The 56,610-nt window shown below is 62.4% G+C and carries 52 protein-coding genes and 1 tRNA gene (2 of these 53 cut by a window edge); 18 read left to right on the top strand and 35 right to left on the bottom strand.

Annotation, left to right across the window (positions count from 1 at the left end; all coding sequences use genetic code 11):
- From KRZ98_RS00580 to KRZ98_RS00540, 9 genes are all read right to left on the bottom strand, one after another.
- Nucleotides 1–259, bottom strand: the start of a protein-coding gene (locus tag KRZ98_RS00580) for a Fe2+-dependent dioxygenase (RefSeq protein WP_217671729.1). Its footprint begins 425 nt before the window's first position; only the first 259 of its 684 coding nucleotides appear in the window; the start codon lies at nt 257–259; the stop codon falls past the left edge of the window.
- Nucleotides 260–274: 15 nt separating this feature from the next.
- Nucleotides 275–1,042: an energy transducer TonB gene (locus KRZ98_RS00575; RefSeq protein ID WP_217671727.1), complete on the bottom strand. Its 768-nt coding sequence runs from the start codon at nt 1,040–1,042 to the stop codon at nt 275–277.
- Nucleotides 1,043–1,221: 179 nt separating this feature from the next.
- Nucleotides 1,222–3,519 carry a TonB-dependent siderophore receptor gene (locus KRZ98_RS00570; protein ID WP_217671725.1) on the bottom strand — a complete coding sequence of 766 codons (2,298 nt, stop codon included), beginning with the start codon at nt 3,517–3,519 and terminating at the stop codon, nt 1,222–1,224.
- A 62-nt stretch (nt 3,520–3,581) separates the two neighbouring features.
- Nucleotides 3,582–3,878 (bottom strand): ribbon-helix-helix domain-containing protein, encoded by a 297-nt coding sequence (locus tag KRZ98_RS00565; RefSeq protein ID WP_217671723.1) that lies wholly within the window; start codon nt 3,876–3,878, stop codon nt 3,582–3,584.
- The gene (gene phbB / locus KRZ98_RS00560; protein WP_217671721.1) at nt 3,878–4,600 is read right to left on the bottom strand and encodes an acetoacetyl-CoA reductase; all 723 of its coding nucleotides are present in this window, start codon (nt 4,598–4,600) and stop codon (nt 3,878–3,880) included. Before phbB ends, KRZ98_RS00565 begins: the two co-directional genes overlap by 1 nt.
- A gap of 18 nt (nt 4,601–4,618) precedes the next feature.
- Nucleotides 4,619–5,644, bottom strand: coding sequence for a ferrochelatase (gene hemH, locus KRZ98_RS00555; RefSeq protein ID WP_217671719.1), 1,026 nt, complete (start codon nt 5,642–5,644; stop codon nt 4,619–4,621).
- Complete coding sequence (locus KRZ98_RS00550; protein WP_217671717.1) at nt 5,641–7,908, bottom strand: xanthine dehydrogenase family protein molybdopterin-binding subunit; 2,268 nt, start codon at nt 7,906–7,908, stop codon at nt 5,641–5,643. The genes hemH and KRZ98_RS00550 overlap by 4 nt, the downstream gene beginning before the upstream one ends.
- Before the next feature lie 38 nt (nt 7,909–7,946).
- A complete protein-coding gene (locus KRZ98_RS00545) occupies nt 7,947–8,381 on the bottom strand; it encodes a CoA-binding protein (protein WP_217671715.1) in 435 nt (144 codons plus the stop codon).
- 170 nt (nt 8,382–8,551) lie between these two features.
- The gene (locus tag KRZ98_RS00540; protein WP_217671714.1) at nt 8,552–9,517 is read right to left on the bottom strand and encodes an Mrp/NBP35 family ATP-binding protein; all 966 of its coding nucleotides are present in this window, start codon (nt 9,515–9,517) and stop codon (nt 8,552–8,554) included.
- Nucleotides 9,518–9,590: 73 nt separating this feature from the next.
- Between KRZ98_RS00540 and hflK the strand changes: the two genes are divergently transcribed.
- The 7 genes from hflK to KRZ98_RS00505 all read left to right on the top strand — a co-directional run bounded on the left by hflK (nt 9,591) and on the right by KRZ98_RS00505 (nt 18,777).
- Complete coding sequence (gene hflK / locus KRZ98_RS00535; RefSeq protein ID WP_217671712.1) at nt 9,591–10,721, top strand: FtsH protease activity modulator HflK; 1,131 nt, start codon at nt 9,591–9,593, stop codon at nt 10,719–10,721.
- A complete protein-coding gene (gene hflC, locus KRZ98_RS00530) occupies nt 10,721–11,569 on the top strand; it encodes a protease modulator HflC (protein ID WP_217671710.1) in 849 nt (282 codons plus the stop codon). Before hflK ends, hflC begins: the two co-directional genes overlap by 1 nt.
- A 133-nt stretch (nt 11,570–11,702) precedes the next feature.
- The gene (locus tag KRZ98_RS00525; protein ID WP_217671709.1) at nt 11,703–13,211 is read left to right on the top strand and encodes a Do family serine endopeptidase; all 1,509 of its coding nucleotides are present in this window, start codon (nt 11,703–11,705) and stop codon (nt 13,209–13,211) included.
- A gap of 162 nt (nt 13,212–13,373) precedes the next feature.
- Nucleotides 13,374–15,005 (top strand): helicase HerA-like domain-containing protein, encoded by a 1,632-nt coding sequence (locus KRZ98_RS00520; RefSeq protein WP_217671708.1) that lies wholly within the window; start codon nt 13,374–13,376, stop codon nt 15,003–15,005.
- Between the two features lie 214 nt (nt 15,006–15,219).
- The gene (locus KRZ98_RS00515) at nt 15,220–16,524 is read left to right on the top strand and encodes an MFS transporter (RefSeq protein WP_217671706.1); all 1,305 of its coding nucleotides are present in this window, start codon (nt 15,220–15,222) and stop codon (nt 16,522–16,524) included.
- Complete coding sequence (cysK, locus tag KRZ98_RS00510) at nt 16,521–17,438, top strand: cysteine synthase A (protein WP_217671704.1); 918 nt, start codon at nt 16,521–16,523, stop codon at nt 17,436–17,438. The genes KRZ98_RS00515 and cysK overlap by 4 nt, the downstream gene beginning before the upstream one ends.
- 10 nt (nt 17,439–17,448) lie before the next feature.
- Nucleotides 17,449–18,777, top strand: coding sequence for a cell wall hydrolase (locus KRZ98_RS00505; protein WP_254797991.1), 1,329 nt, complete (start codon nt 17,449–17,451; stop codon nt 18,775–18,777).
- 9 nt (nt 18,778–18,786) lie between these two features.
- On the opposite strand, the gene KRZ98_RS00500 is transcribed toward KRZ98_RS00505, so the two are convergent.
- The 3 genes from KRZ98_RS00500 to KRZ98_RS00490 all read right to left on the bottom strand — a co-directional run bounded on the left by KRZ98_RS00500 (nt 18,787) and on the right by KRZ98_RS00490 (nt 19,662).
- Nucleotides 18,787–18,996 carry a hypothetical protein gene (locus KRZ98_RS00500; protein WP_217671702.1) on the bottom strand — a complete coding sequence of 70 codons (210 nt, stop codon included), beginning with the start codon at nt 18,994–18,996 and terminating at the stop codon, nt 18,787–18,789.
- A gap of 67 nt (nt 18,997–19,063) precedes the next feature.
- Entirely contained in the window at nt 19,064–19,204 is a 141-nt protein-coding gene (locus KRZ98_RS00495) for a hypothetical protein (protein WP_217671700.1), read from the bottom strand.
- 119 nt (nt 19,205–19,323) lie between these two features.
- Nucleotides 19,324–19,662, bottom strand: coding sequence for a DUF6481 family protein (locus tag KRZ98_RS00490; protein WP_217671699.1), 339 nt, complete (start codon nt 19,660–19,662; stop codon nt 19,324–19,326).
- A 526-nt stretch (nt 19,663–20,188) separates the two neighbouring features.
- Here KRZ98_RS00490 and rpoB point away from each other — a divergent pair.
- The 3 genes from rpoB (at nt 20,189) to KRZ98_RS00475 (ending at nt 28,972) form a co-directional block, all read left to right on the top strand.
- A complete protein-coding gene (gene rpoB / locus KRZ98_RS00485; protein ID WP_217671698.1) occupies nt 20,189–24,352 on the top strand; it encodes a DNA-directed RNA polymerase subunit beta in 4,164 nt (1,387 codons plus the stop codon).
- An 82-nt stretch (nt 24,353–24,434) separates the two neighbouring features.
- Nucleotides 24,435–28,691, top strand: coding sequence for a DNA-directed RNA polymerase subunit beta' (gene rpoC / locus KRZ98_RS00480; RefSeq protein WP_217671696.1), 4,257 nt, complete (start codon nt 24,435–24,437; stop codon nt 28,689–28,691).
- A gap of 207 nt (nt 28,692–28,898) precedes the next feature.
- A tRNA-Gln gene (locus KRZ98_RS00475) sits at nt 28,899–28,972 on the top strand.
- Nucleotides 28,973–29,135: 163 nt separating this feature from the next.
- Here the strand turns inward: KRZ98_RS00475 and KRZ98_RS00470 are convergent.
- The 5 genes from KRZ98_RS00470 to KRZ98_RS00450 all read right to left on the bottom strand — a co-directional run bounded on the left by KRZ98_RS00470 (nt 29,136) and on the right by KRZ98_RS00450 (nt 34,523).
- Nucleotides 29,136–29,813 (bottom strand): hypothetical protein, encoded by a 678-nt coding sequence (locus tag KRZ98_RS00470; protein WP_217671694.1) that lies wholly within the window; start codon nt 29,811–29,813, stop codon nt 29,136–29,138.
- Nucleotides 29,795–31,120 (bottom strand): hypothetical protein, encoded by a 1,326-nt coding sequence (locus KRZ98_RS00465; RefSeq protein ID WP_302849065.1) that lies wholly within the window; start codon nt 31,118–31,120, stop codon nt 29,795–29,797. The genes KRZ98_RS00470 and KRZ98_RS00465 overlap by 19 nt, the downstream gene beginning before the upstream one ends.
- Nucleotides 31,121–31,200: 80 nt before the next feature.
- On the bottom strand, nt 31,201–33,177 hold the full coding sequence (locus KRZ98_RS00460) for a M23 family metallopeptidase (protein WP_254797989.1): 1,977 nt from the start codon (nt 33,175–33,177) through the stop codon (nt 31,201–31,203).
- A 390-nt stretch (nt 33,178–33,567) separates the two neighbouring features.
- Entirely contained in the window at nt 33,568–33,852 is a 285-nt protein-coding gene (locus KRZ98_RS00455; RefSeq protein WP_217671688.1) for a hypothetical protein, read from the bottom strand.
- Nucleotides 33,849–34,523 carry a hypothetical protein gene (locus KRZ98_RS00450; RefSeq protein ID WP_217671686.1) on the bottom strand — a complete coding sequence of 225 codons (675 nt, stop codon included), beginning with the start codon at nt 34,521–34,523 and terminating at the stop codon, nt 33,849–33,851. The genes KRZ98_RS00455 and KRZ98_RS00450 overlap by 4 nt, the downstream gene beginning before the upstream one ends.
- Nucleotides 34,524–34,600: 77 nt before the next feature.
- On the opposite strand from KRZ98_RS00450, the gene KRZ98_RS00445 reads away from it, so the two are divergent.
- Complete coding sequence (locus KRZ98_RS00445; protein WP_217671685.1) at nt 34,601–35,083, top strand: hypothetical protein; 483 nt, start codon at nt 34,601–34,603, stop codon at nt 35,081–35,083.
- Here the strand turns inward: KRZ98_RS00445 and KRZ98_RS24505 are convergent.
- Complete coding sequence (locus KRZ98_RS24505; RefSeq protein ID WP_368389767.1) at nt 35,040–35,204, bottom strand: HGGxSTG domain-containing protein; 165 nt, start codon at nt 35,202–35,204, stop codon at nt 35,040–35,042. The genes KRZ98_RS00445 and KRZ98_RS24505 overlap by 44 nt on opposite strands.
- Nucleotides 35,188–36,726, bottom strand: coding sequence for a terminase (locus KRZ98_RS00440; protein ID WP_217671683.1), 1,539 nt, complete (start codon nt 36,724–36,726; stop codon nt 35,188–35,190). Before KRZ98_RS00440 ends, KRZ98_RS24505 begins: the two co-directional genes overlap by 17 nt.
- A gap of 66 nt (nt 36,727–36,792) precedes the next feature.
- Here KRZ98_RS00440 and KRZ98_RS00435 point away from each other — a divergent pair, with 66 nt between their 5' ends.
- The gene (locus tag KRZ98_RS00435; RefSeq protein ID WP_217671682.1) at nt 36,793–37,128 is read left to right on the top strand and encodes a hypothetical protein; all 336 of its coding nucleotides are present in this window, start codon (nt 36,793–36,795) and stop codon (nt 37,126–37,128) included.
- Here the strand turns inward: KRZ98_RS00435 and KRZ98_RS00430 are convergent.
- Entirely contained in the window at nt 37,125–37,796 is a 672-nt protein-coding gene (locus KRZ98_RS00430; protein ID WP_217671680.1) for a recombinase family protein, read from the bottom strand. The two genes, KRZ98_RS00435 and KRZ98_RS00430, sit on opposite strands and share 4 nt — an antisense overlap.
- Before the next feature lie 90 nt (nt 37,797–37,886).
- Here KRZ98_RS00430 and KRZ98_RS00425 point away from each other — a divergent pair, with 90 nt between their 5' ends.
- On the top strand, nt 37,887–38,207 hold the full coding sequence (locus tag KRZ98_RS00425; RefSeq protein WP_217671679.1) for a nucleotidyltransferase domain-containing protein: 321 nt from the start codon (nt 37,887–37,889) through the stop codon (nt 38,205–38,207).
- Here KRZ98_RS00425 and KRZ98_RS00420 read toward each other — a convergent pair.
- The 9 genes from KRZ98_RS00420 to KRZ98_RS00380 form a co-directional block, all read right to left on the bottom strand.
- On the bottom strand, nt 38,204–38,494 hold the full coding sequence (locus tag KRZ98_RS00420) for a DUF5681 domain-containing protein (RefSeq protein ID WP_217671677.1): 291 nt from the start codon (nt 38,492–38,494) through the stop codon (nt 38,204–38,206). The two genes, KRZ98_RS00425 and KRZ98_RS00420, sit on opposite strands and share 4 nt — an antisense overlap.
- Before the next feature lie 177 nt (nt 38,495–38,671).
- Nucleotides 38,672–39,841 carry an AAA family ATPase gene (locus tag KRZ98_RS00415; RefSeq protein WP_217671675.1) on the bottom strand — a complete coding sequence of 390 codons (1,170 nt, stop codon included), beginning with the start codon at nt 39,839–39,841 and terminating at the stop codon, nt 38,672–38,674.
- Nucleotides 39,838–40,749: a CHC2 zinc finger domain-containing protein gene (locus KRZ98_RS00410; RefSeq protein WP_217671674.1), complete on the bottom strand. Its 912-nt coding sequence runs from the start codon at nt 40,747–40,749 to the stop codon at nt 39,838–39,840. The genes KRZ98_RS00415 and KRZ98_RS00410 overlap by 4 nt, the downstream gene beginning before the upstream one ends.
- A gap of 319 nt (nt 40,750–41,068) precedes the next feature.
- The gene (locus KRZ98_RS00405) at nt 41,069–41,269 is read right to left on the bottom strand and encodes an AlpA family transcriptional regulator (protein WP_217671672.1); all 201 of its coding nucleotides are present in this window, start codon (nt 41,267–41,269) and stop codon (nt 41,069–41,071) included.
- Nucleotides 41,270–41,375: 106 nt separating this feature from the next.
- Complete coding sequence (locus tag KRZ98_RS00400) at nt 41,376–41,840, bottom strand: hypothetical protein (protein ID WP_217671670.1); 465 nt, start codon at nt 41,838–41,840, stop codon at nt 41,376–41,378.
- A complete protein-coding gene (locus KRZ98_RS00395; protein WP_217671669.1) occupies nt 41,840–42,271 on the bottom strand; it encodes a hypothetical protein in 432 nt (143 codons plus the stop codon). Before KRZ98_RS00395 ends, KRZ98_RS00400 begins: the two co-directional genes overlap by 1 nt.
- Entirely contained in the window at nt 42,268–42,696 is a 429-nt protein-coding gene (locus KRZ98_RS00390) for a hypothetical protein (protein WP_217671667.1), read from the bottom strand. Before KRZ98_RS00390 ends, KRZ98_RS00395 begins: the two co-directional genes overlap by 4 nt.
- 69 nt (nt 42,697–42,765) lie before the next feature.
- On the bottom strand, nt 42,766–42,966 hold the full coding sequence (locus KRZ98_RS00385; protein WP_217671665.1) for a hypothetical protein: 201 nt from the start codon (nt 42,964–42,966) through the stop codon (nt 42,766–42,768).
- Nucleotides 42,959–43,141 (bottom strand): helix-turn-helix domain-containing protein, encoded by a 183-nt coding sequence (locus tag KRZ98_RS00380; RefSeq protein WP_217671663.1) that lies wholly within the window; start codon nt 43,139–43,141, stop codon nt 42,959–42,961. Before KRZ98_RS00380 ends, KRZ98_RS00385 begins: the two co-directional genes overlap by 8 nt.
- Before the next feature lie 306 nt (nt 43,142–43,447).
- Here KRZ98_RS00380 and KRZ98_RS00375 point away from each other — a divergent pair, with 306 nt between their 5' ends.
- Both KRZ98_RS00375 and KRZ98_RS00370 read left to right on the top strand, forming a co-directional pair.
- A complete protein-coding gene (locus KRZ98_RS00375) occupies nt 43,448–43,912 on the top strand; it encodes a hypothetical protein (protein WP_217671662.1) in 465 nt (154 codons plus the stop codon).
- Entirely contained in the window at nt 43,890–45,062 is a 1,173-nt protein-coding gene (locus tag KRZ98_RS00370) for a site-specific integrase (RefSeq protein ID WP_217671660.1), read from the top strand. The genes KRZ98_RS00375 and KRZ98_RS00370 overlap by 23 nt, the downstream gene beginning before the upstream one ends.
- Nucleotides 45,063–45,226: 164 nt before the next feature.
- Here the strand turns inward: KRZ98_RS00370 and KRZ98_RS00365 are convergent, their stop codons facing one another.
- The 4 genes from KRZ98_RS00365 to KRZ98_RS00350 form a co-directional block, all read right to left on the bottom strand.
- A complete protein-coding gene (locus tag KRZ98_RS00365; protein WP_217671659.1) occupies nt 45,227–46,846 on the bottom strand; it encodes an NAD(P)/FAD-dependent oxidoreductase in 1,620 nt (539 codons plus the stop codon).
- A 157-nt stretch (nt 46,847–47,003) separates the two neighbouring features.
- Nucleotides 47,004–48,272: a PepSY domain-containing protein gene (locus KRZ98_RS00360; protein ID WP_254797986.1), complete on the bottom strand. Its 1,269-nt coding sequence runs from the start codon at nt 48,270–48,272 to the stop codon at nt 47,004–47,006.
- Between the two features lie 16 nt (nt 48,273–48,288).
- Nucleotides 48,289–50,328 (bottom strand): TonB-dependent receptor, encoded by a 2,040-nt coding sequence (locus KRZ98_RS00355; RefSeq protein WP_217671657.1) that lies wholly within the window; start codon nt 50,326–50,328, stop codon nt 48,289–48,291.
- A 265-nt stretch (nt 50,329–50,593) separates the two neighbouring features.
- Nucleotides 50,594–51,004: a hypothetical protein gene (locus KRZ98_RS00350; protein WP_217671655.1), complete on the bottom strand. Its 411-nt coding sequence runs from the start codon at nt 51,002–51,004 to the stop codon at nt 50,594–50,596.
- 112 nt (nt 51,005–51,116) lie between these two features.
- Here KRZ98_RS00350 and KRZ98_RS00345 point away from each other — a divergent pair, with 112 nt between their 5' ends.
- The 3 genes from KRZ98_RS00345 to KRZ98_RS00335 all read left to right on the top strand — a co-directional run bounded on the left by KRZ98_RS00345 (nt 51,117) and on the right by KRZ98_RS00335 (nt 54,751).
- Nucleotides 51,117–51,527, top strand: coding sequence for a MerR family DNA-binding transcriptional regulator (locus KRZ98_RS00345; protein ID WP_217671653.1), 411 nt, complete (start codon nt 51,117–51,119; stop codon nt 51,525–51,527).
- 40 nt (nt 51,528–51,567) lie between these two features.
- Nucleotides 51,568–53,370, top strand: a complete 1,803-nt coding sequence (locus KRZ98_RS00340; RefSeq protein ID WP_217671651.1) for an acyl-CoA dehydrogenase C-terminal domain-containing protein — start codon at nt 51,568–51,570, stop codon at nt 53,368–53,370.
- A gap of 85 nt (nt 53,371–53,455) precedes the next feature.
- Nucleotides 53,456–54,751, top strand: coding sequence for an amino acid permease (locus tag KRZ98_RS00335; RefSeq protein WP_217671650.1), 1,296 nt, complete (start codon nt 53,456–53,458; stop codon nt 54,749–54,751).
- Nucleotides 54,752–54,841: 90 nt separating this feature from the next.
- On the opposite strand, the gene dnaJ is transcribed toward KRZ98_RS00335, so the two are convergent.
- Both dnaJ and dnaK read right to left on the bottom strand, forming a co-directional pair.
- Nucleotides 54,842–55,978, bottom strand: coding sequence for a molecular chaperone DnaJ (gene dnaJ, locus KRZ98_RS00330; protein ID WP_217671648.1), 1,137 nt, complete (start codon nt 55,976–55,978; stop codon nt 54,842–54,844).
- A gap of 67 nt (nt 55,979–56,045) precedes the next feature.
- Nucleotides 56,046–56,610, bottom strand: the 3' portion of a protein-coding gene (gene dnaK, locus KRZ98_RS00325) for a molecular chaperone DnaK (RefSeq protein WP_217671646.1). It continues 1,334 nt past the right edge of the window; 565 of the gene's 1,899 nt are visible here — the last part of the coding sequence; the start codon falls outside the window, past its right edge; it ends in the stop codon at nt 56,046–56,048.

The following is a 56,610-nucleotide window of genomic DNA, read 5'->3' as shown; positions in this document are numbered from 1 at the left end:
AGCTGTTAAACAAAGGCGGGAATATCTTGAGCGGCAATGCGGCGGCGATGAAGAGGGGCGATCGGCGCAGCGCGTCCAGCACCATCTGCCCGGCCTGTTTGGCGGCGGACGCCTCCTCCGGCAATTGCAGGTTGCGTTTGGCGAGCGCGGATTGCGGGCCGGAGGTGACATTTCCGTCGACCCATTCCGCGTTGTCGATCAGGGCGCGGATGGCGGCGACACCGGCAGCGTCGATCAGGTCGGGAATGGCAATGAGCATGATTGGCGCCGCGTTTCAGGCCGCGTCGCTGCGCAGGACGAAGGGGATTTCGACCACGCCCTTGACCCGCATCGGCTGACCATTGCGGACGACCGGCGACCAGCGCCATTTGCGCACCGCGTCGCGCGCCGCCTCGTCCAGCCGGGCGAAGCCGCTGCTCTGCGACACGGCGATGCTGTCAACCGCGCCATCGATGCCCAGTGTCAGGGTCAGCACGACCGTCCCCTGTTCCCGCTTGCGACGGCTTTCGATGGGATAGCGCGGCGGTTTGCCCGCGATCATCTGCGCGCTCAAGTCCCCGCCCTGGATCAGGCTGGGCGGGGCTGGCGACACAGCGGCGGGCGACGGGGTGGGCGTCGCCACGACAGCGCGTTGCGGGGTCGGCACCGGCACCGGATCTGGCGTCGTCTGCACGGTCTGGACCGGCGGCACCGGCGTCTGGACGATCGGCGGTGGGGCGACGATTTCGGGGGTCGAGGGCGGCGGTGGCGGCGTTTCTGCCGATGGCGGTGGCGGGGGTGGCGAAAGGTTCACCACCGTCAGCTTTGCCTCCTGCACGCGCTGCACATGGCTGCGAATCTGGATCAGCGCGCCGATCAGCAGGATATGCAGGATCAGGATGGCTGCGATGACGGGGATATTGGGGCGTGATGCTGCGCCGTAGCGGCCGGGTGCGGGCTGTTGCGGCTGTGATCTCGCAATGTCGATGACGGAGGGACGAACATGGTCATGCGTCAGGTCGGGCAGGAAATCGTCGGCTTGCCGACTTGCAGCATGGAGCATGGCAGCGCCTTCCTTTCCTTGACCCGATGACCGCCTCGATAACGCGAACCATAATGCGAATCAATTGCGTTATTTACGTAGGGTGGGACGGGCGGCGATCCGAGGAGGATGGAGTGCATCGCCGCCCGTCCGCTTACCCCCGGCAAGGGACAAATGCCGGGGGGAAAGGGATGGGTAATTTACAGCTTGTAGCCCAGGGTCAGCACCCAGGAGCGCCCCTCGCCGGGATTGGCCCAGCCATTGTTGCGGACACTGGTATAATATTTTTCGTTGGTGAAGTTCTGGACGTTCAGCTGGGCGCTGAACTTTTCCGTGATCGGGTAGGACAGCATGGCGCGGTGGACCAGATAATCGTCCGCTTTGTACATCGGCGCACCGGTGACGTTGGAGAGATACCAGCTACCCTGATAGGTCAGGCCATAACCCAGCTCCAGGCCGAAGGGGAGCTTGTAGGTGGTGAACAGGCTGCCGGAATGTTCAGGCGTGTTCAGCATCGGGTTGCCGGCCTGGGTATCGACCACGCCCTGCGACTTCTGATAATCCGAAATGCTCTGGATGACCTTGGTATCCAGATAGGTGTAGTTGGCGAAGATCGTCCAGGCGTCGGTGATGTTGCCGGTTGCGCCCAAGGTGATACCGTCCACCCGGTTGCGACCGTCATTGACCGGCAGCGTGCCGATCAGCGGATCGTTGCTGGCAACGCGGTAATTGGTCCGCTCGTTGCGGAACAGAGCAGCGGTCAGTTGGAGTTTCGCGTCGAACAGGTCGATCTTGCCCCCAATTTCGTAATTGACGGCCTGTTCTGGCTTCGCCTCGCATGGATCGTTGAACAGGTTGGCCGCAGCGGCCAGCCCGCAGCCTGCACGGACCGTCGTGGCAGTCGGGTTCTTGCTGTTGCCATAGGCCACATAGAGGCTGGCATTCTCGGCTGGCTTGTACACCAGGCCGATGCGGTAGGAGAAAAGATTGTCGGTCGCGTTCTGCGATACGCCGCTGGTGTAGGCGCCGCCGGTTGCCGGGGTTGCGATCGTGTCCGACCGGAAGCGGGCGCGATTATGTTCGTAGCGGACGCCGCCGTTGATTTCGAGCTGATCGACGATCTTGACTGCAGCGAAGGCATAGGCAGCGATGTTGAACAGGTCGCCATCCTGATGGCCGGAACGGATCGCGTTGACCGGGCCGGTATAGATGGCGTTGGGGTTGCTGATGCTGATCGGGTCCAGCACCGGGTTGGGCAGCGCGCCGCCCGCATTGCGCAGGACGTTGCCGTTATCCAGCGCATAGTCTTCCTGCAACATCGACGTGCCGAGGACAAGCGAGTGGCCGCCGGGAATCGTGAAGGTCAGGTCAAGCTGGTTATACAGCGTGTCATTGACCGAGTCGCGATAGCCGCCGCGCGGACCGCTGGGATAATAGGTGCCGGGGACCTGTCCGGCCGCGCAGGCGACGCCCGTGGGGGTCTGGCCATTGGCGAGGCAAAACGCGCCCTGCGGCGGGTTGACGATCAATTTCTGTTCGACCCGCTGCCAGCGCGACAGGTTGCGAACGGCCAGCAGGTCGCTGAAGCGATGATCGAAGATGGCGGTGGCCTGGTCGATCGTCTGGTCCTGACGATCCAGATTTTTATAGCCATAATAGCCGCTGTAGATCGCGCCGGGCAGCGGGCCGTCATATAGGTCGTTCTTGTAGTAAGGCACGCCATAGAGCGGCGTATTCTTGTCCTCCTGATGCGTGTAGAGCAGGGTCAGCGAGGTCGGGCCATCCACGCCGAACTTGACCGACGGCGCGACGCCCCAGCGCTCGTAGCGATCGACGTCACGGGCTGGCACGTCATTTTCATGATACATGGCGTTGAGCCGCACGGCGATGAAGTCGGAGACGCGGACATTGCTGTCGATCGTCGCGCGATAATAGTCGGACGTGCCGACGCCTGCCTGGACCAATGTTTCGTCATAGCCCTTGGGCCGCTTGGTCACGATGTTGATATTGCCGCCGATCGAACCGGAGCCGCCGAACACCGAGTTGGAGCCGTTGGTGACTTCGATCTGTTCGACGTTGAAAGGATCGGTGCGGCTATATTGCGCGCTGTCGCGGACGCCGTCGATGCTGATGTCGGTATTGGCGCTCTGGCCGCGCAGGTTGATGCTGTCGCCATAGCCGCCGCCGCCTTCGCCCGCGCCGAAGGTGATGCCCGGAATGGTGGACAGCACATCGCGCAACGTCAGCAGATTCTGCTTGCTGATCGTCTGGTTGCCGATGACCGTGATCGTCTGGGGCGTGTTCAGCAGGTCGCGGACATATTTGGGTGATTCCGCCTTCTCGACCTTGACCGTCGGCTCATCAATCGCGGTGTCGGTGACGGTCATGCCGCCGAGCTTCGGTGCGGGCGTTTCCTGGGCTTGGGCGCCAGTCGCAAAGGCCATGGCGCCGACGCAGCCGAGGGCCAGGAAAGACGAACGCGACAGTGAGTTGGACATATGCAGCAAATCCCCTTTGATGTTGGGGAGGCTGCTATTGCGAACTCTTCTCAGAGTCAACGCTATTGCGAATAATTATTATCTTTGTCGCAACCTGTCTGCGTAAAGAGCCAGCAGCGGATCGCGCTGGCGAGATTGGGTGGGTCGGGCACGCCCATGCGGGCAAGGTCGATGCGGGCGATAAGCGCGTTGATCGGCAGGCCGTCACGCTGGGCGTGGTCGCGCAGCGCGTCCCAGAAAACGGGTTCCAGGCTGATCGCGGTCTGATGACCCGCAATGGTCACACTGCGCTTGACCGGCGGGGCGAAGGGCGACGCCAAGGGGCCATCCGGCCCGTCCATGGCGTCGCCTGTCGACATCAATACATATGCTGGCCGCCGTTGATCGACAGCGTGCTGCCGGTCACGAAGCCGCCATCCTCGCTACAGAAAAAGGCGACGCCGCGCGCAATTTCATGCGCCTGGCCCAGACGGCCGACTGGGATTTTGGCGACGATCTTTTCCAGCACCGGCGCGGGGACGGCGGCCACCATGTCGGTGTCGATATAGCCGGGCGCGATCGCGTTCACGGTGACGCCGACCTTGGCGCCTTCCTGTGCCAGCGCCTTGGTAAAGCCGTGGATACCCGATTTCGCGGCGGCATAATTGACCTGGCCATATTGGCCTGCCTGCCCGTTGATCGACCCGATATTGACGATGCGGCCCCAGCCGCGTTCGCGCATACCGCCAAAGGTTGCCTTGGCCATGTTGAAGCAACCGCCCAGGTTGATGCGCATGACTTCGTTCCAGTCGTCAAAGCTCATCTTGGCCAGCACGCCATCGCGGGTGATGCCCGCATTGTTGACGACGATGTCGACCGGGCCAAGTGCTTCCGCGACCGCCGCGCAGCCATCAAGGCAGGCCTGATGATCGCCTACATCCCATTTGAAGGCTGCGATGCCGGTGGCTTCGGTAAAGGCCTGCGCCTTGGCATCATTGCCGCCATAATTGGCCGCCACGGTATAGCCCATGTCGCGCAACGCCAGGCTGATCGCCTCCCCAATGCCGCGTGTCCCGCCCGTCACGATCGCTACTCTCGACATATGCGCATCCTTCCCTGACTAACCGGGCTGGTTGATCCAGCCCGAAAGCTCGCGGCCCAACAGCCTCTGGTAGAGAGTGATAGCCGCCGACGAGGCGTTTAGACAGGGCAAATAGGCAAAATTTTCGCCCCCTTCGGACAAAAAAACCTCTTTCGCGCGCAGGGCGATTTCCTCTAGTGTCTCAAGGCAATCGGCCGAGAATCCGGGTGTTGCCACGGCAATGTTTCGGACACCTTGTTGTACCAGTTTGGCGAGGGTGGCTTCGGTTTCCGGCTCCAGCCATTTGGCCCGGCCGAAGCGCGACTGGAAGCTCATATGCACCGGTAGCGGCGGGTTATTCAGGGACAGGGCTTCGCGCAGCAGACGGACCGTCTTGACCGACTGGCAATGATAGGGATCGCCCAGATGCAGGGTGCGTTCGGGCATACCGTGGAAACTGGCCAGCAAGGCGTCGGGGGTGAAGTCCAGCGCGGCGATGCTGCCCTCGATCGAGACTTTGAGCGCCGCGATATAGGCCGGGTCGTCATGATAGGGCGGCAGGGTGCGGATGGCCGGTTGCCAGCGCATCGCCTTGAGCGCGGCGAAGGCCGCATCATTGGCGGTCGCGGTGGTCGCGCCGCTATATTGCGGATAGAGTGGCGCGAGGAGGATTCGGTCGCAGCCTGCCGCTTTCATCGTGGCGAGACGCAAGGCGATCGACGGATTGCCGTAGCGCATCGCCCAATCGACCATCACGCGATCACCCATCGCCGCCTGCATCGCATGGGCGGTATCGCGGGTGTGGAAGGCGAGCGGTGATCCCTGATCGGTCCAGACCTGACTGTAGGCATGGGCGGATTTTTTGGGACGGGTGGTCAGGATGACGCCGCGCAGGATCGGCTGCCACAGCAAGGGCGGGATTTCCACGACGCGGCGGTCGGACAGAAATTCGGCGAGATAGCGCCGCACCGATTTGGCGTCGGGCGCGTCCGGCGTGCCGAGGTTGATGAGGAGAACGCCGACTTTGGGCGCGGGGATGGCGGGATGGTCTGGTGGCAGGGTCATGTCGTCCCCAGTAGCGGCAGGCTGCGCAAACGCTGACCTGTCCATGTGTGCAGGGCGTTCGCGATGGCAGGCGCGACCAGCGGCGCGGCAAGATCGGTCACGCCAGCGGGCGGCGCAGTGCTGCGGATCAGTTCCACCGTCACCTCGCCAATGTCGGAAAGGCGCGGCAGGTTCATGCGGCCCAATATGGCGCGGGTCGGCAGGCCGCGCTCATAGGGGACGGATGCGCCCATGGCATAGGCGAGGCCATAGATCAGGCCGCCTTCTATCTGTTGCCGGGCAATGTCGGGATTGACCTGATCGCCGACATCGACGGCAGCGATGATACGGCCAACGCTCAGACGGTTGCCGCGCATGGCGGCTTCGACCATCACGGCAGCATAGGCGCCGTTCATCATATGGGTGGCGATCCCCTGCCCGCTGCCCGCTATCCCGCCCTGCCAGCCGCCCATGGCGGCAGCGGTGGACAGGCAATGGGCGAGGCGCGGATTGCCGCCGAGCATCTGGATGCGGAAGGACATTGCTTCGATCCCCGCCAGATGGGCGAGTTCATCGACGAAGCTTTCGGTGAAGAAAGCGCCGTGGAGATGGGCATTGCCACGGGTGAAGCCGAGCGGAAGGCCGACGTCACAGGGATAATGATCCACCGCCCAGTTGGGAATCGCATAGGGCGGCACCATGCCCGCTATCGCCAGCCGGGTCGCCTTGTCCGCTGAGGCGGCCGCCGCTTCATGGGGGAGCGTGCCGTCGGCGATGCGCGCCCAGGTCTGGGTCATGGCGCAGGGGGCAGCGACCTTGGCCAGCCAGCCCTCAATCGCGCCGTTGCGGCCGAGCTTTGCCGCCATGCGGGCATGGGCGGGCGCGGACGGGCGGTCCTGAATGACGTCCTCCAGGCGCGACCAGAGCAATTGCACCGGGCGGCCCATGTCGCGGGCGATCAGGGCGGCCTGCACGCCAGCATCCCAATCCATCTTGCGCCCGAAAGAGCCACCGGCGTGGAGCGGATAGAGGGTGACGGCGCTTTCTGGCAGGTCCAGTGCATCGGCGATGGCGGCGCGGGCGAGACCGGGTGCCTGCGTCGCCAGCCAGACTTCCGCGCCCTCGTCCGTCACGCGGGCGGTGGCGCAGAGCGGTTCGAGGGCGAGGTGCAGCCCGGCATCGACCTGATATTCGCTGGCGAGGATCGTCGCGCCCTCGAACACCGGAAGCAGATCGCCCTGGGCATAGAGACGACGACCCGATGAACCGGAGAAAGCGGCCTCCAGCGCGTCGTCGATGGACGCGCTGCTGACGGGGGTGCCGCGCAGGGTGAAGATCGGGTCGGCGAGATCGAGCGCCTTGTTCGCCGCCCACCAGTTGGTCGCGACGGCGCCGAGCCAGCGGTCCTGCCGGATCAGCTTGAGGAAACCGGTGACGCTGCTGGCGGACCGCTCGTCCAGCCCGGCGAGGGTCGCGTCGCCGATCGGTCCCTGCCGGATCGAGGCATAGACCATGTCGGGCAAGCGGATGTCGGCGGCGAAATTATGGCTGCCGTCAGTCTTGGACGGGGTATCGAGCCGGGGCAGATCCTGCCCCGAAAGGCGCCCATCCTGCCCCTGCCGCAACGGCAGGATGGCGGGCAGGTCGAAGCCGACGGCCTGTTCCACCACATCGCCGATCTTCATCCGCCGGTCGGCACCGTCGGTGATGAGGCCGTTCTGGATGTCGCAGCTTTCCCAAGGGATGTCCCAGTTCGCCGCCGCCGCCTTGCACAGCAGTATGCGGGCAGCGGCCCCGGCGTCGCGGCAGGCGTCATGGAACATCGGGACGGATGTGCCACCGCCGGTCAGCATCAGTGCGTTGCGGGTGGCATATTGGCCGAGCGCCCAGTCGCCTGCATCGCCCAGCAGCCGGGTCCAGTCGTTCGCCAGCCATTCGCGGGCCAGCAATGTGTTGGCGTAGAGCGGGCTGATCGGCGCGCTCTGCACCGCGACGGTGCGCCAGTCGGCACCCAGTTCATCCGCGACGATCTGGGGCAGGATGGTGGTGACCCCCTGCCCGCTCTCCGTCTGCGGCACGATGACGATGATCTGGCCGGACCGGTCGATCTTGAGGAAGGCGTTGACGATGGTTTCGCCGGGCGCGGCATTGAGGTTGGGCGCGTAGCGGCGCGGCCATGTGCCCCAGGCGATGAGCAGGCCCGCCGCAGCGCCGCCGCCCACCAGCAGCGTGCGCCGGTCGATGCCCTTGATCCGGTCTGTTTTCTTTCGCGGGAAGCGGGCCATAGCCGCCTGATAGAGAGGCAGGCGCGGGCTGGAAAGCGTTATTCCGCCGCGATGGGCGCGAGGCCGAGGCGGGGGATTTCGATTGCCGGGCAATGGTCCATCACGACCTTGAGGCCTGCGGCTTCGGCGCGGGCGGCGGCGGCTTCATTGATGACGCCCAGCTGCATCCAGACCGCTTTGGCCCCGGCAGCGATGGCTTCGTCCACGACTTCGCCAGCAGCCGCGCTGTTGCGGAAGATGTCGACCATGTCGATGGGGACACCGATGTCGGACAGGCGGCCCCAGACAAATTCGCCATGGACATGCTCGCCCGCTATCTGCGGATTGACCGGCAGGACGCGATAGCCATGGTCCTGAAGCACTTGCATGACATGGTTGCTGGCACGATCGGGCCGGTCGGATATGCCGACCAGGGCGATGGTGCGGGTTTCGTTGAGCAGGGTGGCGATGTCCTGCGGAGCGGTCAGCGGCATGGGTTTCTCCTTTGCGGCTAGGACGAAGCAGGCGGCAGCGGCGTTCCCGGCGATAGGGAAATTATCGCTTAACTTCGCATATTTCCCGGTAAATGCGACATTATGTTGCCCGCCGCTGATCCTATCGGGATGTCGGCACCATCATAGCGGCTTGCGCCGCTATAGGACAGTCAAACCGTGCGACCGAGCCAGTCGGCGACCTTTTGCGCGATGGCGCGGAAGGCGTCGGCATGGATGCCTTCGCCAGCGGCAGGAGGATCGCCAGCGTCCGACTGGCGGCGGATGTCGATAGCGAGCGGAACGCGGCCCAGGAAGGGCATCGCCATCTCGCCCGCTGCCGTTTCCGCCCCGCCAGTCCCGAACGGGTCGGAAATTTCGCCACAATGAGGGCAGGCATAGCCGGCCATATTTTCAACGAGGCCAATCATCGGCACGCCGACCTGCGTAAACAGGCTGACGGCGCGGGTCGCGTCGATCAGGGCCAGATCCTGCGGGGTGGAGACGATCACCGCGCCCGCCGGCTTATGTTTCTGCACCATGGTCAGCTGAATGTCGCCGGTGCCCGGCGGCATGTCCACGACCAGCAATTCGGTTTCGCCCCAGTCGGCGTCGATCAGTTGCGACAGGGCATTGCCGACCATCGGCCCGCGCCACGCCAGCGCCTTGCCGGGTTCGACCAGATGCGCCATCGACAGCATCGGAATACCCGCAACGCCGGTGACGGGGATCAGCTTCTTCTCGCGCGCCTGGGGTTTCTGGTCCTCGCTGCCCATCAGCCGGGCTTGCGAGGGACCGTAAATGTCGGCGTCGACGAGACCGACCTTGTGGCCAAGGCGGTGGAGCGCGACCGCCAGATTGGCCGAGAGGGTGGATTTGCCCACCCCGCCCTTGCCCGACGCGACAGCAATGATCCGCAGCGGGCGGCGTTCAGCCGTCTGGGCGATGCGGACGTCGGTGACGCCCGGCACGGTCAGCCCGCCGTCGCGGATCGCGGCGAGGATCGCGTCGCGCTGGTCGGGGCCAAGCCCGCCGACGTCGAGCGCGAGGGTCATGATGCCGTCCCTGACGCGCGGAACGCTGGCGCGGCCATTGGTCAGGGCGGTCAGGCGGGCGGCAAAATCGGCGATATCGGTCATGGCGACGCCCTGTAGGAAATAATCGCAGCCATTGGCACTGTTTTTCGTGGATAAGCCTTCCTATAGAAGAGCGATGAGAAGAATTTTCGGGTGGATGCCCGGCATCATGAGCATGGCTCAAGGGCCTTGGGGCGGAAAAAGCGACGGGCCGGATGGCAATGACGGGAAAGGTCAGGGCGGCGATGGCGGCCCGCGCAACCCATGGACCCAGCCCAGTCGGCCCACCGGCCAGAAAGGCCCGTCGGCGATCGACGAACTGCTGCGGCGGGGACGCGAGAGCTTTGGCCAGGGCGGCGGCGGTGGCGGCGGCTTTGGCGGCCTGCCCCCGCGCGCCAATGGCAAGGCGCTGTGGCCCGCCGCGGTCGCGCTGCTGGTCATATTGTGGCTGGTGATGACCAGTTTTCATCGGGTCGGCCCGCAGGAACGCGGCGTTGTGACTTTCCTTGGCAAATATAGCCGCACCCTGTCGCCGGGTATCAGCCTGACCATGCCCGCCCCGTTCGAGACTGTTTCGACGGTGGACGTGGAGGAAATCCGTACCATCGACGTCGGATCGACCAATGCGGAGAGCGAAAATCTGGTGCTGACCGGCGACCAGAATATCATCGACCTCGCCTATTCGGTGCGCTGGAATATTCGCAATCCGGAGTTGTATCTGTTCCAACTGTCGGACCCGGACGCCGCCGTGCGTGAAGTCGCCGAAAGCGCGATGCGGTCCGTGCTGGCCAGCGTCAGCCTGGACGATGCGCTGGGCGCAGGCCGCACCGCGATCGAGCAGCAGGTCGAGCAGCGGATGCAGGAGATATTGGACGGTTATCGGTCGGGCATCCGCATCCAGGGTGTCGCGATCAAGCAGGCCGATCCGCCAAGCGCGGTCAATGATGCGTTCAAGGCCGTGTCCGCCGCGCAGCAGACGGCGCAAACCTATCTGAACGAAGCGCGCGCCGCCGCCCAGCAGGTGACGGCCAAGGCGCAGGGCGAGGCCGCGTCTTTCGACAAGGTTTACGAACAATATCGCCTGTCGCCCGACGTGACCCGCCGCCGCATGTATTATGAAACCATGGAGGGCGTGTTGTCGAACGTCGACAAGACCATCGTCGAAGGCGGCAATGTGACGCCCTATCTGCCGCTTCCCGAAATCAAGCGGCGCGCGCAAGCGACCGCCGCCGCCCCCGGCGGGACCACCGTTACGGGAGGCCAGTGATGCCAGCCATATTGCGCCAACCCATCGCGCTAGCGCTGATCGCGCTATTCCTGCTGATCGTGGTCGGCAGCACGGTAACGATCGTGCCGGAGACCCGGCAGGGCGTGATCGTGCGCTTCGGCGATCCCAAGGACATTATCAACCGCTATCAGCCAAATGAGACGTTCGGGAACACCGGTGCTGGCATCATTTGGCGCTGGCCGTTCATCGACCAGATCGTGTGGATCGACAAGCGGGTGCTGTCGGTCGAGATGGAGCGGCAGCAGGTGCTGTCCACCGACCAGCTGCGTTTGCAGGTCGATGCCTTCGCCCGTTACCGCATCGTCGATCCGCTGCGCATGTATATTGCCGCGGGCAATGAGGAACGGGTGTCGGACGCGCTGCGGCCGATCCTGGGGTCGGCGCTGCGCAACGAACTGGGCAAGCGGCCTTTTGCCGCGCTGCTCAGCCCGGAGCGGGGCCAGGTGATGCAGAATATCGAGGCCGGGCTGGACCGCGTGGCGCGCCAATATGGGGCGGAGATTGTCGATGTGCGGATCAAGCGCGCCGACCTGCCCGACGGCACGCCGCTGGAAAGCGCCTTCACCCGGATGCGGACGGCGCGTGAGCAGGAAGCGCTGACGATTCGCGCGCAGGGTGCCAAGCAGGCCCAGATCATCCGCGCCGAAGCGGACGCCAACGCCGCGCGCATCTATGCCGAAAGTTTCGGGAAGGACCCGTCCTTCTACGACTTCTATCGGGCGATGCAGAGCTATCGCTATACCTTCTCGCCTGATCGGACCGGGCAGACCAACATCATCCTGTCGCCCAACAACGAGTTTCTGCAACAGTTTCAGGGACGCAAATAAGGGTTCACCGATGCTGCGGATCATTTCGGAACCAGCATCATTCAATGAGGGTTAAGGCAAGGCGGCGCATGTCCGGCTCTCCATCGAGAGTCCCGCCTTCCATTTCCTGAAGATCATGAGAGGACCGTCACGAGTGCGTTACGCTTATGCCATTACCGGCGCCCTGTTGCTGGGCGGCACCGCCATAGCCATCACGTCCCCCAATGTCGGCGCGCAGACCGCGCAAAATGAAGGATTGCAGGCCGCCGCCCCGGCGGGCGCGCCCGCAAGCTTGGCCGACATGGTCGAAAAGCTGCAACCGGCGGTCGTCAATATCTCCACCAAGCAGCGGGTGGCGGTTCCACAAAACCCCTTTGCCGGCACCCCCTTTGGCGACCTGTTCGGCCAGGGCCAGGCTCCGGGCGGACGGCCGCAGACGCGGCAGGCCCAGTCGCTGGGATCAGGCTTCCTGATTTCGGCTGACGGCTATATCGTCACCAACAACCATGTCGTGTCGGCAGGCGCGGAAGGCGCCAGCGTCGATTCGATCACGGTGACGCTGACCAACAAGGAAGAATATAGCGCCAAGCTGGTGGGCCGCGATCCCGCGACCGACCTGGCGGTGTTGAAGATCGACGCGAAAAAGCCCCTGCCCTTCGTCAAGTTCGGCGACAGCAGCAAGGCGCGCGTGGGGGACTGGGTCGTCGCGATCGGCAATCCCTTCGCTTTGTCCGGCACGGTGACGGCGGGGATCATCTCCGCCCTGCATCGCGGCACCGGCGGCACCTATGACAAGTTCATCCAGACCGATGCGTCGATCAACCAGGGCAACTCCGGTGGCCCGATGTTCGACATGCGCGGCAATGTGATCGGCATCAACAGCCAGATTTTGTCACCGTCGGGCGGCAATGTCGGCATCGGCTTTGCCATTCCGTCCGAACAGGCCGCGCCGATCGTCGCGACCCTGCGCCAGGGCCAGAGCGTCAAGCGCGGCTATCTGGGCGTACAGATCAGCCCGCTGGGCGAGGATCTGGCCGATTCGCTGGGTCTGGCGAAGAATCGCGGCGAATTTGTCCAAGGCGTCGAGCCGGGCAAGGGCGCGGACAAGGCCGGGATCAAGGCGGGCGATGTGATCGTCGCGGTCAATGGTCAGGAAGTGAACCCCGACCAGAATCTCTCCTCCATCGTCGCCAGTCAGCCGATCGGCAGCAAGGTGCCGATCGTCCTGCTGCGCAACGGTCAGCGCCAGACGGTCACCGCAATTGTGGGCGAGCGTCCGTCAGAGGATGAGCTGACCAACTTCGCCCCGCAGCAGGATGAGGATTTCAGCCAGCAGGACCAGAATCCGGGTCAGGCGGCGCAGCAGTCGCTGGGCATTTCGGCGATCCCGCTGACGCCCAGCATCATCCGCCAGTTGGGCGTGGCCGCCGATACGCGCGGCGTGGTGATCACTGCCGTCGATGGATCGACCGATGCCGGGGCCAAGGGGCTGCGGCGTGGCGATGTCATCATCAGCGCCAACAATCGCCCGGTCACGAGCCAGGCGGAGCTGGACGCGCAGGTCAAGGCGGTGGCGGCGCAGAACCGCAACGCCATCCTGCTCCAGGTGCTGCGTCGTGGTCAGCAGCCGATTTTCCTGCCGGTGCGTTTGCGCGATAAATAAGCGCGGCGCTTGCCGGACCATGCTTCCGCTCTGTAGGGTGGATGCAGCCATATCAGACCCGTTCGGGCTGAGCCTGTCGAAGCCTTGTCTTTCTTCTCAAGAAGAACGGCTCTTCGACAGGCTCAGGGCGAACGGGTGTTTTTTTGTCAGGGGATTAGGCGGATGAGCGACGGCATTTTCATTGGTCTGGGCGCGCCGGACAAGGATGGCGGGGTCCGTCAGTTGCTCAACCTGCGCCGGGCCAACCGCCATGGGCTGATCGCGGGGGCGACCGGCACGGGCAAGACGGTGACGTTGCAGGGCATTGCCGAGAGTTTTTCCGCGCTGGGCGTGCCGGTGTTCCTGTCCGACGTAAAGGGCGACCTGTCGGGCATCGCCATGGCCGGTTCCCCGACCGCCAAAAATGCCGACAAGCTGGTCGCGCGGGCGGCAGAGATCGGCCTGACCGACTATAGCTATGCCGATAATCCGGCGATCTTCTGGGATCTGTATGGGGAACAGGGTCACCCCATTCGCACGACCGTCAGCGAGATGGGGCCGCTGCTGCTGGCGCGTCTGATGGGCCTCAACGAAACGCAGGAAGGCGTGCTGACCATCGCCTTCAAATATGCCGATGAGGAAGGGCTGCTGCTGCTGGACCTTGGCGATTTGCAGGCGATGCTGGCCTATTGCGCGGAGAATGCCGATACGCTGTCGGCGCGCTACGGCAATGTCACCAAGGCAAGCGTCGGCGCGATCCAGCGGCAGTTACTGCAGCTCGATTCGCAGGGTGGCGCGCATTTCTTTGGCGAACCCGCGCTCGACATCCATGATTTCCTGAAAGTTGACGATCAGGGTCGCGGCTATATCAATGTGCTGGCCGCCGACAGGCTGATGCAGAGCCCCAAGCTCTATGCGACCTTCCTGCTTTGGCTTTTGTCCGAATTGTTCGAGACGCTGCCCGAAGTGGGTGATCCCGACAAGCCGGTGCTGATCTTCTTCTTCGACGAGGCGCATCTGCTGTTCGACGAGGCGCCCAAGGCGCTGACCGACAAGATCGAGCAGGTCGTGCGGCTGATCCGGTCGAAGGGGGTGGGCGTCTATTTCGTGACCCAGAACCCGATAGACATACCAGAGGAAGTCGCCGGGCAATTGGGCAACCGGGTGCAGCACGCGCTGCGTGCCTTCACCCCGCGCGACCAGCGCGCGATCAAGGCGGCGGCGGAGACGTTCCGCATCAATCCCGACCTGGATGTCGAGACGGCGATCACGCAATTGAAGGTCGGCGAGGCGCTGGTGTCACTGTTGCAGGAGGATGGATCGCCCGGCGTCGTCCAGCGCACGCTGATCGCGCCGCCGCGATCGCGGCTTGGCCCCGTAAGCCTCAAGGAGCGGGCGATCATCCAGTCGATTTCGCCGGTGGCGGGCAAATATGACGAGGCGATCGACCGGGAATCGGCCGAGGAAATTCTCGCCGCGCGCGGCAATGCCGCAGCGGCGGCCGCGGAGGCGAAAAAGGCGCAGGACGAAGCCGAGCGGACCGCAGCCATACAGGCCAAGGCCGAAGCCAAGCAGCGCGAACAGCAGATCAAGGAACAGGCACGGGCCGATGCCGCCGCTGCGCGCGAGGCCGCAAAGCCATCGGCGATCGACAAGGCGATCCAGTCCGCCACCCGCGCCGCCGGTTCCTCGGTCGGGCGACAGGTCGCCAACGAACTGGGCCGCGCGGTGTTCGGCGGATCAAGCCGCAAATCGTCGGGCGGCGGGATTGCGGGGAAGCTGGTGCGCGGGATTTTGGGCAGTTTGTTCAAGTAAGTTCATTTACATGGCCTGCCAGCCCCCCGTTCGGGCTGAGCCTGTCGAAGCCTTGTCCTTCTTCTCAAGAAGAACGGCCCTTCGACAGGCTCAGGGCGAACGGAAGATGGAGGGTGACGGCAAAAGCCATGGCATGGCGGGACGAAGAAAAGCTGCGTCCTTTGTCCAGCGCCATGGTTGCCTGTTTGCGGGGACAGCGGCTAAAGCCTTTGGCATGACAGCCCCCTCCCCGCATCGCCATCCGCTGCATTTCGGCGATTTCCGGGCCTATCTGATCGGGCGGATGACGGCGGTGCTGGCGCAGTACAGCATGATGATCGTGCTGGGCTGGCAGGCCTATAATATCGCGCGCGAGACCATGACGACGGCAGGCGCGTCGGCGCAGCTGGGGCTGATCGGGCTGGCGCAATTTTTGCCGCTGTTTTTCCTGACGCCGCTGACCGGATGGGTCGCGGATCATTATGACCGGCGGATCATCACCCGGCTGACGCTGACATTGCTGACCGCAGCGGCGGCGGTGCTGGCTTTTGCGACCTTCGAGGGCTGGGTCGGGTTGCCGCTGATATTCGGCATCGCCGTCATTGTCGGCATCGCCCGTGCCTTCAACGGCCCGGCCTATGGCGCGCTCGCCCCCAATCTGGTGCCGCGCGAGGTGCTGCCCAATGCCATCGCCATATCTGGCGTGGTGTGGCAGGCCGGGTCGATCGTCGGCCCGGCGCTGGGCGGCTATGCCTATGCGGCGACACCCTGGGGCGCTTATGCGCTGGCAGCTATCCTTTATGGCGTGGCATTGTGCGCGATGATGCTGATCGGCCCGGTGCCGCAGCCTGTGCGCGACATCAGCCGCCATCCGATACGCCAGATGATCGACGGGCTGACCTATGTGCGGACCAACCGGCTGGTGCTGGCGACGATCACGCTGGACCTGTTCGCGGTGCTGCTGGCGGGGGCGACCGCGCTGCTGCCGGTCTATGCCCGCGACATATTGCATGTGGGGTCGGCGGGGCTGGGCCATCTGGCTGCCGCGCCGGGGATCGGCGCGGGGCTGATGGCGCTGTGGTTTTCGTTCCGGCCACTGAGGAATGAAGTCGGCATCAAAATGCTGGGCGCGGTCATCCTGTTCGGCATCGCCACGATCGCCTTTGGCTGCACCGCTTTCCTGCCGCGCAGCATCGCGATGGAATTTGGCATCGGCGCGCTGGTCGTGCTGGGCGCGGCGGACATGATTTCGGTGTTCGTGCGCCAGTCGCTGGTCCAGCTCCATACCCCCGACGCGATGCGCGGGCGGGTGTCGAGCCTGTCTCAACTGACCATTTCCGCCTCCAACGAGTTGGGCGAGGCGGAAAGCGGCTTTCTGGCCGCGCTGGTCGGACCGGTTGCCGCTGTTATTGGCGGCGGCATCGGTGCTATCGTCATCACCATGTTCTGGGCGCGGCTCTTTCCCGAATTGCGCCTTGCACGCACCTTCGACCCACCCGACATAAGGGCGGCGGACCTCAGCCAGGAGAAAGCCCCATGAAAGCTGCCACGATACTCGAAACCATCGGCAACACCCCCCATGTCCGGGTGAATCGGCTGTTTGGTGATGCGCAAGTGTGGATCAAGTCGGAACGCTCCAATCCGGGCGGGTCGATCAAGGACCGGATCGCGCTGGCCATGATAGAGGCAGCCGAAGCGTCGGGCGACCTGCAACCGGGCGGCACCATCATCGAGCCGACATCGGGCAATACCGGCGTGGGCTTGGCCATGGTCGCGGCGGTCAAGGGTTACAGACTGGTGCTGGTCATGCCTGAAAGCATGTCGATCGAGCGGCGACGGCTGATGCTGGCCTATGGCGCAAGTTTCGACCTGACCCCGCGCGAAAAGGGGATGAAAGGCGCGATCGAGCGCGCGCTGGAGCTGGTGGCGCAGACGCCCAACAGCTGGATGCCGCAGCAGTTCGAGAACCCCGCCAATATAGCGGTCCATGCACGCACCACGGCGCAGGAAATATTGGCCGATTTCGCTGATGCGCCGATCGACGTGCTGATCACCGGCGTCGGCACTGGCGGACACATCACCGGCACGGCACAAGTGCTGAAAAAGGCCTGGCCGGGGATCAAGGTCTATGCCGTCGAGCCGACCCTGTCGCATGTCATTAGCGGCGGCCAGCCCGGCCCGCACCCGATCCAGGGGATTGGCGCGGGCTTCATTCCGGCCAACCTGCACACCCAGTTGCTCGACGGGGTGATCCAGGTCGATCCGGCCGATGCGAAGGAGTATGCGCGGCGCTCGGCCAGCGAGGAGGGAATTCTGGTCGGCATTTCTTCGGGGGCGACGCTGGCGGCGATTGCGCAGAAGCTTAAAGAGCTGCCCGCAGGCAGCCGGGTGCTGGGCTTCAACTATGATACGGGCGAGCGCTATCTGTCGGTGCCCGATTTCCTGCCGGAATGATCATTACATTATGACGACTATATCGGTTTCCAACGAGCCGCATCCCTGGATGTGGCTCGTCTGGCTGGCGCTGTTCGTCGGCCTGCCCGCTGCTGTGGCGGGTTGGGAAGCGCGTGCGCCGCGCGAGGGGACGACGGCGCGTTTTGCCGCGGCATCCTCCCGTGCGATCCGGCCGCCCAGCCCGCCCCCGGCCGTCGAACCGGTTGCCGTCTATGCGCTGCCTGCCGATCGCGCGCGGGCGCTCAATGCCACCATCCCCTTTTCCCGGCTGTCCAATCCGGCGGCGCGACCCTTCCGGTTTGAAGGGTCTGCCACCGATCTGGCCCGCGCTATGGATTGCCTGGCCGCCGCGCAAATCTATGAAGCGGGCGATGATGCCGTCGGCCAGCGAGCCGTCGCGCAGGTCGTCCTCAATCGGGTGCGCCATCCCGCCTTCCCCAAGACAGTGTGCGGTGTCGTCTTTCAAGGGCAGGAACGCGCCACCGGTTGCCAGTTCACCTTCAGCTGCGACGGCGCATTGGCCCGCACGCCCTCCCCTGCGGTCTGGGATCGCGCGCGGGCCATTGCGCGCGGCGCGCTGGCGGGCGACGTGTTCAAGCCGGTGGGCTATGCGACCCATTATCATACCGACTGGGTCGTCCCCTATTGGAGCGGCAGCCTGGACAAGCTGGCGCGCGTCGGCACGCATCTCTTCTTCCGCTGGCGCGGCTGGTGGGGAACGCCGCCTGCCTTTCGCGCTTATGGCACTAGCGGTGGCGAACCGCTGATCGAGCGGATTGCGCGCCTGTCTGCTGCGCACAGCATTGCGGGCCTGCCGCTACCCGGTGCCATCACGCCGATGGCCGACAGCGCCGACGCGATCGCCGCGCAAGCGCGGCAGGCGATCGGCCTTGACCAGATCGGCAAGAGCGTGGGCGGCGTAAGGCTGATCGCTTTGGCTGACATCCGTAGTTTCCTGGTCGAATTACCACGCGGCAGCAGACCTGACAGCTGGCCCGAAAGCGCCCGCACCTTTTGCGCGGGGCGGCCGCAATGCCGGATTATGGGGTGGACGGCAGACGATGCGCCGAAGGAATTGCCGTTGACGCTGGCCAATCTGGCCGCGATGCGGTTTTCCTACATTCACGACACACAGAATGGGTTGCAGCGGGCCTTGTGGAATTGCGACCAGAGTCCGCGCGCGAACAAAAATGAGTGTATGCGTCGGCGGGTGCCGGTCGCCATGCCTGTGCCGCCATCGCCAACCGGACTGGCCGGGGTGCGGCGCATGGATCGTTTTGAAACGGTAAAGATTGCGCCAGTGCCGGGAACGTCGCCAGGCGACGTCCGCCAACCCTGAAACCGCTGATTATTTCGTCGCGAACTGGCCGGCTTCAGCCTGGAACATGTCGCGCGCGAAGGCGCGGACGGCGGTCGCGGTCTTGAATTTCTCGTCCTGGAGCAGCGACGAGGTCAGTGGATAACCCTGCGAATTATAGCGGGTTTCCCGCACGGTCAGGCGGAAATGGCCTTCTTCATCCTTGCTGATCAGGAAGGGACGGATTGCTGCGCGGCTCATAGGGCCTCCTTTTGAATGACAGAAAAAAGGGGAGCGCCAACGGGCGCTCCCCCGACATGATCGATATTCAGCCCACCATATCCGCAACGATCTGCTTGAGCTGGTTAGCGGACAGGGTGCCGCCCGGCGTCAGGCCGGGATGATAAGGGCGCTTCCTGTCGAACAGCGAGAGCGTGGGACGTGGGCTTTTAGGTGAATGGTTATGCAAAATTATTCCTCGCGGCCAATGCCGCGTAACAAGTGATTTGGGCCCATGGCGGCACCATGCCAGCCATGCGACCATGAGTGTGTCAGCCGCGCTCGGGCGCGACCTGGGGCGCTGTGCTATCAGCGCCCGCCTTTACGGGCCTTGCGGGCCTGATAGCGCGCGTCGCGCGCAGCCTTGCGTTCTTCGTCGGTCAGTTCCGGCTTGATTGCAGCAGCGGCGGCTTCCGCCTCCAGACGAGCGCGTTCCGCCTTGGCAGCGCGTTCTTCTTCGCGGGCGAGCTTGGCCAGCCGACGCTTTTCCTGTTCGGCTGCTGCCTTGGCTTCCGCCGCGGCGGCGCGTTCGGCCGCCAGCACCGGATCAACCGGGGGCTTGGCCCGCAGCTTGGCAAGCGCCTTGTCACGCGCCTGTGTGGCGAGCGCCCTGCGTTCCTGAAAATCGGGTTCCTTATATTTCAGCATTCGTTCTAATCTGTCCTGCATTGCGCATGATATGAGAGGGATGCGCGACTATTCGCACATCCCGGCTTTGTGAGGCGCGATGGGGGACAAGAGGAGAAGCCTTCAGGCAGTCCGATATCCGTCAAAAGGCGACGTAAGCAAATTCCATATAGCAGCTGTTGCAGCAAAAGGGAAGGCGCGGGCAAAAACGGGGCTGTGACTCTGGCGCAGCGGCAGCGCTTACCCCCTTCACAAAGGGCTATGCCTGTCCTATATGCGCCCTCTGAAATCCGGTTCAGGCAGCTTTGCGGCAAGGCAGGAACCGTCTCCCGAATCGTCCGGGGTACAGGGTCGCATTGCGCACGATCACTGGCAGTATGGGGCGAATTTGGCGGGTTACAAGACGCTGACAGTGCGGTTCGGACAGTCCCGACCCGCACTTTTTTGCGTGGATGCAGGGGTGCGAATCACCCCTTTCCATTCGCGTTCAGGCTGAATTTTCGCTGCGATGCGAAAAATACGCGACGAACGAAGGCAAGGACAACGCATGGCGACCAAGGCTCCCTCCATCAGCAACACCGGCGCGAAGAAGCGCATCAGAAAGGTGTTCGGCGACATCCACGAAGTGGTGCAGATGCCGAACCTGATTGAGGTTCAGCGCGAAAGCTATGAACAGTTCCTGCGGTCGGACCCGTCGATCGGCTATGTGTCGGGCCTGGAAAAGACGCTGCGCAGCGTGTTCCCGATCCGCGATTTCGCCGGCACCGCCGAAATGGATTTCGTCCATTACGAGCTGGAAGACCCGAAATATGATACCGAGGAATGCCGTCAGCGCGGCATCACCTATGCAGCGCCGATGCGCGTTACCCTGCGCCTGATCGTGTTCGAAGTGGACCAGGACACCGAAACCCGTTCGGTTTTGGACATCAAGGAGCAGGACGTCTATATGGGCGACATGCCCCTGATGACGGGCAACGGCACCTTCATCGTCAATGGCACCGAGCGCGTCATCGTCAGCCAGATGCACCGTTCGCCGGGCGTCCTGTTCGACCATGATCGTGGCAAAACCCATTCGTCGGGCAAATATCTGTTTGCAGCCCGCGTCATCCCCTATCGCGGTTCGTGGCTGGACTTCGAGTTCGACGCCAAGGACATCGTCAACGTCCGTATCGACCGCAAGCGCAAGCTGCCGGTCACGGCATTGCTCTATGCGCTGGGCCTGACCGCCGAGGAAATCCTGGGTCACTTCTATAACAAGGTGACCTTCGTGCGCAGCGAAGGCGGCTGGCAGATTCCCTATCTGGCGGAAGCCTGGCGCGGCCTGAAGCCTGCCTTTGACATTGTCGATGGCAATTCGGGCGAAGTCGTGTTCGCCGCCGGTCACAAGATCAGCCCCCGCGCCGCCAACAAGGCGGAAAAGGACGGCCTGACCACGCTGCTGATCCCGACCGAGGAAGTCTATGGCCGCTACAGCGCCTATGACCTGATCAACGAAACCACTGGCGAGATTTACATCGAAGCCGGTGACGAAGTGACGCCCGAAAATCTGGAGAAGCTGGACAAGGCGGGCATCGACCGTCTCGAACTGCTCGACATCGACCATGTCGGCACCGGTCCGTGGATCCGTAATACGCTCAAGGCCGACAAGGCCGAAGAGCGCGACCAGGCCTTGAGCGATATCTATCGCGTCATGCGCCCCGGCGAGCCGCCGACGAAGGAAACCGCCGAATCGCTGTTCGCGGGCCTGTTCTTCGATCCTGAGCGCTACGACCTGTCGGCGGTTGGCCGCGTGAAGCTGAACATGCGTCTCGACCTGGACGCAGAGGACACCGTCACCACGCTGCGGACCGAGGATATCCTGGCCGTCGTCAAGGAACTGGTGAACCTGAAGGACGGCAAGGGCGAAATCGACGATATCGATAACCTGGGCAACCGTCGCGTCCGCTCGGTCGGCGAGTTGCTGGAAAACCAGTATCGCGTCGGGCTGCTGCGCATGGAGCGCGCCGTCAAGGAGCGCATGTCGAGCGTCGACGTGTCGACCGTGATGCCCAACGACCTGATCAACGCCAAGCCCGCCGTGGCCGCGGTGCGTGAATTCTTCGGCTCCTCGCAGCTGTCGCAATTCATGGATCAGACCAATCCCTTGTCCGAAGTCACCCACAAGCGCCGCGTGTCGGCGCTTGGGCCGGGTGGTCTGACGCGCGAACGTGCGGGCTTTGAAGTCCGCGACGTTCACCCGACCCATTATGGCCGTATCTGCCCCATTGAAACGCCCGAAGGCCCGAACATCGGTCTGATCAACTCGCTGGCCACGTTCAGCCGGGTGAACAAGTACGGCTTTATCGAAACGCCCTACCGCAAGGTGATCGACCATAAGGTGACGGACGAGGTCGTGTACCTGTCCGCCATGGAAGAGGCCAAGCACACGATCGCGCAGGCCAACGCCGAAGTCGATGCCGAGGGCCATTTCGTCGAGGATCTCATCTCCAGCCGCGAAGCTGGCGAGTTCCTGATGGCGCCGCGCGACCATATCACCCTGATGGACGTCAGCCCCAAGCAGCTGGTGTCGGTCGCCGCATCGCTCATTCCGTTCCTGGAAAACGATGACGCCAACCGCGCGCTGATGGGATCGAACATGCAGCGTCAGGCGGTGCCCCTGGTCCGCGCCGAAGCGCCGTTCGTTGGCACCGGCATGGAAGGCACGGTTGCCCGTGACTCCGGCGCTGCGGTCGCGTCCAAGCGCGCGGGTATCGTCGATCAGGTCGATGCGACCCGTATCGTCATCCGCGCCACCGGCGACATCGCGCCTGGCCAGTCGGGCGTGGACATCTACACGCTCCAGAAGTTCCAGCGTTCCAACCAGGACACCTGCATCAACCAGCGTCCGCTGGTGAAGGTCGGCGACCTGATCGAGGCTGGCGACGTGATTGCCGACGGTCCGTCGACCGAATTTGGCGAGCTGGCGCTGGGCCGCAACACGCTGGTCGCGTTCATGCCTTGGAATGGCTACAACTATGAAGACTCCATCCTGATCTCCGAGCGGATCGTGAAGGATGACGTGTTCACCTCGATCCATATCGAGGAGTTCGAAGTCATGGCCCGCGACACCAAGCTGGGGCCAGAGGATATCACCCGCGATATCCCGAACGTCGGCGAGGAAGCGCTGCGCAACCTCGACGAGGCGGGCATCGTTTACATCGGCGCCGAAGTGGAGCCGGGCGATATCCTGGTCGGCAAGATCACCCCCAAGGGTGAATCGCCGATGACCCCTGAAGAAAAGCTGCTCCGCGCGATCTTCGGTGAAAAGGCGTCCGACGTGCGTGACACGTCGCTGCGTCTGCCGCCGGGCGTTGCCGGGACGGTCGTTGAAGTGCGCGTGTTCAACCGCCACGGCATCGACAAGGACGAGCGCGCCATGGCGATCGAGCGGGAGGAAATCGACCGCCTGGCCAAGGATCGCGAGGACGAACGCGCCATCCTCAATCGTGCGACCTTCAACCGCTTGCAGGAAATGCTGTTGGGCCAGACCGCCACGGCCGCGCCCAAGGGCGTGCGCAAGGGCGTCGAGATCGACGAGGCTCTGCTGGGCGAAGTCGAGCGTCATGAATGGTGGAAATTCGCGGTGGCGGACGATGTCCGTCAGGCGGGCATCGAAGCCGTCAAGGCGCAATATGACGAAGCGGTGAAGATCATCGTCGACAAGTTCGAGGATCGCGTCGACAAGCTGCAGCGTGGCGACGAGTTGCCGCCGGGCGTGCTGAAGATGGTCAAGGTGTTCGTGGCAGTAAAGCGCAAGCTGCAGCCGGGCGACAAGATGGCCGGCCGTCACGGCAACAAGGGTGTCATTTCGCGCATCCTGCCGGTCGAGGACATGCCGTTCCTGGAAGATGGCACGCATGTCGACATCGTGCTCAATCCGCTAGGCGTGCCGTCGCGCATGAATGTCGGGCAGATCTTCGAAACGCATCTGGGCTGGGCGGCCCGTGGCCTTGGCCAGCAGCTCAAGCACGCGCTGGAAGAATGGCGCGAGGCCAATCCCAGCCCGTCGGCGGGCGACATGCCCGACGCGGTCAAGGACCGGCTGCTGACCGCTTACGGCCCGCAATATGCCGCCGAGATCGAAGCGCGGACGCCCGAACAGATCATCGATCTGGCCGAGCATCTGGAACGCGGCGTGCCGATGGCAACGCCGGTGTTCGACGGCGCGCGCGAAGCGGACGTATCGACCATGCTGGAGCTGGCAGGGCTGCATTCGTCGGGTCAGAGCGACCTGTTCGACGGCCGTACCGGCGACAAGTTCGACCGCAAGGTCACGGTCGGCATCATCTACATGTTGAAGCTGCATCACCTTGTCGACGACAAGATCCATGCCCGTTCGATCGGCCCCTACTCGCTCGTTACCCAGCAGCCGCTGGGTGGTAAGGCGCAGTTCGGTGGCCAGCGCTTCGGGGAAATGGAGGTCTGGGCGCTCCAGGCCTATGGCGCCGCCTATACGTTGCAGGAAATGCTGACGGTGAAGTCCGATGACGTGGTCGGCCGCACCAAGGTCTATGAAGCGATCGTCAAGGGCGACGATACGTTCGAAGCGGGCATCCCCGAAAGCTTCAACGTTCTCGTCAAGGAAATGCGCTCGCTGGGTCTGAACGTGGAGCTGAACACGCTCGACGAGATCCCGGAGGACGAAGGCGGCTTCGCGGCAGCGGCGGAATAAGGGTTTCAGGCCCAAGCCTAGCGCAAGACATCCCCTCCCCTAACCCCTCCCGCAAGCGGGAGGGGAACTGAGGAAAAAGAATATGAACGAACTGACCAACTTCGCCAATCCGGTCGCCAAGACCGAGACTTTCGACCAGATCCAGATCGGCCTTGCCTCGCCTGAGCGCATCCGCAGCTGGTCCTTCGGCGAGATCAAGAAGCCCGAAACCATCAACTATCGCACGTTCAAGCCGGAACGTGACGGCTTGTTCTGCGCGCGTATCTTTGGTCCGATCAAGGATTATGAATGCCTGTGCGGCAAGTATAAGCGCATGAAATATAAGGGCATCGTCTGCGAGAAGTGCGGTGTCGAAGTCACGGTGAGCAAGGTGCGCCGCGAGCGCATGGGCCATATCGAACTGGCGGCCCCGGTTGCGCATATCTGGTTCCTGAAGTCGCTGCCTTCGCGCATCGGCCTGCTGCTCGACATGCAGCTCAAGCAGCTGGAGCGCGTCCTCTATTTCGAGAGCTATATCGTTATCGAGCCGGGCCTGACCCCGCTGGAGAAATATCAGCTCCTCAATGAGGACGAACTGCTCGACGCGCAGGACGAATATGGCGAGGACGCTTTCTCCGCCGGGATCGGCGCCGAAGCGGTCAAGCAGATGCTGATGGACCTCGACCTTGAAGGCGAGAAGCAGGTATTGCTGGAAGAGCTGGCGACGACCAAGTCGGAGCTGAAGCCCAAGAAGATCATCAAGCGTCTGAAGGTCGTGGAAAGCTTCATCGATTCGGGCAACCGCCCCGAATGGATGATCCTGGACGTCGTTCCCGTGATCCCGCCAGAACTGCGCCCGCTGGTGCCGCTGGACGGTGGTCGCTTCGCGACGTCGGATCTGAACGACCTCTATCGCCGCGTCATCAACCGCAACAACCGTTTGAAGCGCCTGATGGAACTGCGCGCGCCGGACATCATCGTCCGCAACGAAAAGCGCATGTTGCAGGAAGCGGTCGACGCCCTGTTCGACAATGGTCGTCGTGGCCGCGTCATCACCGGCGCGAACAAGCGTCCTTTGAAGTCGCTGTCCGACATGCTCAAGGGCAAGCAGGGCCGCTTCCGTCAGAACCTGCTCGGCAAGCGCGTCGACTATTCGGGCCGTTCGGTGATCGTGACCGGTCCTGAGCTGAAGCTGCACCAGTGCGGCCTGCCCAAGAAGATGGCGCTCGAACTGTTCAAGCCGTTCATCTACGCCCGTCTGGATGCCAAGGGTCTTTCCATGACCCTGAAGCAGGCCAAGAAGTGGGTCGAGAAGGAGCGCAAGGAAGTCTGGGATATCCTGGACGAGGTGATCCGCGAGCATCCCGTGATGCTGAACCGCGCACCGACGCTTCACCGTCTGGGCATCCAGGCGTTCGAACCCGTGCTGATCGAGGGCAAGGCGATCCAGCTGCACCCGCTGGTCTGCTCGGCCTTCAACGCCGACTTTGACGGTGACCAGATGGCCGTCCACGTTCCGCTGAGCCTGGAAGCCCAGCTGGAAGCCCGCGTGCTGATGATGTCGACCAACAACATCCTGTCACCCGCGAACGGCAAGCCGATCATCGTGCCGTCGCAGGACATGGTGCTGGGTATCTATTATCTGTCGATGGAACGCGAAGGCGAGCCGGGTGAAGGCATGTTGCTGAGCGACATGCAGGAGGTGCATCAGGCGCTGTTCACCAAGTCGGTGACGCTGCACAGCAAGATCATCAGCCGCGTGCCGCAGACCGACGAGGCGGGCAACAGCTACCTCAAGCGCTATGAAACGACGCCGGGCCGCATGTTGCTGGGCGAATGTCTGCCGCAGAACCACAAGGTGCCGTTCGACGTCGTCAACCGCCTGCTGACCAAGAAGGACGTCGGCGACGTGATCGACGAGGTCTATCGTCACACCGGCCAGAAGGACACGGTGCTGTTTGCCGACGCCATCATGGCGCTGGGCTTCCGCCATGCGTTCCAGGCGGGCATTTCGTTCGGCAAGGACGACATGGTCATCCCCGACAGCAAGGTGACGTTGGTGGACGAGACCAAGGCGCTGGTGGCTGATTATGAACAGCAATATCAGGACGGCCTGATCACCCAGCAGGAAAAATACAACAAGGTGATCGATGCTTGGTCGGGTTGCGGCGATCGCGTCGCCAACGCGATGATGGACGAGATCCGCGCCCAGCCCAAAGACCCGCAGACCGGTCGCCTGGCGCAGATCAACTCGATCTACATGATGGCGCACTCCGGCGCGCGTGGTAGCCAGGCGCAGATGAAGCAGCTGGCTGGTATGCGTGGCCTGATGGCCAAGCCGTCGGGCGAGATCATCGAAACGCCGATCATCTCCAACTTCAAGGAAGGCCTGACCGTCCTTGAATATTTCAACTCCACCCACGGCGCCCGCAAGGGTCTGGCCGACACCGCGCTCAAGACGGCGAATTCGGGTTACCTGACCCGCCGTCTGGTCGATGTCAGCCAGGATTGCACCATCGTCGAGGAAGATTGCGGCACCGACCGCGCGCTGGAGATGAAGGCGATCGTCCAGGGCGGTTCGACCATCGCGTCGCTGGGCGAACGCATCCTAGGCCGCACCACGGCGCAGGACATTGTCGACAGCAAGGACGGCACCGTCATCATCCCGATCGGCACGTTGCTCGACGAGCCGATGATCGCCAAGATCGAGGCGATCGGCACCCAGTCGGTGAAGATCCGCTCACCCCTGATCTGCGAAAGCAAGATGGGCGTGTGCGGCAAATGCTACGGCCGTGACCTGGCCCGTGGTACGCCGGTCAATATCGGCGAAGCGGTTGGCGTCATTGCGGCACAGTCGATCGGTGAGCCTGGCACCCAGCTGACGATGCGGACCTTCCACATCGGCGGCGCGGCGCAGCTCAATGAAACGTCGAACCTGGAAGCGATTGCCGACGGGACGCTGGAACTGCGCGACATGCCGACGATCACGGACAGCCGTGGCCGCCGCCTGTCGCTCGCCCGCAACGGCGAACTGGCGATCATCGACAATGAGGGCCGTGAGCGCGCGGTGCATCGCCTGCCTTATGGTGCGACCATTCTCTTCGAGAATAACGCACCGGTGAAGCAGGGCGACCGGATCGCCGAATGGGATCCGTTCACCATGCCGGTGATCACCGAGCGTCCGGGCATCGTCAAATATGTCGACCTGATCGACAGCAAGACGCTGACCGAGCAGACCGACGAAGCGACCGGCATTTCGCAGCGCGTCGTCACCGAACATCGCGGTTCCAGCCGCACCAAGGAGGATCTGCGTCCGCGCCTGACCCTGCTGGACGATGGTTCGGGCGAAGCGGCCCGCTACATGCTGGCCGTGGGCGCGATGCTTTCGGTCGAGGATGGCCAGACGGTGCAGGCCGGTGACGTGCTGGCGCGTGTCAGCCGCGAAGCCGCCAAGACCCGCGACATCACGGGCGGTCTGCCGCGCGTGGCTGAGCTGTTCGAGGCGCGCAAGCCCAAGGACAACGCCATCATCGCCAAGGTGTCCGGCCGCGTCCAGTTCCTCAAGGACTATAAGGCGAAGCGCAAGATCGCCATCAATCCTGAGGATGGCGGCGAGCCGGTCGAATATCTGATCCCCAAGAGCAAGGTGATCGACGTTCAGGAAGGCGACTATGTCAAGCGTGGCGACAATCTGATCGGCGGTTCGCCCGATCCGCACGACATTCTGGAAGTTCTCGGCATCGAGCCGCTGGCCGAATATCTGGTCGCGGAAATCCAGGAAGTCTATCGCTTGCAGGGCGTGAAGATCAACGACAAGCATATCGAGACGATCGTTCGTCAGATGTTGCAGAAGGTCGAGATCATCGAGTCCGGCGACACCACCTTGCTGGTGGGCGAGCAGGTCGATCGCGAGGAAATGGACGAGATCAACGCCAAGCTGGCGCCGGGCTTCCTGCCCGCTGCTGGCAAGCCGGTGCTGCTGGGCATCACCAAGGCCTCGCTCCAGACCCGTTCCTTCATCTCGGCGGCATCTTTCCAGGAAACCACCCGCGTCCTTACGGAAGCGGCGGTTCAGGGCAAGAAGGACACGCTGGTTGGCCTCAAGGAAAACGTCATCGTCGGCCGTCTGATCCCGGCAGGCACGGGCGCGGGCATGAACCGCCTGCGCGTCGCCGCCTCCTCGCGGGACGCAGCGATGCGCGCCGCGCTGCGGGCGTCGAGCCAGGTCGACTTGATCGCGCCAGCCAGCGCGGCGGCCGAACATGCCGCCGAACTGCGCCAGGGACCGGAAGCAGCGATTGGCGACGATCCGCTGGGCGCCGTGCAGGGTGAGGATTTCACCACGCAGGACATGGACTGACAATTTGAAAGCACGGGGGCCGTTTCCTACATAGCGAATGGCTCCCAAGCGCGTTGCCCCTGACTGGGCAACGCAAATGCCCGCCGGATGCGTTTGACGCGCCGGCGGGCTTTTCTTTTTGCGGCATGTTTTGGGCTAAAATGCTCTTGACCTGCCCCCTGCCCCCGCCTATCTGCGGCCTCCCAGGCGCATGGCGCTAAGGATTGATGCCCGATCCTCTAATGGTAAGAGAGCGGACTCTGACTCCGTCAATCAAGGTTCGAGTCCTTGTCGGGCATCCAGCACTTTCCTTGTTATTTCCGATACTTAAACCGATCCAGATGTGGTTCGCTGGCGCCCATCGTGCGCCAAGCTGTTACCGTGCATTTTCGCGGTTTTCCGGCGTTTCCTTCAATGTCCCGGCGAATCCATGGCACATGGTTGGCACATGGCTGGCACGTTAGATTATGGGCAGACCGTTTCCTCAACTCGATCAGGATATTTCGCGATCAGATCGAAGGCTAAGCCGGTTGCGGATATTTTGGTCATCAGGATATCACCGGCGACACGGCTCCCATCCGCAACACCATGACTCCAGCCTACGACCTTCCGTCGCTGAGCGTCGACCAGCGCCGCGCCGTCCTCGACCGGATCGAAGGACTCAGGCCGAGTGACATTGATCTTACGCCCACCAAAGGCAGCGGCAGGCGGCACCATGGGGTGGATCACAATGTCGGCATCATGATATTCGTAGGGATCCTTGCCATCCGGCCCCATTCCGGGCGTGAACAGTGTCAGTCCGACAGCGTGGCCGTCCTTGTGCGAGTAGAGGCCGATCATGAACCGCAGATCCTCCCTCTCCTCCCCGTCAATGGCATCAGGGCATAGTTCATAGATAAGCGACCGAAATGCGTTGAGGAAATCAATCTGTCTCAGTTGGTCGATCCCCCGGCGCTCGATCTCATCGAAAAGGCTGCTCGGCGTCATCTTCCCCGCGCCGACCATCGCCACTGCGAGGCACTGGTGCGGAAACGGCATGATCTTGTGCGCCAGTTTAAGAACCACGCCGCTGGCATCGAAATGGCCGCAATCTGTATAGAGATAGGCAGCCTGTGGCTGAACGATCAGATTTGCCAAGGACATTTGGGCTCTCCAAAATACTGGTTGTCCGCGTCAGCGGTGAGATAAGCGACCACCGCCTCTGCCGGGATGAACACGCGATCGACCCCCGCCTCTTCGCCGAGCTGCTGGGCAAGTGCAGCGAAGGCGTCGGGATCGCGCTGTGCCGTCTTGGACGAACGGGCGGCCTTTTCCAGACCATCAAGCAACATAGCACCGGCGCGGGCTTCCACCATGCTATCGGCACGCTGCTGCATTTTTGACGCTATGCGGTTCACGCCCGCAAGAGCGCCGGAGGTCACCAACGTAGCGAGTGCCGTCTTGTATGCGGCATCTGGACGCTCCGACAGATATTCGCCCCATGTCTTATCAGGGTTGGCGATAGCTGTATCGACCGCATCTTGCGCAAGGGTTGCGGCCTGTTCCGTCAGAAATTCGCGCCCTAGATACCCTGACAGGAATCTGCCCGCGCCGACCTTACCCAGGCTTTCGACCAGAAATCCCATCGGCAGCTTTTCCGTCACCACCTCGATGCCGCCTTCGAGCGCGCCGCCAAGGGCAGCCTGCCCGCGCGTGCCGCCTCGCGATCGGTATTTGCCATAGGAGTCGAAGCCGGTCTGTCCGCCAGCAGCCAATAATGCCGGTGCCGGATTGGCTGTGGCTATCGAAGCAGCGATGCCTGGTGCCATCTGGGCAAGGGACGACGCGCCCGCATAAAGACCTTCAGCAGTCTTGGATTTGAACGCCGGGCGACTTGCCTCAGCCCTATCGTCCGCACGCTGGTAGCGCTGCATTGCATTCGGGACTGAGAAATCCCCCAATGAGGGCGCGCCAGGAGCGGCCTTGGGCACAAGGAAATGCGTCCAATCGGCGAATGCCAAGCTCAGACCTTCACGCGCCTTAACCCCGCCCTGAACAAAATCGACGGCAAGGCCTTTGATGCTATTCAGCAAAGTAGGCTCTGGCTGACGCGCGGCCGTCAGTTCGCCATTACCAGCCAGCGCCCTCTTCCAATAGTCTTGGTTCGTCCGCCGCTTCTGCCATTCCTTGGCATCAAAAACCCGCCCCAATTGAGCAAGCCCATCAAAGTCGTCCGCAGCAATGGCGGCGTTGTTGCCCTGCTGGGACCATCCAGCAATGGCAGGATACTGCCCCATCACCGTTTGCGCTCGCCTAGCTCGCGCCTGCGCTTCAAAGCCAGGTAAATCAGCCGAAATGACAGCGGCGGGCATGTCATACTCACGCGCCAGCATCGACACGCGCGCTTCTTTCTCAGCGTCGGCCTCCCGGATGCGGCGCGAAATGGCGGCGTCGCGGTTGGTCCGCAGCATTTCCCCCAATGGATCAGTGTCAGGGGTGGCCGTCGCGCCGCTCGGTAAAGGCGCGCCCATCAGTGAGGATGTAAGATCGGTCATTCCCAAAACTCCGGCTTGCCCTTGTTCTGGACGTAAATGTCTCCGATCACCCCGTCGGGCGGCATTTCGCCGTTGTGGGCGTCTCTCCATTCTTTGATGATACGCTCGCGTGTCACGATCGGCACCGCGACCTGGTAGCGTCCGCCCGCTGCAAATCGAGGCTTCGTTTCCACCTCATGACCGTACCGTGACGAATTTGGCACGGCCACCGGCATGATCGCGCGCTTCCACGCTGCGTCGATTTCCTGAGCGGTCGCCTCACGCTTGCCCGCTGTTATCGATTTGATGTAGCCCTCCATGTCGCGGGCGACGCGGGCATAGTTCTCGGGGTTTTTCTTCACATTCAGCAATTCGGCCATCGCTGGATCGAAAGCTGTTTGATAGCCGATCGATGCGGAAACGGCTGACCGGGTTTGGAGCATCCTATCGCCACCCGGGCCACGCATCCGTGCCTGATCAGTCACCGCTGCATCGAGTTCTGCGGGTGTCACCTTGCCGATGAACTCTCCAAGGTCGGCTTTAAGGAATGCATCTGGGTTCCCCTGCTGAATCGCATGAAGGCGCATAGCCTCGCGCGAATTAGCCTTTGGAGCCGCAGCAGTCCCGTTTGCCTTCGCGCTGCCTGCGAACCTCGCAAACGCTTGAGGGGATAAATTGGAACGAATGCTAGCTGGCATCTGGGACATATCCGTGAAGGCTTCGCCGCGATCGATCGACCACATCACAGCCGCGTCGGCAGCGTCGGCCTCTTTGCGAGCCTTAAGCCCGTCTATGATCGACACGCGCGCCCGAATGCCATCCTTGACCCGCTCGCGCTTCTCGAATGACCAGTCGTCGCGGCCATCGACCGCCGCTAGCGCGCCGTCCAGATCATAGCGTGTGGCCGACTGTTGCGCCGACCCGATGACCTTTGTGGGGTCGACGGTTTTTCCGTCCTTTTTAACGACCATGTGGAGGTGCGGCCCAGACGACCGCCCCGTCGTTCCAACGCCACCCAAGCGCGTATCCGGCGTGACCTGATCGCCAGGCTTGAGCGCCGACGCTGCCTGCATGTGGGAATAGCTGGAGGTCATGCCATTGCCATGATCAATAACGACAAAATTGCCACTCCTGTCATCATGCCCAGCGCGAACCACTTTCCCCGACCCGGTGGAATAAATTGGCGTTCCAGCAGGCGCGGGAAAATCCACGCCGTTGTGCGTCTTTCCGCCAGCGCGCGCGTTGCCATACGCATCGCTTATGCCGTGACCAGCACCCCGCAACGGGTCTGAATAGTTGGTCGATTGCGCGGCGGCGGGCGATGCTATCCCCAGCACCTCGCTCACGCCGGACTCGGTATCGCGCGCCAGAAGTGGAGACTTCAACGCAGCAAGCGCCGCATTGCGATCGTTGCCGGTCATCTCATCTTCGTTCGCGTCGAAATAGGCCTTGGCCATTTCAACGTCTTCGCCGGACAGGTAGCGGTCAACGACGGAGCCATGCACTGACGAGACGGCTTTTCGTTCCTCCACCGCTATTACGTCCGCATCGCCCAACCCTGCTATTTCAGCATTGGCCCGAACCTGCGTTTTGATCTGGGCAATAAACTCCGCGCGCGCAGCCGGATCATCAGCGGATCGCGCGCCCTCAATGAAGTTGCCCAGCTTGGCGTTTCCGGTTTCTCGTTCATATGCCTTGGCCTGAACAATAGAATATGTCGCGATGTCGGTGCCAGCTACAGCGCGGAGCCGACCGAGTTGTGGTTCCAGAAACTTTTTCGTGCGCGGGTCCGCTTGGGCCAACGCACTATTTACAGCCTCATCGAGGGATTTATCCACCTGATGCCGCGCGTCTAACGCCAACTTGCCCGGCTTCGTCTTGAAATCAGCTAAGACTGTCGAGGCCGACGACTGCGCCGCGAGATAAAGATTATCAGCGTTGGCTTTCGCAAGCCTCTCCTCGATTTCATCCTGTGCGGCGGCATAGCCCGACATAGCCCCGCCAGCCTGTTGCAAGCCGCGACCGATCGCGCCCGCCGCGCCACCATCATTGTCAGCGGCACGAAACCGCGCGCCCGTGGTCTGGACCGGGCCGACCTGGGGAGCGCCATATTGGGGGATGCGTGGCATAGGCTTGCCTCTTGTGGCTTCGGGAAATCAGATAAAATCATACGGCTTGGTTCAGGCGCAGAAGAGCGCTGCTGATCTTTGGTAACCGGACGGATGACATGGGCGGCACTGTCGCATCCTCAATCAGAGGCTCCCGTGCAATTCGGCCTTCATACGCACGTTCTTGGCGAACCGCCTCCACCATTGTCTGGTCAATCGATGAAGCCGGCCGCGCCATAGTGGCAACCGGCGCGCCAAAGGATTGAAGCCGCGGCATCAGTAGATATCGCCCGCGTCGACATCCGATAGCGACGGTTCCTTAAACTCAGGTGGAAAGTCGCCTGGCAGCACGTTCTCCCAAGGACCTGGCCCGCTCTTTTTACGGGCGGCGATCACGCGGTCATCATCACGAGCGGTTGTCTCCCACACCTCGCGTTCGACCGAGTCTAGCGGCTCCAGCTTCCAGTCTGGGCCGTCCCATTCGACCACCTCGCCCGGATCAATCAGCCGTGTGTCGGGGAACGGCAGTTGAAGGCGAACAAGCGCGCGCTGACGGCTCATGCCGCAGCCTCCTCTTCACCGCCAATGTCAGGGCAGAGTTCGGCGGCACGAAACCGCAGCCGGTCGTTCGATTTCTCAACGACAGGAATAAGGCTGCCCTGCTGCCGATATTCGAAATGGGCTTGGCCGGGTCGGGTGTTGCTGAAATTTGCGCCTTCAGCGAATAGCATGCCAGCAAGCAGGTTGACGAAATAGGGCGAGTCGATCTCCGACTGCACGAAATTGAGCGTATCGATCCCGGCCCTGCCAGTGTGGTTCTTGTAGAGCCGCCCGGCGATGTAGCGGGCCGCCTCGCTTGCGGCGGAATAGTCCTTTACCGCGGCACCGAGCGCACGTGCTGCCTCTTCGATCCTGGCAGTGGCATCGAGACGGGTCTTCAGATGGCCCTCGAACTCTGCCAGCGCGGCTGACTGGTCCGCCTCGCGTTCCTTCAGAAGAGCATCTGCGCTACGGCGCTGAGATTCCTGCCATGCCGCGTCCAGTGACCGTCGCCTGTTCTTCAGCGCATCCAGACTGACTAACGCCTTGTCAACATCGTCCTGCGTCGCCTCATCAAGCACCTGCCGATAGCCAGCGCGGTGATGGTCATCCTCCGCAACGCGAATTTGCTCCTCTAGGGCGACGCGCTGTGCGGTATAATCCGCTGCGGTGAACTTCGATTTTCCTGCCACGGTCCAAACTCCTTTTGTCGATCGTCTCGCGACGATAGGGTCGGATTGAACTAGGTTGAATCGACGGGACCGAGATTATGTTTTCAGAAATTAGCGCAGGGTACGCCAGTCTAAAAGCTGCGAAAGATATAATTCAAGGTATCAACGCGTTAAATACGAATGCCACAGTCAATGAGGTCAAGGTTGCCTTACAGGGGCATATTCTTGATGCCCAACAAAGTCTGTTTGCAGCGCAAGAGAAACAGGCGACGGCAGCCGATCGCATACGACATCTCGAACAGGAGATTATGCGCATGAAAGCATGGGAACAGGAGGCTCAGAAGTACGAGCTTGTTAATCTGGAGGGAGGTTCGTGCGTATACATGCTGAAGCTCGGCATGCGCGAAGGCCAGCCTCCTTATTGGCTTTGCGCACATTGTTTTGACAACGGCCAAAAAGGAATCCTCCAGCCGCAGCCGGGCAAGAAAGAAATGCCAGATAAAGCGATCTATGGCTGCCCTGCGTGTAAAAATGCACTTACGACACATTGGAGGAGCACTCCCGAATATATGATGGACTAAGGGTGATGCGAGTTGGCGTTTTCCCGCCATGCAAATGACACCGCCCGTTGCGCATTGGCAGCTTCCGACATGGCTCGCCATTTCGGCGCTTTGCCCCGCATCGATCAATGATAGCGGGCATCAGGTCCGTCCAATTCTGCATAGCGATCCACATTGATCTTCGGATGAAAATTGTCGGGATTGAGGTATCCCGGCACGTCAACCGGCATCACCATTTCTGAAAACGTCAGCGCCAGGGCGTCGCCATCGTCTGGGGAGGACAGCCCCCTCGCCTTCATGTCCTTCTTGCGCTCAAGCTGGATTGATACCTGGTCGGGTCCATAGCCATATTCTGGCCCGGTAAGATCAGCCTCCAGATCGTCATCGTCGGGGATAGCGCCGGACGCCAACCAGCCGCGCATTTTCGTCCAAATCTCTGCACGTTTATTGGTGGTTTTCACGCGCACGCCGGTCGCCCAGTCGACCTCTCGCCCCTTGCCGCCGAAATTGACCTCGAACACGTTCTGAACCTGGAGCTGGCGCAGGCGATCGATGACGCCGGCACCCATCGCACCGACATCCACAAATATGGCTTCCGGGTTCCAGCGCCGGGCTTCCAAAGCGATGTCGCCCGCCACCTGCATAGTGTCGGCACCGTGCCATCGCTTCCATTCAATGCCCCGCGCGTCACGGCCGCGTCGAATAGCCAGCGTGCTATGGTCGTCACCAAAGCGGGCGATATCGACGCCGAAGATCAGCGGGTCTGACCGCAGCGGATCGATCGCCTCCCGCTTGCGGGCCTGCTGCACCAGTTCAGACGATATGAACTGCGTCGAACCCGCGCGGGGGAACTGCCCTTTTACGCGGACACGGACGAAATCGCTGTCCTCGCCGTAGGTGTCGATCCAGGTCTGGAGCAGTGCTTTGTTGGTCCGCTTCACATGTCGGCCGTCAACCTGCCGGTGCGTCCACTGGTTGCGAAACCGGCCCGCGATCGTCTCCCTGAAGCGGCCGGTGTTGCGGGTCGGATTACCATAGGCCAGCCACAGGATCTCGGTGTTGGCGTCGGTCAAGCCACCCGATGCTGTATCCCATATCGGGTCAATGATCGCGGACGCCTCGTCGAACAGGAGGATGACGCGCTTCCCGGCATTATGCAGCCCGGCGAAGGCCTCCGTGTTGCGTTCGCTCCACGGGATAGCATCGATACGCCAGGTCCGATCATGTCCGGCCTCCGTAGAATGGATGCTGGTCGCCTCCAGGGCGAACATGTCGCGCAGCACGTCGAATTGCAGCAGGCCATACCACTTGGCCAGTTCCGGCCATGTTTTGGTGCGCAACTGCGTGTCGGTATTGGCCGTCACGACGCCGCGCGTATCCTCCCGTGTCATGATCGCCCAGAGGATCAGCCAAGAAACCTCGCAGCTTTTGCCGATACCGTGACCCGATGCCGTGGCGTCTTGGATGACGGAGAATGGATCTGCCCGCAGGCTCGCACCGATCGCAGATAGCTGATCGCGCTGCCACGCATCCGGGCCGTCCTCACTGGCCAGCGACGTTCCCTCGACGCCCCATGGGAAAGCCCACAAAACAAAGCCAAGGGGATCATGGGTAAAGCGGGCAAGGTCGCCTATGACCTCGCGGCGAATTTCGGTTGGTGTCATTGTCGCGCTCCTTGTGGAGCGAGGGTAGCGGGGTATGTAGGGGGTTGAATCGACGGGGCAGTGACAATGAACATGATCAATGGATGGCGGCGAGCTGCATTTGCTGTTGGAATGGCCCTTTCAGCGAGCAATGCCTCAGCTGAACTCGTGAAAGCTGTCGTTGTCTATAATAAAGGTTGCAACGATCGATTTGTTGTCAGGACCACGATCGGCTTAACACTAATACAATCGTATTCTGTGCGGGTGCCAACAGAAGGCAGTACCTTGATAGGCGATTTCAACACCTATGGTTTCGTTGATTTCTATGACTTGAATGCAGATCAAAACGGTCGCGGCTATGTGGACGACTATATGTTATCTACAGATCGTATGGTCGAAAAGCTGCGAGATAAATGCTCCTAAAAGCGGGCCAGTAAATTCCGAACCGATGAGGCATGCCATTGGCCGCCGCGCGCCGTGACGAACCCGCCATCGTTCAAGGCCTTTGCCAGCGCGCCAAGAGACATGATGCCCCGGCCCTGCATATCCTCGATCACGGGCCGCATCTGGTCGGCACGAGACACAGCACCCGACTTGATCGCGTCGACGCTGGCCACATTGCCCTTAGCAGCCCGACGCAAAGCCGCCGCGCCGTTTGGGTTGCCCAATCGCTGCCCACGCGCCTTTGCTGCCTGTAGGGCTTCCTGTGTCCGCTTCGAGATAGCTTTGCGCTCCGCCTGGGCGACGGCAGCCATGATATGCACGGTCAGTTCGTTGGCTTCTGGCATGTCAGCGGCAATGAATTTGACGCCACTGTCCTGAAGCGCCGCAAGGAAGGCAACATTGCGCGAAAGGCGATCCAGCTTAGCGACCACCAACGTCGCGCCAGTCACTTTGGCGCGGTGCAGGGCCTTCAGCAGTTCGGGCCGATCGGCGCGCTTCCCACTCTCGACCTCAGTGAAGGGTGGCGCGGTCAACTCCCAACCCCGCGACTGGCAAAGGCTCTCTACAGCCTCCCGCTGGGCCTCCAACCCTAAACCTGATCGTCCCTGCGCGGCGGTAGATACGCGGTAATAGGCAACGGCTTTCATCGCTCGATTATCCCATACAAAACTGACTAACGAACGTTACGCCATTATGCACACCTTGGCTAGACCTCTTTATTGCTCCATCATTGTCTGATGATGGGACTTTCACAAAAATGTGTCGCCGCGATTCGGGACTGGGCGGAGAGCGAACCGCTGATCTTGCAAGCATATGTATTTGGATCGCGCGCTAAAGGTGTCCATCGCGCCGAGAGTGACATTGACCTTGCGATCAAGGTTTATGGGGCAACTGTCGGTGAAGCACTAGCCAACGGAATTTTCGAAAAGGGGCGCTGGCTGTCGGATCTACAGGCCCGCTTGCCAATGACAGTTGACCTGCAGCCAATGCAAGATGATGATATAGTGGTAACTCCAGCGGTGATAGATCATGGCATCCTTGTCTTCGATCGAGGTTAACCCGCCGCCCGCTTCCGTGCAGCCTCCAGCAGCGCCGCGATCCCCTCATCAGACTTCATCTCAACCCCAAGGTCCTGGCGAGGCCGACCCCAACCCCGATCGAGCAGCGCAGTAGCAGCCGACACGCGGGCAGCGTCCGAAGCCTCAGCGCCCTCCAGCACATCGACCAGCGCCTGCACCGCCTTGGGCGTATGTTCGCGCGCAAGGTCCGTCAGCGTTTTGCCATCAGCCATGGTCATCTTTGCCCGGCCACCCGGATTGCCGCTCTGCCCCTTCTGAAATGCCATCGCCGTCGTCCTGAATGTTGAGAGCAAGATATAGGCGATAAACGCTCCACCCTTGAATCGACCAAACCGCCCCACTTGGAACCGGGACAAGGGACAGGGTCTAAAGACCCTTGTCCCGGTTGTCCCGCTGTCCCGCCTCTGTCCCGATCATCGTCCCACCTCTGTCCCACATAGTTATCAAAGTTGGTGCGTAATCCATGCCCAATCGTTCCAAACCCGAGCAATTCCGGCCTTTCTCAGAGCAGGAAGCGCCCGATTGAATGCCCGCTTTCCGCTGTCCCGGTTATGTCCCGCCTCTGTCCCGGCAGCCGAAATGGACTTGTCCCGCCATGCCTCCAGCGAGACCACCCGGCAGACCCAAGAACGGTTGATTTCAGTGTCGGGAATATCGGCAGGGACAGGCTCTCCAGCAGCCTCAATCAACTCGCCCAACTGCTCATAGACCAAGCGATTTCCTACGCTCAGCTTGCCGACAGCCTGCGCAAATGGACTGACAACCAAGTTCATATTGGTGGCTGTATGCTCGACCACGCATGAAGTCACGGCGTCGCCATCTTCATCGACGCCCAATTCGACCACACTCAGATTGAAGAGGAATTTCTCCCCGATCTCCCCATCCTTTTGCTTGGTCACCTCTGCACATTTCGTCTTGCCAGCCTCGATCAGGATGACGGTATCAACGCCGCCTTTGAGGCTGCCATGCCCGCGCGGCTCTATGCTTTCCGCGTCCTTGGGCCGGTGGTGGACCGGCATCACAAGGCAATCGAACTCAGAGGCAATGCGCTGGCAGTTTGCGATGTAGGTAGCCATGTCGTCAGTGTTTTCTTTGCCGCCGCCAAAAGTTTTGCTCAGCGTGTCGATGATCACCAACGCCGGAGTTGCGCCAGATTTAAGGGCCGCAGCACGGACAGTCTCCGCTAGGCGTCCGGTGTCCGCATTTGGATCCTGCATGTCGATCGGCGTGGGAATCAGCGCGAATGGTATCTCGCCTTCAATGGTGTGTTGGATGCGAAAGGCGGCGAGACGATTGCGCAGCCCTGCCCCGCCCTCTGCACCAACATAGACAACAAGTCCTTGTTTGACGCGACGGGACGCCCATTCCCAGCCCAGGGACACATGCAGCGCAATGTCGAGCGCGAAGAAGCTTTTGCCGCTGCCAGGGTGGCCATAGACCAGTGCCAACCCCTGAGACGGCAGCAAGCGCTTGATCAGCCACATGCCATCCAGTTGGGGCTTGATATCGGCGAACCATTCGACCGGCAGAGGTTCCGGCAGGCGGGTGGGAGCGGAAGGATGGGCTTCGACCAATCCGCCGCGCGCCCGATCTTCCAGTGAGGCCGCATTCACTGGCCCACCCCCCGCAGTTCATCGTTGAAGTCCTTGAACCCATCGAGCGGGAAGAACATGCGGGTCGAAAGGCCACGCTCAGCATAGGTGTCGGCCGCAGATCTTGCCGCGTCACGGCCTGCTTGATCGCCATCCCCGCCAATCGCCACCTTTCGCACCCCAACAGGAAATTGCATTTTGGGAAGCATCGAGGCACCAGCAGCGACCCAAACGGCCCGGCCGAGTTCCTGCATCAGCGTCAGACCGTCCTCCAGCCCTTCACAGACAATCAGGTCAGCTGCAGCAGGAGCAAGGCGGATTGCTCCCCCCGCGACATGCCCTAGCGAAAGCTTCGCCTTGGGAACGCTCGCCTTGCCGGTCCCGGCCTCATTGAGAAAAGTCCGCTGGATACCAACGATCTTGTTGTTGACCGACCCAACGCAGGCCACCAGACAGGGGCGCTCAGGACCACGCTTGCCATAGCGCAGGCGTGCGAAGCGAATGCTGCGCGGGATCGGCAGGTGCAACCCACGGAATCGCAGGTAGCTTTCAGCCTCCGTCCCGTCGACCGGCACGGCATTGTGCCAGATAGCCAGCGCCTCCCCCGACCGATCAGGCCCAGGACCAGAATCGACCGCCGGTGCAACCTCTACCGATGGCAGATTGCCGCCGCAAAGCATGTCAGCCGCCGTCCGCAGATCGACGCGGTGCGCGCGCTGCACGAAATCCAGAACGTCACCCGTCGCGCCGCAGCCGAAGCAATAAAAGCGCTGGCCGTTCGCAAAGATCGTGAAGGAAGGCGAGTTGTCATCATGGAACGGGCAGCAGCCCTTGAACTCGTTGCCAGCCTTGAACAGCCTTACGCTTGCCCCGGCGACGGAAGGCAGGGGATGAGCGGAGCGAATTGCCACCACATCGAGCAGACTCATGCTGCGCCTCCCCCGTCTGGATGGACCGGACCAAGAATATCATCAAGCGTCAGGCGTTCCGTGCGTTTCACAGGCATACGCAGGCCGCGCTCTATTTCGGACAGTCGACCGGCACGGCGCTTTTGCGCGGCGCGCCAGTGATCAATGCCAAGAATATGAACCGTCCTGTTGGCATCTTGCGATGCGCCCGTCGATTCAACCGAACTGCAGCCAGGCATATCAGAGCGGGGTCCACACTCCTTATGGGAAGCGGCTCCGGGGTTGCCTCCGGGGCCGTTTTCTATTGGGGGGCTATCTGTCCAGAGCGGGCCGCGCGCCATTATGCGGCGCTCCTTTCCGAAGCGCGTCGGGCGAGCCAGTCATTGACCTCATGTTCGAACCAGCCAACGCGACCTGCACTGAGCTTTATCGGCTCGGGAAAATCATTCTTGTGGCGAAGATTGTGGATGGTGACGCGGCAGAGGCCGGTGCGCGCACAGACCTCAGCCACTTTCAAAATCCTCGAAATTTGGTCACTCATCGGTCGCTCCGTCAAAACAGCGACCTCTTCAATAAACAGATTTGGGCCGGTTTGAATCGACGCAAACTCCGTTTACCGACACAGTCGCCACCGTCAGATTTGGCGATCATTTCCGCGCCTCCCCGCTCATGGTGGCCAGCAACCGCTTGGCATCCTCCACGATGACCCTGGAGACATCGACAAACGGTTCGCCTTCTCCATCCAACGCCCATTCCAGCTTGAACAGCAGCGCCGCCGCGTGCGGTGCCGGGGTGCGGACCAGTTTGGCGTGCAGGTCGGACGTGACATTCGCCAAGGCGTCGCAACGGTGCGCAGCCTCATTGATTCCCGACGATTCCCGCCAGGCCAGTTCTTCCGGCGACCGCTTGAGAGGCATGTTCTGGCCGAATTGGCTGACGCCGATGGCATAGAGCCGTTCGTGTTGAGCGTCAGCGGCGTCGGATCGGGCCTTGGCACGAAGGTAGGCGGACATGAGGTTGTCCCAGGTCGAGATAGGCGCGGCCATGGCTGGCACTGCGATAGCGACCGGCGCAATCAGCGCGGTGGTGAGAAAGGAGCGGCGGTCGGTCATTATGCCACACTCCCACCGAGGCGGCGGACATCCGCAGCGATCAATTCCAACATGCGGCCTGCTTCGCTGGTCCCGTCGAACATCCAGTCTTTCAGCCCCCACTCGATCTTGACGGCAATGTCCGCGATCGTGGGTGCTGGCATGATCACCAATGCTTTGACGGCATCTGCATAGACATCGACATAGGCGCTAAAGCGATCTTCCGCCGCCGCTGCCTCCTCATAGGTGCCGGTGCCGTTATCGTGGGCATCGTTGTAGGGGCGAACGTGATCGCTGTAATAGGCCTCCATTGCGCCGTGGGACGCCACGACAGCGGACAGGGCGACATTCCATGCCGTGGTATCGACGGCCATGGGCGCGGCGATAGCTGGTGCGGCAAGGGCGACGGGTGCGAGCATAAGGTTCGACAGGAAAGCGCGACGGTCGGTCATGCCGCATTCCTCCCCATCTGCCGAGCATCAACCGAGATCAGCTTGAGCAAATCTTCGGGTATCTCAAAATCTTGGTAATGGTGAAGCAGCAGGTCGATCTTGCTGGCCACGTCCTGGCCATTCCGTGACGGGATGCGCAGAACAGTGTCAAGCTGCCGCCGTATCGCTGCCAGCGCCAGCCCGGAATCCCGATCCACCTGAGCGAAGTCCGGCGACGATAGCAGCATGTCGTGAACAGGGTGGCGGTCATAGACGGCGGTAAGGTGGTAAAATTCTGTGATGGCCTCCGCAAGATGGCCGGCTGGCGCGCAAACAAGCATCGGCGCGGCGCTGGCGAAGGCCATGGTCGGCACCGAGGCAACCGAAAGAATTGCAAGCGCACGGATGACATCGCGCCGCGAGGGCGCTATAGAACGTTCAATCATTTTTCGTTCCTTTCGATGATGATCAGGTCGGGGTTGATGGGTTCCAGCCATCGCCTCGACCGCCTTCCTTCAAATCATGTTGTCGACCACCTCGGTGCGATCCAAGATCCGCCAGCCGCGTGTCAGACGAAGGCCACTGGCCCAGCCACGTGCCTTGCGATGCGTCTGAAACTCAGCGTCTAGATTCTCGCCCTCGACAGGCGGCTTAACCCGCACATCAAAGCCCGCGCCGAAGGGCTCATAAGTGATTTCGATAATGCGCTCAGCCATTGACCGCGTCCGATCGGAAAGCCGCTTCCAACTCCGACTTGCGGAAATAGAGACGCTTCCCCTTGCGGATCACGGGCAGGTGGCCCGCCTCGACAAGGTGATAAATGGCGCGGGGCGTAAGGCCCGCATAGGTCGCGGCAGCCGTAGCCCCCGCGATAAGGTCCTGTGAAAGCATTTGCGCTCCCTCCGTTGAATCCGTTAATGTCCTGAGCAACGGTAATGAGAAGAATTGCTCAACTATGTGCCTAACTGTTCCCAGCCTTCCGCGCAATACGGTTGAGAAACTTTTCTCATCTTGGTTTCCGGCGTGAGATCGCTGTCATTTGGGCAGACCGAAGCGTTGTTGGCTGCTTTGCACAATATTGCCAGCGAGCGAAGGACGGCGCTCCAGGCTCGAATTAAGAATTTCCTGAAGATGGGTTTCCCCTCCGGCGTCGCCGCAGGAAGGGGTCGCGCTGCCGCCTATGATTCGGAGAGCATCATGCAAATGGTATTCGCATTTGAGCTTGTTCAATGTGGCCTAAACCCGTCGACAATCGTGTCCATCGTCAAAATGAACTGGGATATCATGCTACCCGCAATTGTCAGAGCGGCGACCCCCAATCAGTTAGTATCCCCCGGCCGTTTTGTTTGGCCTGACGCAAAGATTTTCTTCTGTGTCAGGCCAGAGGCTCTATATGAATTAACCGACCGCAGTGTTGATGATGCAGAATACCGAGGCAGCGTTGAAGTGCTTCACCTCAATGATTTACAGGATCGCCTATATAATTCAGAGGCTCCCACTCAGGTCGGGAGCTTTGCTCGATCGATCGTCCTGAATGTACCATTCCGCGTCCTTTCATGCCTCGTAGTACTGAAAGCCATAGATCCTGCGATGGAATATAGTGGCGTAGTGGCCGATCTCGAAACCGCGTTGGCGCTGTATGACCTCGATCCGCAAGCGTAGCTGGGCCGCGCCGGACGGGACGCCAAAGACAGGCTGGCAGGTCGATTATGTCGACACAGCCGGCAAGCGTCGCCGCAAGCAATTCGCCCGCAAGAAGGACGCTGATAGCTGGATCACGACAGCGGCCTATCAGGTTCAACAAGGCACCCACACGGCGGACAGCCAGTCCATCACCATCGCGAAGGCAGCCGATCTTTGGCTGAAGCGGGGCGAGCGGGAGAAGCTGGAGACATCCACCCTAGCCGCATATGGCCAGCATGTCCGCCTGCACATCGTGCCATTATGTGGCGACAAGAAGCTGTCCCAGATCACGCGTCCCATGGTCGAGGGCTGGCGCGACCAGCTTATGGACAAGCTGTCCCGACCGATGGCGAGCCGCGTGCTGCGTTCCCTGTCTGCGATCGTCAACGAGGCGCAGAGCCGGGGGCATGTCGCCCAGAATGTCGTCGCGGGCGTGAAGGTGCGCCGGTCGAAGCGAGAGAAGCCAAAGGCGACCATTCCAACCAAGCCAGAACTGAAGGCGATCCTTGCCGCCGCGAAGGCATCCGCCGAGCCGATGGCCCACCCTCTCGCCCTCATTGCAATCTTTGCTGGCCTGCGCGCGTCCGAATTGCGCGGCCTGCCCTGGCGCTGCATCGACTTTGCCGCCGCGACGTTGACGGTCGACCAACGCGCCGACCTGAAGAACGTAATCGGCCCACCCAAGTCTGAAGCAGGGTATCGAACCATACCCCTGCCCGCTTCTGCCATGACGGCATTGAAGTCATGGAAACTGGCCTGCGCGCCGACAAGCGACGACCTCGTGTTCCCCTCAGTCGCTAACAGGGTGATGACACATCGCTATATGAGCCTGAACCTCTTTGGAGCCGTCCAGATCGCGGCAGGCGTCGCAGCGCCCACGGTGGACGATCAGGGCGCGCCGGTGCTCAACAAAGCGCGGCAGCCGATCATGCAGCCGCACTATGGAATGCACGATTTCCGCCATGCCGCCGCATCCCTATGGATCGAACAGCGGGTCAATCCCAAGCGCGTGCAGCGGTGGATGGGACATAGCTCTATACAGGTCACGTTCGACACCTACGGGCATCTGTTCGACCAGGCCGAGCAGGATGGCGAAGTTGCGGCAGCGATCGAACGTGAACTGAAATAGGGGTAGAACGGCTAGCGTTACCCATCCCCAAGCCGGATCACAGGCACATGAATGGCACATGGAGGAATAATTCCCCGAATTTACTGGGGGTATTGACGCCCTCTGACTCCGTCAATCAAGGTTCGAGTCCTTGTCGGGCATCCAAATCTCCATTAGCTCCCCGGTCAGATTTTGGTGGAGAGCGCTACCGCCTCCGCCACCTTGATGCCGTCGATCGCCGCCGACAGGATGCCACCCGCATAGCCCGCCCCCTCGCCTGCCGGATAAAGACCGGCGACGTTGAGGCTTTGGAAATCCTTGCCGCGCGTGATGCGGATGGGAGAGGATGTGCGGGTTTCCACGCCGGTCATGACCGCGTCCGGGTGGTCATAATGGCTGATCTGGCGGCCGAAAGCAGGCAGTGCCTCGCGGATGGCGTCCACCACATAATCGGGCAGGCAAAGCGACAGGTCGGTGGGGGTGACGCCCGGCTTGTAGGAGGGGAGGACCTCTCCCAATGCGGTTGAGGGGCGACCGGCCATGAAGTCGCCCACGGTCTGGCCCGGCGCGAAATAGGAGGCGCCGCCCGCGACAAAGGCCGCCGATTCCCAGCGGCGTTGCAATTCGATCCCAGCCAGCGGTCCGTCGGGATAGTCGCGGGCGGGATCGATGCCGACGACCAGCCCAGAATTGGCGTTGAATTCGGCGCGGCTATATTGGCTCATGCCGTTGGTGACGACGCGGCCTTCCTCCGACGTGGCGGCGACGACGCGGCCGCCGGGGCACATGCAGAAGCTGTAGACGGTGCGGCTATTGGCGCAGTGATGTGCGAGGCTGTAGGACGCTGCGCCGAGATCCGGGTGGCCCGCGCAATTGCCATAGCGGGCGCGATCGACCCAGCTTTGCGGATGTTCGATCCGCACGCCGATGGAGAAAGGCTTGGCTTCGATATGGACGCCGCGACTGTGCAGCATCTCGAAGGTCAGGCGGGCGCTGTGGCCGACAGCGAGGACGACATGGTCGGCTTCGAGGAAGCTGCCGTCCTGCATATGGAGGCCGCGCAGCTTTTGCGTGCCGTCGCCTGCCGGTTCCAGCGCGAGATCGTCAACGCGGGTCTGCCAGCGATATTCGCCGCCCAGCGCCTCGATCTGGCGGCGCATGGATTCGACCATGGTGACAAGGCGGAACGTGCCGATATGGGGGTGCGCTTCCCATAATATGTCGTCGGGGGCGCCCGCCGCGACAAATTCCTCCAGCACCTTGCGGCCCAGAAAGCGGGGGTCTTTGACGCGGCAATAGAGTTTGCCATCGGAGAAAGTGCCTGCCCCGCCTTCGCCGAACTGGACATTGGAGTCGGGGTTCAGCTCGGCGCGACGCCACAGGCCCCATGTGTCCTTGGTGCGTTCGCGCACTTGCCTGCCGCGATCGAGGATGATCGGGCGGAACCCCATTTGCGCGAGGATGAGGCCTGCGAACAGACCGCATGGGCCTGCGCCGATGACGACGGGGCGCAGCGCCGGACCGCCTTCAGGGGCATGGGTTACGAACTTATAGCTGGTGTCTGGGGTGGGGCGCACATCCTTGTCCCCGGCGAAGCGGGCGAGGATGGCGGGTTCGTCCGTGGCGGCGATGTCGAACGTATAGACAAGCTGGATTGCGCTGCGGCGGCGGGCATCATTGCCGCGCCGGACGAGACTGTGGGATAAAAGGTCGGACGCGGCGATGCCCAGCCGAGCGCAGATGGCGGCGGGGATCGCCTCGACAGGGTGGTCGAGCGGGAGTTGCAGGCCGGAGAGACGGATCATGGTCGGGCTGTAGAGGATGTGGCCGGATAAGAAAACCGTCCGCCTTGGACAGAAACCTAGCCGCTCATGTAATCCGTTCGCCCTGAGCTTGTCGAAGGGTAGTCCTTTTTTTCCGAGAAGAAGGACGCGGCTTCGACAAGCTCAGCCCGAACGGGATTTAGGCCGTCCGGCGCTGACCCATGATCCACTCACCTGCCAGCGCGGCAACCATGCTGAGGCCGGTCAGCGGGAACAGCACACCGATCAACAGCATCAGCCCGGCAACCATACGCTTTGCGACGGGGGTAGCGGCGGGTGGCGCGGTGAGCCGTCCCTCTTTGCGCCGCTTCCACCACAGGACAGGTGCCGTCAGACAAAGCAGCAGGAGGCAGAGGCAGCCCGCCAGCATCAGCAGCCGATTGGCCTCTCTATATTGCTGGCCCTGATGGGTGGCGATGCCCCATTCGACCGCTTTTGCGCCGGGACCGAACATGCGCCAGTCCATGTCCTGCACCACTGCGCCGGATGCCGCGTCGATGGTGATGGCGCGGGCATCCTGCGCCTGTGTGACGATGGATGCGGCCAGATAGGGCGCGCCGGCGGTGGCGGGCAGAATGATCTGGACGCTGCCCATGCCGCGCGTGGTGGCGATGCGCAGCGCTTCATCGACGCCGATGTCGCCTGCTCTGCCCGCCGCCGCTCCGCCTTCGCGCAGCGTCCAGGGCAGCGCGTCCTTGGCTGGCGCGCTCCATGGGATTGCCGCCATTTTGGGTCGCCCCCAGTCATTGGCGGCTACCACGGCGCGCAGTCCCCCGCCCCACACCTGTGTCCAGGGCATCCCCGTGATGGCCAAGAACAGGATGACAGCAGCGGACAGGAAGCCCAGCGTGCCATGCAGATCGCGCCAGAAGAGGCGACCCGATGCCCGGCCCCGGATCGCCAGGGCCGGCTGTCCGCGCCGGGGCCAGCGCAGATAGAGACCGGTGATGCAGAGCAGGATCGCCCAGCCCGCGACGACCTCCACCAGCCGGTTGCCCACCGGTCCGGTGAGCGCGAGGCTGTGCAGATCCTTGATGACCTTCATGACGCCGCCGCCGCGCATCTCACCCAATATCCGGCCATTGCGGGGATCGACGAAATAGACGGTCGGCGGGCCAGCGTCCGTCTTCGTCATCACCCGCCAGCTTTCGGAGGGACTGGCGGGTCGCGCAATCTGGGTCACCTGCGCGCCTGTCGCCTGCTCCACCGTGGCGATCAGGCGTGATGGCGGGAGGGGCGAGGCCGTTGGTGCGCCCGACATATGCACCGGATAGAGCATCGCCTCTATCTCCGGCTTGTAGAGATAGAGCGCGCCGGTCACCGCCATCAGCGCCAGAACGGGCAGGACGATGAGACCGGCGTAGAAATGCCAGCGCCACATCGCCCGGTAAAAGCCTGTGTCATCCATCGTCCTGTCCCCCGGTTCAGAAACGCGCGCGCACGCCGCCATAGATGGCGCGGCGTTCGAGCGGGTAGAAGGCGACGCTGCCTTCGTCCGCTGCCGTTGCCGCAACGTCGGGCGTGTAGCGGACCAGCGCGCTGATGTCGCCGACCGCGCGCTTCTGCGTCAGGTTGCGCGCATCGAGGAACAGGGTGACGCCATCGCGTACCTGCGCCTGCGCGCCAAGGTTGAGCTGGGCATAGCTGCTCACCCGCTTGCTGTTGACATAATCGACCCACGCGCCCTGCGGCAGCCATTCGACCGAAGGCGAGACGCTGAGCCTGTCAGTTCCCAGTTTGAGTTCGGCGCGGTAGAAATGGCGCGGCACCACCGGCAGGCGATTGTCACCGTAGATGGCGTCGTTGCGGAAGCGGAAATCGCTATATTGATAGACTTGGCGGAGTGATGCCCAAGGGGTGAAGGCGAGTTCGAGACCGGCTTCGACGCCCTGATGGCGGGTCTTGTCCGCGTTGAAGGTCGCGGCGGGAATGACGCCGGGGACAACGCTATATTGCAGCATCTCGCCCTTGATGTCGGCGCGATAGAGGCTGACGTCCCAGGATGCGATGCCGATGCGACCACGGGTGCCGATTTCGGCGGTCCATGCCTTTTGCGGACCAACCGGGGTGAAGCCGGGCGCGCCGCCTGCGGGCGTCTGGCTCAGTTCACTATAGCCGGGCAGTTCGACCGAGCGGTTATAATTGGCGTAGAATTGCAGGGCATCGTCGGGCTTGTAGAGCAGGCCGATCTTGGGCGAGAAGGCATCGAAGCTGGCGTCGCCGCTGCGTTGCGGGGCGAAGCGATTGTCGATCCGCCGTTCGCCATGGGTGTAGAGGCCGCCCGCGATCAGCCACAGACCGGGCGCAGGGGCGAGCCGGACTTCGCCATAGCTGTTGATCGTCTGGGCGCGCTGCTGGACATTGGCGGTGGGCGCGCCGCGCTTGCCCGACAGGTTGACGAACTGGCGTGCGGTGACCTTGCCAAAGCGCGCCTGCGTGCCAAGCGTCAGTTCGACCGGCAGGCCGCCCAGATCGCCCGCCAGATCGAGGCTGGCGAACGCGCCGCGATCTTCCGATTTCTGGTCGATGACCTGAAAGATGGGGTGATAAAGATCCTTGGCATTGAGGAACAAGCCGAACGCCAGTTGCCCGCCGCCAATCTGAATCGTGGTGCGGTTTTGCAGGCGGATCGAGTCAATGTCGCGCGCCTGATCGCCAACGAAATTGCCCTTGGTCGGATCGGTCAGCACCGATTTTTCGCTGAGTGAACCGGACAATTTCTGACGGATGGTCTGGGCGCTGGCATAGAAGCGGGTTTCGATTGTCTCGCTGATCTTCACGCCGACATTGCCGTTGAAGCGATAGGATTTCCGCTTGCCATGGTCGCGGTCGCCATCCGAGCGGTCGCTGGTGATCGCGGCAAAGGCATCGCCGGTTTCGTCGGCATAACCATAGGCGGCTTTGGTGCGGATGGTGTCGAAGCTGCCGCCATCGACGCGCAGTTCGATGCCCGGCGCACTGCGTCCGGTCGGGGTCACGGCATTGATCGCGCCGCCCAGCGTCGATCCGCCAAAGCGCAGCGCGTTGCCGCCACGATAGACTTCGAGATGCTGAAAGACTTGCGGGTCAAATTCCTGAAAGTCGCCATTATCGTCGGCCAGATTGAGCGGGATGCCATCCTGCAACAGGGTCAGCCCGCGCATGTGGAAGCCGCGGGACAGGCCGGACCCGCGGATCGAGATGCGGACCTCCTGCCCGAAGCGGGGCTGAGTATAGACGCCGGGCGAATAGGTCAGCGCGTCGCGCAGCGAGACGGCGAGTTTGTTCTCATAATCGTCGGCGGCCACGACATCGACACCGCCGGGGGTGCGCTGCACGCGGGCGGCGGCTTCTTCGGCAATCACGCTGGCGGTGACGATGATACTGCTCTGGTCTGGGGCTTCGTCGGCCATGGCGGGGACGGCAGAAAGAGCAAAGGCAAGCGCGCACAGCGACGCGCTGCGTGTGGCATGGGTGATACGCATGGGATGTAACCTATTGATATAGTGTTCTGTCCTGACGTTATTCGGTCAGGATGGGGCCGGGGAAATTGCGTCCTCCCCCGTGTGGGGCGGGGCTATCGCATAGGAAGCCCTGTCCTCTTTACTCGTCACCCTGAACTTGTTTCAGGGTCCATTTCTCGTCCCCAGCGGCGGCTGTTGGGGCACGATGGATGCTGAAACAAGTTCAGCATGAGGAAATAAATTAAGGTCCGGCTCATACGCGACAGCCCTCCCCCAAAGGGGAGGATTACATGATCGCAGGCGGCCCTGATGAAGGCGGAGGAGGTGCGGCGAGGCGGGCGATCAGCCCGGTTTTGAGCGCGAAGGCGATTGGGCCATGGGCCAGTTGCCAGGCAGGCAAGGGCATGTCCGCCAACAACAAAGGCGGCACGGCGGGCTGAACCGACGCAGCGAAGGCGCAGGGCATGTTTCCGGCCATGCCATCGTCGGGGGCATGGTCGCCCTTGCCCGGCGTGGCGTTGCGATTGACTAGGACGTTGATCGCGCCCTGCCCGGTGCAAAGGGTCACGATGACGCCTTTGTCCGTGCGAACAGGCATGAAGCCCGACGGCACCAGCAATTGCACGGCAAACACAAGCAGCGCCAATGCGGCAAGCAGGCCGCGTGCGGTGCTGGAATGTCTGATGGCCCCCGTCATGACTCGGTCCCCCTAGCGGCATGCGTCCGGCCTGTCACCAGGACATTTGGTCCATGTCGCACTGCCCTCACTCACCTTGACGTAAACGTAAAGTTGCGCTACATCACCTGCCATGGATACGCGCAGCAGCATCGCCGGCATCGAGCTACCCGATCATCGGGACCAGCAGAGCTATAGTATTTCCGACCTTTCCGAGGAGTTCGGCGTCACTGCCCGCGCCCTGCGATTCTATGAGGATGAAGGGCTGATCGCGCCGGAACGGCAGGGTCTGGCCCGCATCTATTCGCGGCGCGACCGCGCGCGACTGGCGTGGATTTTGCGCGGCAAGCGGGTCGGTTTCAGCCTGACCGAGATTCGCGAGATGATCGACCTGTATGACGCCGACGAGGAACATGAAGAGCAGCGCCGCGTCACCATCGCCAAATGCGAGGCGCGGATCGAACTGCTGACCCGGCAGAAGGACGATATCGACGCGGCCATCGCCGAACTGGCGAGTTTCGTAGCTGCCATCGCCAAAGACTGAACCCCCTCCCCCCCGATAACAAAAACGCCCGGAGACGATTATGCCCAGTTATACGCCACCCGTCCGTGACACACGTTTCGTGCTTGAGCATGTTGTTGGGCTGGACCGCTATGCCAACCTGCCCGGCTTTGAAAATGCGACCCCCGATCTGGTCGAGGCGATCCTGACCGAAGGCGGCAAGATCGCCGCCGAAGTGCTGTTTCCCCTGAACGCCGTGGGCGACAAGGAAGGTTGCACCCGCCATCCCGATGGCAGCGTGACCACGCCGACGGGGTTCAAAGATGCGTTCGACCAGTTTGTCGCGGGCGGCTGGACCACGCTCCATTCGCCGACCGAATTTGGCGGCCAGGGGCTGCCAAGTGTGGTGGCGACGGCGGTGGACGAATATGTGCTGTCGGCCAATCAGGCGTTTGAAATGTATCATGGCCTGACCGCAGGCGCGGTCGCGGCGCTGATCGCCAAGGGCAGCGACGAACTGCAACAGCGTTACATTCCCAAGATGGTGTCGGGCGAATGGACCGGCACGATGAACCTGACCGAGCCGCATTGCGGCACCGATCTGGGCCTCATCAAGACCAAGGCCGTGCCCAATGCCGATGGCAGCTTTGCGATCACCGGCACCAAGATTTTCATTTCGGCGGGTGAGCATGACCTGTCGGAGAATATCATCCATCTGGTGCTGGCCAAGACGCCGGGCGCGCCGGACAGCAGCAAGGGCATTTCGCTGTTCGTCGTCCCCAAGATCATGGTCCATGACGACGGGTCGCTGGGCGAGCGCAATGCGGTGTCGTGCGGATCGATCGAGCATAAGATGGGTATCCATGGCAACGCCACCTGCGTCATGAATTATGACGGGGCGACCGGCTGGATGGTCGGCGAGGAGAATAAGGGGCTGGCCGCGATGTTCATCATGATGAACGCGGCGCGGCTGGGCGTGGGGCTGCAAGGGCTTGGCCAGGCGGAAATCGCCTTGCAGAATGCGGTCCATTATGCCCGTGATCGGCGGCAGGGCCGCGCGCTGACCGGGCCGAAGGAACCGGAGGAAAAGGCCGACACGCTGTTCGTCCATCCCGACGTGCGCCGGATGCTGATGGAGGGCAAGGCGATCACCGAAGGGCTGCGCGCGCTGATCCTGTGGGGAGCGTTGCAGGTCGACCTGTCGCACCATGCCGCCACGGAAGAAGAGCGCCAAATGGCCGACGACCTGATTGGCCTGCTGATCCCGGTGATCAAGGGCTATGGCACCGACAAGGGTTTCGACGTTGCCGTGTCCAGCCAGCAGGTGTTTGGCGGCCATGGCTATATCTGGGAAAATGGCGTGGAACAGTATGTCCGCGACGCGCGCATTGCCCAGATTTACGAGGGCACCAACGGGGTGCAGGCGATGGATCTGGTCGGCCGCAAGCTGGCGATAAACGGTGGCCGCGCATTGCAGGCGTTCCTGAAGATCATCGCGACCGAAGTCGCCGATGCCAAGGCCGAGCCTAAGCTGGCAGCGCTGGCCGAAGCGCTGGAGAAGGCGACCGGCCAGTTGCAGGCCGCGACCATGTGGCTGATGCAGAATGCGATGAAGAATCCCGACAATGCCGGGGCCGGTGCGCATCATTATATGCACATATTGGGCATCGTCGCGACCGGGCTGATGTGGCTGCGCATGGCCAAGGCCGCGACCGGGCTGCTGGCGGCGGGCGAAGGGGACGCGAAGTTTCTGGAAGCCAAGCTGGTGACGGCGCGCTTCTTTGCCGAGCGGATCATGCCCGACGCGGGGTCGCTGCGCCGCAAGATTGAGGGCGGCGCCGACGCGCTGATGGCGCTGGACCCGGACATGTTCCTGGCGGCGTAAGTTGCGGGAGGGCGGGTTTGGCCACAGAACTGGCCAATGCCCGCCACCCGCGATAGGCTGCCCCCTTTCACGGGGGACCGCCAGCATGACCATCGCCACCAGTCCCGCGCCTGCACGCACGCTGGGCCTTGCCGCCTGTATTGCGCTGGTCATGGGCAATATGATCGGGTCGGGGGTGTTCCTGCTGCCTGCCGCGCTGGCGCCCTTTGGGTGGGATGCGGTGGCGGGGTGGGGGTTTACGATTGCGGGGTCGCTGGTGTTGGCCTTCGTGATTGCGCGGCTGACGGTGGCACTGCCGGGGACGAGTGCGTCGCAGATGATCGCGCGGGCCTATGGGCCGCTTGCCGGGTTTGCGATTGGCTGGATCTACTGGCTGTCGATCATCATCACCAATGTCACGATTGCGGTGGCGGCGACGGCGAACCTGTCGAGCGTCATGCCGCTGCTGGCGCGGCCGGGTGTTGGGGCGCTCTGTTCGATCGGCTTTTTGTGGGCAATGACCGGTATCAACCTGATTGGCGCGCGGGCGGCGGGGATGACGCAGATCGTCACGACCATTATCAAACTGATTCCGATTGCGGTGGTGCTGGTGTTGCTGGTGGTGACGGTGGGCAGCGGCACGGCGCAGGTCGCGCCCTTCCCGGCGCAGGGGCTGACGGGCGCGGGGATCACTGCGTCGGCGGCGCTGACGTTATGGGCGCTGCTGGGGTTTGAATCGGCCAGCGTGGCGGCGGACAAGGTGCGTAATCCGGCACGGACGATCCCGCGCGCGACGCTGATCGGCACGGCGGCGACGGGGCTGATCTATCTGCTGGTCTGTTCAGGGATCGCGCTGACCCTGCCAGCGGCGGAGACGCAGACCGGGTCGCCCTTTGGCGCTTTCGTCAGCCATTATTGGTCGCCCGGCCCGGCGCGTTTCATCGCCTTGTTCGTGGCGATCAGTTGTCTGGGCGCGCTGAATGGCTGGACGCTGCTGATGGGGGAAGTGCCGCTGGCGATGGCGCGGGCGGGCGAATTGCCGCGCTGGCTGGCGGGGACCGATGCCAAGGGGACGCCGGTGCGCGGGCTGATATTGTCCACGGCGCTGGCCAGCCTGTTGCTGGTCGCCAATAGTTTGCAGGGGCTGGTGGCGCTGTTCACCGCGATGGCGCTGCTGGCGACGTCAGCGACCCTGTGGCTCTATGTCGGCTGCGCGCTGGCGAGTATGCGGTTTCGGGTGGTGGTGCCAGCTGCGATTGTCGGGCTTGGCTACGCGCTTTGGACGCTGTGGGGTGCGGGGATTGTGGCGAGCGGGTCCAGCGTGCTGCTGATGGCGGCGGGGTTGCCGTTTTACTGGTGGGCGCGGAATGGTGCGCACCGTTCCAACAACCGTTTGGGCTGAGCGAAGTCGAAGCCTTCTACTGAGCGAAGCGAAGTACCTTCACTGCGTAGGCGTGCCCTTCGACCTCGCTCAGGGCGAACGGGTGTTCGCTTAATCCCCCCACAAATCCTTGATCTTGCCGAAGAAGCCGGTCGAGGCCGGACATTCTTCACCAGTTTCGGTTTCGCGGAAGGCTTCGAGCAGTTCTTTCTGCTTGGGCGTAAGCTTCGTGGGGGTTTCGACGTCGATCTGGACGACCAAGTCGCCCTGCCCGCGTCCATTAAGGACGGGCATCCCCGCGCCACGCTGGCGGATCTGCTTGCCCGACTGGATGCCGACCGGGATTTTGATGGCGTGGCGCACACCGTCCAGGCCCGGCACTTCGATCGTCCCGCCGAGCGCTGCTGTCGTGAAACTGACCGGGCAGCGGCAGAAGAGGGTCGTGCCGTCGCGTTCGAACAGCGCATGGCGTTTGACGTGGAGGAAGATGTAGAGATCGCCAGCCGGTGCGCCGCGCGCGCCCGCCTCTCCCTCGCCCGACAGGCGAATGCGGGTGCCGTCGTCCACGCCCGCGGGGACGTTGACCGGCAGCGTCTTGGGCTTGTCCACGCGCCCTTCGCCCCGGCAGGAGCGGCAGGGGCTTTCGATCACCTTGCCCGCGCCATGGCAGGACGGGCAAGTGCGCTCGACCACGAAGAAACCCTGCTGCGCGCGGACCTGGCCATGACCCTTACAAGTATGGCAGGTCTTGGCCCCGGTGCCGGGCTGCGCGCCGGAGCCTTCGCAACTGTCGCAAGCGGCAGACACCTCGATCTCGATCTCGGTCTGCTTACCATGATAGGCTTCGTCGAGGGTGATTTCGAGATCATAGCGCAGGTCCGCGCCGCGCCGCTGCTGCTGGCGACCGCCGCCGCCGAAGCCGCCGCCCTGGCCGAAAATCGTCTCGAATATATCGCCTAGGTCGGAAAAACCGCCAGCGCCGCCGCCGTGGAAACCACCGCCGCCGCCTTGTTGCTGCTGCTTGAAGGCCGCATGGCCGAAACGGTCATAGGCAGCGCGCTTCTGCGGATCCTTTAGAACCTCATAGGCTTCCGAGACCGCCTTGAATTTGGCTTCGCTGTCGGCGCATCCCCCGGTCTTGTCCGGGTGATATTTCATTGCCAGCTTGCGATAGGCGCTCTTGAGAACCCCGGCATCGGCGGTGCGCTCGACTTCGAGCAGTTCATAATAGTCGATTTCGGTCGTCATTCGGACCCCCGCCCGGCTGTCCCGTCACCCCGGCCTGGACCGGGGTGACGGGTATAGGGCTTCAGCTTCAAGCCTTGTTGTCGTCCACTTCGGAGAATTCGGCGTCGACGACATCGTCATCGGCCTTGGGCGCGTCGGCACCCGGAGCGGCGGCCGCAGCCTGCTCCTTCTCGTAAATGGCCTGACCCAGCTTCATCGCAACCGTAGCGAGTTCCTGCGCCTTCGCCTTCATCACTTCAGCATCGCCGCTTTCGATAGCCGCCTTGGTGTCGGCAATCGCGGTTTCGATCTCGCCCTTCAGGCTCGCATCGACCTTGTCGCCATGTTCGGACAGTTGCTGCTCGGTCGTGTGGACCAGACTTTCGGCGTTATTCTTGGCCTCAGCGGCTTCGCGACGCTTCTTATCCTCTTCGGCGAAGCGTTCGGCGTCCTTGACCATCTGGTCGATGTCAGCGTCGGACAGACCGCCCGATGCCTGGATGCGGATCTGCTGTTCCTTGCCGGTGCCCTTGTCCTTGGCGCTGACATTAACAAGCCCGTTGGCGTCGATGTCGAACGTGACTTCGATCTGCGGCACGCCGCGCGGGGCTGGCGGGATGCCAACCAAGTCGAACTGGCCGAGGATCTTGTTG

The sequence above is a fragment of the Sphingobium sp. AS12 genome (genome assembly GCF_019097845.1).
Classification (GTDB): domain Bacteria; phylum Pseudomonadota; class Alphaproteobacteria; order Sphingomonadales; family Sphingomonadaceae; genus Sphingobium.
Note: the sequence above shows the minus strand (reverse complement) of the source record. Positions and strands in the feature narration are given on the sequence as shown.

Bases quoted from the DNA above. Each gene is read 5' to 3' on its own strand.
- KRZ98_RS00575 (WP_217671727.1), bottom strand. From the start codon at position 1,042: ATGCTCCATGCTGCAAGTCGGCAAGCCGACGATTTCCTGCCCGACCTG.
- KRZ98_RS00570 (WP_217671725.1), bottom strand. From the start codon at position 3,519: ATGTCCAACTCACTGTCGCGTTCGTCTTTCCTGGCCCTCGGCTGCGTC.
- KRZ98_RS00565 (WP_217671723.1), bottom strand. From the start codon at position 3,878: ATGTCGACAGGCGACGCCATGGACGGGCCGGATGGCCCCTTGGCGTCG.
- phbB (WP_217671721.1), bottom strand. From the start codon at position 4,600: ATGTCGAGAGTAGCGATCGTGACGGGCGGGACACGCGGCATTGGGGAG.
- hemH (WP_217671719.1), bottom strand. From the start codon at position 5,644: ATGACCCTGCCACCAGACCATCCCGCCATCCCCGCGCCCAAAGTCGGC.
- KRZ98_RS00550 (WP_217671717.1), bottom strand. From the start codon at position 7,908: ATGGCCCGCTTCCCGCGAAAGAAAACAGACCGGATCAAGGGCATCGAC.
- KRZ98_RS00545 (WP_217671715.1), bottom strand. From the start codon at position 8,381: ATGCCGCTGACCGCTCCGCAGGACATCGCCACCCTGCTCAACGAAACC.
- KRZ98_RS00540 (WP_217671714.1), bottom strand. From the start codon at position 9,517: ATGACCGATATCGCCGATTTTGCCGCCCGCCTGACCGCCCTGACCAAT.
- hflK (WP_217671712.1), top strand. From the start codon at position 9,591: ATGAGAAGAATTTTCGGGTGGATGCCCGGCATCATGAGCATGGCTCAA.
- hflC (WP_217671710.1), top strand. From the start codon at position 10,721: ATGCCAGCCATATTGCGCCAACCCATCGCGCTAGCGCTGATCGCGCTA.
- KRZ98_RS00520 (WP_217671708.1), top strand. From the start codon at position 13,374: ATGAGCGACGGCATTTTCATTGGTCTGGGCGCGCCGGACAAGGATGGC.
- KRZ98_RS00515 (WP_217671706.1), top strand. From the start codon at position 15,220: ATGACAGCCCCCTCCCCGCATCGCCATCCGCTGCATTTCGGCGATTTC.
- cysK (WP_217671704.1), top strand. From the start codon at position 16,521: ATGAAAGCTGCCACGATACTCGAAACCATCGGCAACACCCCCCATGTC.
- KRZ98_RS00505 (WP_254797991.1), top strand. From the start codon at position 17,449: ATGACGACTATATCGGTTTCCAACGAGCCGCATCCCTGGATGTGGCTC.
- KRZ98_RS00500 (WP_217671702.1), bottom strand. From the start codon at position 18,996: ATGAGCCGCGCAGCAATCCGTCCCTTCCTGATCAGCAAGGATGAAGAA.
- KRZ98_RS00490 (WP_217671699.1), bottom strand. From the start codon at position 19,662: ATGCTGAAATATAAGGAACCCGATTTTCAGGAACGCAGGGCGCTCGCC.
- rpoB (WP_217671698.1), top strand. From the start codon at position 20,189: ATGGCGACCAAGGCTCCCTCCATCAGCAACACCGGCGCGAAGAAGCGC.
- rpoC (WP_217671696.1), top strand. From the start codon at position 24,435: ATGAACGAACTGACCAACTTCGCCAATCCGGTCGCCAAGACCGAGACT.
- KRZ98_RS00470 (WP_217671694.1), bottom strand. From the start codon at position 29,813: ATGTCCTTGGCAAATCTGATCGTTCAGCCACAGGCTGCCTATCTCTAT.
- KRZ98_RS00465 (WP_302849065.1), bottom strand. From the start codon at position 31,120: ATGCTGCGGACCAACCGCGACGCCGCCATTTCGCGCCGCATCCGGGAG.
- KRZ98_RS00460 (WP_254797989.1), bottom strand. From the start codon at position 33,177: ATGTCGGGCTATGCCGCCGCACAGGATGAAATCGAGGAGAGGCTTGCG.
- KRZ98_RS00455 (WP_217671688.1), bottom strand. From the start codon at position 33,852: ATGAGCCGTCAGCGCGCGCTTGTTCGCCTTCAACTGCCGTTCCCCGAC.
- KRZ98_RS00445 (WP_217671685.1), top strand. From the start codon at position 34,601: ATGTTTTCAGAAATTAGCGCAGGGTACGCCAGTCTAAAAGCTGCGAAA.
- KRZ98_RS24505 (WP_368389767.1), bottom strand. From the start codon at position 35,204: ATGCCCGCTATCATTGATCGATGCGGGGCAAAGCGCCGAAATGGCGAG.
- KRZ98_RS00440 (WP_217671683.1), bottom strand. From the start codon at position 36,726: ATGACACCAACCGAAATTCGCCGCGAGGTCATAGGCGACCTTGCCCGC.
- KRZ98_RS00435 (WP_217671682.1), top strand. From the start codon at position 36,793: ATGAACATGATCAATGGATGGCGGCGAGCTGCATTTGCTGTTGGAATG.
- KRZ98_RS00430 (WP_217671680.1), bottom strand. From the start codon at position 37,796: ATGAAAGCCGTTGCCTATTACCGCGTATCTACCGCCGCGCAGGGACGA.
- KRZ98_RS00425 (WP_217671679.1), top strand. From the start codon at position 37,887: ATGATGGGACTTTCACAAAAATGTGTCGCCGCGATTCGGGACTGGGCG.
- KRZ98_RS00420 (WP_217671677.1), bottom strand. From the start codon at position 38,494: ATGGCATTTCAGAAGGGGCAGAGCGGCAATCCGGGTGGCCGGGCAAAG.
- KRZ98_RS00410 (WP_217671674.1), bottom strand. From the start codon at position 40,749: ATGAGTCTGCTCGATGTGGTGGCAATTCGCTCCGCTCATCCCCTGCCT.
- KRZ98_RS00405 (WP_217671672.1), bottom strand. From the start codon at position 41,269: ATGAGTGACCAAATTTCGAGGATTTTGAAAGTGGCTGAGGTCTGTGCG.
- KRZ98_RS00400 (WP_217671670.1), bottom strand. From the start codon at position 41,840: ATGACCGACCGCCGCTCCTTTCTCACCACCGCGCTGATTGCGCCGGTC.
- KRZ98_RS00395 (WP_217671669.1), bottom strand. From the start codon at position 42,271: ATGACCGACCGTCGCGCTTTCCTGTCGAACCTTATGCTCGCACCCGTC.
- KRZ98_RS00390 (WP_217671667.1), bottom strand. From the start codon at position 42,696: ATGATTGAACGTTCTATAGCGCCCTCGCGGCGCGATGTCATCCGTGCG.
- KRZ98_RS00385 (WP_217671665.1), bottom strand. From the start codon at position 42,966: ATGGCTGAGCGCATTATCGAAATCACTTATGAGCCCTTCGGCGCGGGC.
- KRZ98_RS00380 (WP_217671663.1), bottom strand. From the start codon at position 43,141: ATGCTTTCACAGGACCTTATCGCGGGGGCTACGGCTGCCGCGACCTAT.
- KRZ98_RS00375 (WP_217671662.1), top strand. From the start codon at position 43,448: ATGCAAATGGTATTCGCATTTGAGCTTGTTCAATGTGGCCTAAACCCG.
- KRZ98_RS00370 (WP_217671660.1), top strand. From the start codon at position 43,890: ATGACCTCGATCCGCAAGCGTAGCTGGGCCGCGCCGGACGGGACGCCA.
- KRZ98_RS00365 (WP_217671659.1), bottom strand. From the start codon at position 46,846: ATGATCCGTCTCTCCGGCCTGCAACTCCCGCTCGACCACCCTGTCGAG.
- KRZ98_RS00360 (WP_254797986.1), bottom strand. From the start codon at position 48,272: ATGGATGACACAGGCTTTTACCGGGCGATGTGGCGCTGGCATTTCTAC.
- KRZ98_RS00355 (WP_217671657.1), bottom strand. From the start codon at position 50,328: ATGCGTATCACCCATGCCACACGCAGCGCGTCGCTGTGCGCGCTTGCC.
- KRZ98_RS00350 (WP_217671655.1), bottom strand. From the start codon at position 51,004: ATGACGGGGGCCATCAGACATTCCAGCACCGCACGCGGCCTGCTTGCC.
- KRZ98_RS00345 (WP_217671653.1), top strand. From the start codon at position 51,117: ATGGATACGCGCAGCAGCATCGCCGGCATCGAGCTACCCGATCATCGG.
- KRZ98_RS00340 (WP_217671651.1), top strand. From the start codon at position 51,568: ATGCCCAGTTATACGCCACCCGTCCGTGACACACGTTTCGTGCTTGAG.
- KRZ98_RS00335 (WP_217671650.1), top strand. From the start codon at position 53,456: ATGACCATCGCCACCAGTCCCGCGCCTGCACGCACGCTGGGCCTTGCC.
- dnaJ (WP_217671648.1), bottom strand. From the start codon at position 55,978: ATGACGACCGAAATCGACTATTATGAACTGCTCGAAGTCGAGCGCACC.